The sequence below is a fragment of the Streptomyces sp. NPDC101490 genome (assembly GCF_044767145.1).
Lineage (GTDB): Bacteria > Actinomycetota > Actinomycetes > Streptomycetales > Streptomycetaceae > Streptomyces.
The window spans coordinates 56,978-113,449 of the sequence record NZ_JBIWNI010000006.1; the positions used below are offsets into that span (position 1 = coordinate 56,978).

Here is a 56,472-nt window from a genome sequence, read left to right on the forward strand (position 1 = left end):
GGTGTCCCCGGACCGTACGGCCGGCCGGGGCAGGCGCTACTCGGCCCGTGACATCGAGCTGCTCCGTCAGGTGCAGCAGCTGTCGCAGGACGAGGGCATCAACCTGGCCGGGATCAAGCGGATCATCGAACTGGAGCACCAGGTCGCCGCGTTGCAGAGCCGGATCGCGGAGCTGTCGGCGGCCGTCGACGGGGCCGCGGCGGCGATGCGGCAGCGGGAGGCCCAGGTGCACGCCTCGTACCGGCGCGACCTGGTCCCGTACCAGGACGTGCAGCAGACGAGCGCGCTGGTGGTCTGGCGTCCCAAGCGGGGCGAGTGACAGACGGGTCGTGCGAGGCCCCTTCCCTTTCGGGGGAGGGGCCTCGCGCCGTTTCCGGGGCCCGTACCCAGGGACTGGCCCCGCCCCTACGGGATGCGTCCCCCTTCCCTACGGGATGAGTTCGACCACGATGCTGCCGATCGTCTTCCACCAGGGGGACGCGCCGGTGCCGAACGCGGTGGCCAGGGCCGTACCGAGGGCGCGGTCGCGGGGCGTGGGGGCGCTCTCCCAGCGGTCGATGATCCGGCCGTCGCCCGCGCGGATCAGGGTGCCCAGCCGCCGTCCGTCCCGGAGCAGCCTGCTGGTGTCCTTCCCGCAGGGCACCAGCCGGTAGTGGACGCCGTCGGTGTGCGCGTCCACCCGGTAGGAGTACCGCAGGAGCCGTCCGCGCGCGGGCCTGAGGACGACCGGTTCCCCGTCGACGGTGAGCGCGAGCAGCGCGCCCCTGCGGGTGCCGATGGGGGTGTGGGCGTCGGGGCGGGTCCCGGGGGCCCGTACGAGCTCCACGGTGGGCAGTTCGTGACCGGAGACCCGCAGGGTTCCGGCGGGTCCGTCGAGGTCGGTCTGTGCGTACACGGTGTGCGGTGTTCCCGTTCGGGGCTGGGCTGGGCTGGGCGGGGCTGGAGCGGCGGGGTGACCGGCCCGGGGGCCGGCCCGGGGGCCGGGCCGGGCCGTCAGGCGTCCTGGTCGAGGATGCCCGACTGGGCGATGAGGTAGCCGAGCTGGGCCCGGCTGCCGCTGCCGAGGGTGGCGGCGAGTTTGGCGATGTGGGCGCGGCAGGTGCGCACGTTCATGCCGAGGCGGCGGGCGATGGCCTCGTCGACGTGGCCCTCGACGAGGAGTTTGGCGATGGAGCGCTGGACCCCGCCGATGCCGTCCACGGAGGGGCTGTAGGGGATCACTTCCTCCCAGGGGACCCCGTGCAGCCAGAACTGGTCGAAGACGCCGACGAGGTACTGGACGAGGCCCTCGTGGCGCAGTTCGAGGGCGACCTGGCGGTCGCTGCGCGCGGGCACGAAGGCGACCTTGCGGTCGACGATGATCAGCCGGTCGACGATCTCTTCCAGGGTGCGCAGTTCGAGCCCGTAGGGGGCGACCCGCTCGACGTAGGCGAGGGTGGCCGGATGGTGGCGGGCCGTGTGCTGGTAGAGGGTCCGCATCCGGACACCCCGGTCGAGGAGGGGGGCGAGCCGGCGGAGGGCGGCTTCGAGGGTCTCGGGGCGGCGGCCGCTGCCGGGCTGGATGGTGAGGAGTTCGGTGGTGCACTCGTCCATGACGCGGTCCAGCGTGGCGTTGATGACGCTGAGGCCTTCGAGGACGGTGATGGCCTGGGTGCCCGAGGGGTCCTGGGTGTGGATGGCCATGAACGGCTCGAAAGCGTCGGCCAGGGCTATCGCGTGCTGCCGCCGGACCTGGATCTCCCGTTCGATGGGATGGACCAGCTGGTTGAGGGCGATCGAGGGCGGCACCGGGTGCAGCCATTCGCCGTCGTCGGGGTCCGGGTGCAGGAGGGACAGTTCCTTGAGGCAGGGGGCCGCCTCGGCGTCGGCACGGGCTATCCGGCCGGTGCGCAGGGCGCTCGCGTAGAGCTCCTTGCCCAGGTCGCATAGTTCACCGTGACTGTGCTTATGGCTGGACTCGTCGCCTTCTCGCCTCATTTGCACCCCCCTCAGGGTCATGAATTACAGGAACATGATGCCCGGGTTGGCTGGTGAAAAGGGTCGTGAGTGAGCCATCGTCTTACTCGCGGGGGGGAGGTAGTGATCAAAAGAGGTGGAGATCGGCCATGACCAGGATGGTTCGTGCACTTAGCGCCATAGCCGTTGCGGCGGCTGCTCTCGGCGCACTCGCCGTCGGCGAGCCCTCGTGGGAGAGCACCCCGGCGCATCACGTGGCGGGGCCGGACGAGCCCTCGTGGGAGAGCACTCCGGCACACGAGGTGTGGGCCGGGCCGGACGAGCCCTCGTGGGAGTCCGCCCCCCGGGAGCACGTCGTCGCCGGTGTTCCCGAGCCGTCATGGGAGTTCGCGCCCAGGGCCGTCAAGGGTGCGGGCGCGTGAGCCTCCCGCAGGACGACCCCAGGTTCCGCCGGGAGATGGCCACGGCCTACCGGTCCGGCTGGCACTTCGTCGACCTCGCCACGGCCATCCCCCACCGTGGTGACGCGCTGAAGGTCACCCTGTTCGGAGAGCCCGTCGTCGTGGCGCGGGGGCAGGACGAGGACGTCCGCGCCTACCGCTGCCTGCGCCGCCCCCGGGGCGCCCCGCAGCCCATCCGCTGTGCCGTCCGGTACGGCATGATCTTCGTCAACCTCGACCAGCGGGACCACCAGCTGATCGAACCCGAGACCATCACCGCCACCCCCCGCAGTGCCTGAGCGATTCCCCCGTCGTTGTAGATCGCTCAGGCACTTCCCCCACACAGCGGCGCCATCGCGGACCTGAAACGCGATGGCGCCGCTGTGCTGCGCCCGTACGGCGCCGGAGCCCTTGCGAGGGCCCGCCCCTGTGACGAGGCCGCCCCCGTACGGCGCCCGCCCCCGTCCGGCGCGCGCCCCGGTGGGGCGCTCCCGTGCGGCTGTGACGGCCGTACGGCCCTGCCGCCGGTACGGCCACGGCCTCTTTCACAGCCATGGCCTCTTTCACGGCCACGGTCTCCTTGGCAGCCACGATTCCGGCGCCGCCCCCACGGCTCGGCTCCGGCGCCCGTGCCGCCCGGAAGGGCCCGTGGCACCCGGTGTCAGGCGCGGCCCATCGCCCGGGTGAGGGCGATCTCGACGACGACCCGGTCCGGGTTGGGCGTCGGGACGCGCCCGTACCGCTCCGTGTAGCGGGCGACCGCGTCCGCGACGACCGCCGGGTCCGTACGGATGTGCGCGACGCCCTCCAGGGTGGCCCAGCGCGCCCGGTCCACCTGGCAGACCGCGACCCGCGCGCCGTCCGGGCCCGCCGCCAGGACGTTCGCCGCCTTACGGCTCTTCCTGTTGGTGATGATCCGCGCGTACCCGTTCTCCGGGTCGTACGTGGCGCCGACCGCCACGACGTGCGGGGTGCCGTCCGGGCGGGGGGTCGTCAGGGTGCAGATGTGGTTCTCGCGCCAGAAGCTGAGGTACGAGTCGGAGGGGTTCCTCGGGTCTGTGGACATGTCCGGAAAATAGCGGGTGAGGAGCCCCCTCTTCTATCTTGAGCGGAGTTCGCTCAACTTTGTGTACTCTGGAAGAGTCATAAAGAGAGGATCACCGCACACCCAGGAGGAGCACCGCACGTGGACGCCGAACTGACCAACCGGAGCCGGGACGCGATCAACGCGGCCAGCAGCCGCGCCGTGTCCGAGGGGCACGCCGACCTGACCCCCGCCCACCTGCTGCTCGCGCTGCTGACGGGTCAGGACAACGAGAACGTCATCGACCTGCTCGCGGCGGTCGACGCCGACCAGGCGGCCGTCCGCTCGGGCGCCGAGCGGCTCATCGCCGCCCTGCCGAGCGTCACCGGCTCCACGGTGGCGCCCCCGCAGCCCAGCCGTGACTTCCTCGCGGTCCTCGCCGACGCCGACCGGCGGGCGAAGGAGCTCGGCGACGACTACCTGTCCACCGAGCACCTCCTCGTCGGGGTCGCCGCCAAGGGCGGCCGTGCCGGTGAGATCCTCGACGGCCAGGGCGCGAGCGCATCGAAGCTGCTCGACGCGTTCGAGAAGAGCAGGGGAGGACGCCGGGTGACCACACCCGACCCGGAGGGGCAGTACAAGGCGCTGGAGAAGTTCGGCACGGACTTCACGGCCGCCGCGCGCGAGGGCAAGCTCGACCCGGTCATCGGCCGCGACCACGAGATCCGGCGCGTCGTCCAGGTGCTGTCCCGCCGCACCAAGAACAACCCGGTCCTCATCGGTGAGCCCGGCGTCGGCAAGACCGCCGTCGTCGAGGGCCTCGCCCAGCGGATCGTGAAGGGCGACGTGCCCGAGTCGCTGAGGAACAAGCGGCTGGTCTCGCTCGACCTCGGCGCGATGGTCGCCGGAGCGAAGTACCGGGGCGAGTTCGAGGAGCGCCTCAAGACCGTCCTCTCCGAGATCAAGGCGAGCGACGGCCAGATCATCACCTTCATCGACGAACTGCACACGGTCGTCGGCGCGGGCGCGGGCGGCGACTCCGCCATGGACGCGGGCAACATGCTCAAGCCGATGCTGGCCCGGGGCGAGCTGCGCATGGTCGGCGCGACCACCCTGGACGAGTACCGCGAGCGGATCGAGAAGGACCCCGCTCTGGAGCGCCGCTTCCAGCAGGTCCTGGTCGCCGAGCCGACCGTCGAGGACACCGTCGCCATCCTGCGCGGACTCAAGGGCCGGTACGAGGCCCACCACAAGGTGCAGATCAACGACTCCGCCCTGGTGGCCGCCGCGACCCTGTCCGACCGGTACATCACCTCCCGCTTCCTCCCCGACAAGGCCATCGACCTCGTCGACGAGGCCGCCTCCCGGCTCCGCATGGAGATCGACTCGTCCCCGGTCGAGATCGACGAGCTCCAGCGCTCCGTGGACCGCCTCCGCATGGAGGAGCTGGCCCTCAAGAACGAGACCGACGCGGCGAGCAAGCAGCGCCTGGACAAGCTCCGGCGCGACCTCGCCGACCGCGAGGAGGAACTGCGCGGCCTCACCGCCCGCTGGGAGAAGGAGAAGCAGTCCCTCAACCGGGTCGGCGAGCTGAAGGAGCGCCTCGACGAGCTCCGGGGCCGCGCCGAGCGCGCCCAGCGCGACGGCGACTTCGACACCGCCTCCCAGCTCCTCTACGGCGAGATCCCGACCCTGGAGCGGGAGCTGGAGGAGGCCACCGAGGCCGAGGCGCGCCAGGAATCGGCCAAGGACACCATGGTCAAGGAGGAGGTCGGCCCCGACGACATCGCGGACGTCGTCGGCGCCTGGACCGGCATCCCCGCCGGGCGCCTCCTGGAGGGCGAGACGCAGAAGCTGCTCCGGATGGAGGACGAGCTGGGCAGGCGGCTGATCGGCCAGTCCGAGGCCGTCCGGGCCGTCTCCGACGCCGTGCGCAGGACCCGCGCGGGCATCGCCGACCCCGACCGGCCGACCGGCTCGTTCCTCTTCCTCGGCCCCACCGGCGTCGGCAAGACCGAGCTGGCGAAGGCGCTCGCCGACTTCCTCTTCGACGACGAGCGGGCCATGGTCCGCGTCGACATGTCGGAGTACGGCGAGAAGCACAGCGTCGCCCGGCTGGTCGGCGCGCCCCCCGGCTACGTCGGCTACGAGGAGGGCGGTCAGCTCACGGAGGCGGTCCGCCGCCGCCCGTACAGCGTCGTCCTGCTCGACGAGGTGGAGAAGGCGCACCCGGAGGTCTTCGACGTCCTGCTCCAGGTCCTCGACGACGGCCGCCTCACCGACGGCCAGGGCCGTACGGTCGACTTCCGCAACACGATCCTGATCCTCACGTCGAACCTGGGCAGCCAGTTCCTGGTGGACCCGGCCACCCCGGAGGACGTGAAGAAGCAGCAGGTCCTGGACGTCGTCCGGGCGAGCTTCAAGCCCGAGTTCCTCAACCGGCTCGACGACCTGGTGGTCTTCTCCGCGCTCGACCGGGCCGAGCTGGGCCGGATCGCCCGGCTCCAGATCGACCGGCTCGCCAAGCGGCTCGCCGACCGGCACCTCACCCTGGAGGTCACCCCGGAGGCCCTGGAGTGGCTCGCCGACGAGGGCAACGACCCCGCGTACGGAGCCCGGCCGCTGCGCCGCCTCATCCAGACGGCGATCGGCGACCGGCTCGCCCGGGAGATCCTCGCGGGCGAGGTGCGGGACGGCGACACGGTCCGGGTGGACCGTTCGGGGGACGACCTGGTCGTGGGCCCGGCGCGGTAGCGGTCCGGGCCGGGTGACCGGCCCGGTGACGGGGCAGGTGAAGGGGCGGGTGGACCGGTCGCGCGGGTACGGGCGACCGGTCCGCCTCCGCTTCTTGTCAGCCCGCAGCGGATCACGGGGGGTGGGGCTTGCCATGGACCGCCCGGCATGGGGGAGGATGGCGAGCATCCGTACGAAGGGAAATACACGGTGAGCATCGACCCGTCCTCGATTCCGAATTTCGGGGGCCAGCCCCAGCCTCAGGCCGCAGGACCGGCGGGCCCCGTCGTCCCCGACCAGGACCTCGTCAAGCAGCTCCTCGAGCAGATGGAGCTGAAGTACGTCATCGACGACGAGGGTGACCTCGCGGCGCCGTGGGAGGAATTCCGCACGTACTTCATGTTCCGCGGTGAGGACGAGCAGCAGGTCTTCTCGGTGCGGACGTTCTACGACCGTCCCCACTCGGCCGACGACCGCGCCAAGATCCTCGACGCGATCGACGACTGGAACCGCCGCACCCTGTGGCCGAAGGTCTACACCCACCTGCACGAGGAGGAGGACGGCTCCGCCACCCTCCGCCTGATCGGTGAGGCGCAGATGCTGATCGGCACCGGCGTCGCCCTGGAGCACTTCGTGTCCTCCACGGTCAGCTGGGTCCGCGCCTCCATCGAGTTCGACAAGTGGGTCGTCGAGCAGTTCGGTCTGGAGACCCCGGAGGAGAAGTCCTCCGACGACGAGGCCTGATCCCCTCGCCCTCGTGCCCGCCGTCCGTGCGGGCACGAGGACGCCGTCCGCCCCCGCGCGGACGCCGAGCCCGGCCGGAACCGCGCCCTCAGGACGCGACTCCGACCGGGCTTTCGTCATACGGGGACGCGGGGGCACGGGGATGCGGGGCGCGGGCGGGGCGGCGCGCACCGGGCGGGGGTGCCCGGCCCCGGCGTGCCGCTCAGCCCGAGAGCCGCTTGAGCCGTGAGACGGCCTCCTCCAGGACTTCGGCCTTCTCGCAGAAGGCGAAGGTGCGCACGACGACGGCCGGATAGCGCTAGAAATCAGAACAGGATCTGAGTAAGCTCTGATTATGTCGACCCTGCATCTGGACGCAGAAACGGAATCCGTCTCCTTCACCGACCTCTCCCGCAACCCCAGGGGTGTCGCGGCCAGAGCGGCCGCGCTGGGGCGTCTTCGTGTCACGCATCGGGACGCGCCGGACATGGTGCTGACCACGGCGGTGCGGGCGGAGCACGCCGAGGAGAACCTGACCACCGCCTCACGGCTCTTTCTCGCACTGATGAAGCAGGACGACGGCGCCAAGTCGCTCCTTCTCGCGCTCCCCGAAGTGTTCCCCTGGGTGCGTCACCTGGACGCGGAAGAGGTTCGGGCCTTCACCGTCGAGCTCCTTGAAGCGCTGTCGGACGCCGCCGAACTGGGGGCGGGAGAGGCGGTGCATCGCGCGATCATCTCCTGGCGCGCCACGGCCCGCATCAACGCCGACCCCGACCAGCTCAGGGAGTCGGCGCGTCCGCTCGACGGTGATGACCTCGGCTCGGTCGAGGTGTGTGGGTGAGCCCGAAGAAAGGGGATCGAGTCAGCGTTCCGCCGCTCGACGGGTGGAACGTCGTCTTCGGAACCACGGAGGCGGTGACCGGCTGGGAGGAACTGTGCCGCGTTGCGTTGCCGAGCGCGCATCGCTGCCTGGGCGCCCTCCGGGAAGACCCCCTGTCCCGCTCCCACTGGAGTCGCCAGCATCAGCTACGAGGCAGGCACGCGACCAAGGTGTGGAAGGGGTCCGACCTCGAACAGTGGGAGTACGAAGTCACCAGTGGTGGTCGAGTGCGCTACCTGGTCAGCGCGGAGACTTCCACCGTGATCCTCGTGTACGCCTCCCCGCGGCATCCGAAAGACACCGAGTGAGCCTGAGCCGTTCCTGGGTCGGGGCCCGCGAGCGGACCCCGACTCCGTCACTCGACGAGCCTTCTTCCGCGCGCCCCGTCAGACTGCCAGCCGCTTGAGGCGGGTCACCGCTTCTTCCAGCACGTCCGTCCGCTTGCAGAAGGCGAAGCGGACGAAGGGGGCGCCCGCCTCGCGGTCGTCGTAGAAGACGGCGTTGGGGATGGCGACGACCCCGGCGCGCTCGGGCAGTGCCCGGCAGAAGGCGAAGCCGTCGTCGGTGCCGAGCGGGCGGATGTCGGTGGTGACGAAGTAGGTGCCCGCCGGGCGGTAGACCTCGAAACCGGCGGCGGCCAGGCCCTCGCTCAGCAGGTCCCGCTTGGCGGCGAGGTCCGCGCGGAGCCCGTCGAAGTAGGCGGCCGGCAGCCGCAGGGCCTCGGCGATCGCGTACTGGAAGGGGCCGGAGGAGACGTAGGTCAGGAACTGCTTGGCGGAGCGCACGGCGGCCACGAGCTCCCGGCCGCCGGTGGCCCAGCCCACCTTCCAGCCGGTGAAGGAGAACGTCTTGCCCGCCGAGCCGATGGTGAGGGTCCGCTCCCGCATCCCCGGCAGGGTGGCGACCGGGACGTGTTCGGCGCCCTCGAAGACCAGGTGCTCGTAGACCTCGTCGGCGACGACGAGCAGGTCCCGCTCCACCGCCAGTTCGGCGACCGCGGCCAGTTCGGCCCGGCCGAGGACGGTGCCGGTCGGATTGTGCGGGGTGTTGAGGAGGATCAGCCGGGTCCGGTCGGTGACGGCGGCCCGCAGTTCGTCGAGGTCGAGGACGTAGGCGCCCTCGTGGGGGCGGAGGGTCACCGGGACCCTGGTGCCGCCCGCCATGGCGATGCAGGCGGCGTACGAGTCGTAGTACGGCTCCAGGGCGATCACCTCGTCGCCCGGCTCGACCAGGGCGAGCAGTGCCGCCGCGATGGCCTCGGTGGCGCCCGCCGTGACGAGCACCTCGGTGTCCGGGTCGTACGCGAGGCCGTACCGGTCGCGCTGGTGGTCGGCGACGGCGGCGCGCAGCTCGGGGACGCCGGGGCCGGGCGGGTACTGGTTGCCCCGGCCGTCCCGCAGCGCGCGGACCGCGGCCTCCCGGACCTCCTCGGGGCCGTCGGTGTCGGGGAAGCCCTGGCCGAGGTTGATCGACCCGGTCCTGACGGCGAGCGCGGACATCTCGGCGAAGATCGTCGTCCCGAACTCGGCGAGGCGGCGGTTGAGCAGCGGTCGTGTCATGACGGACATCCTGGGGCCAGGCTCCGGGATCGCTCAAGTGGGCCCGTGCGGGGCCGGGGCGGCGGTGGCGGGGCGAGTGGGCCCGGTGACGCCCGGACGGGTCCCTGCGAGACTCGGACGGGGCGGGACAGCGGCCCGGTGACGGCCGGACGCCGGTGGCCCGATGGGGGTCGGCGGTGGCTCAGGGGTGGACCCGGGGCGGCCCCGGCCCGGGGGTCCCGGCTCTGAGGTCACGGGGCCGTTCCGGGGCGACCGGGGAGTTTCCGGACACACCCGGGGGCGGCTTCCGGGGCGTCCGGAGCCGCGCTCCGGGTCCTCGCGCGGCCGAAGCTCTGGACTCGCTCAAGTCGGCTTTGACGCCGGGCCGTACGGGGCATCCCCCTCGCACGGAAGAACGAACGGGGGTAGTACCGATGGAAATATTCATCGTCTTCGCGCTGGGGGCCCTGGTCCTCGTCGGGCTCGTCTCCACCGCCCGGGAGCGGCGGCGGCGCAAGAGCGCCCTGCGGCTGTCGAAGTCGAGGCGGCGCGGCGGGCGGTCGGGCCGCGCCGGCTGGGCCGACGGCGGGGGCGGCGGGGCCGGCAGTTCCTGCGGCGGTTCGAGTTCGTGCGGCGGGGGCGGGAGCTCGTGCGGCTCCAGCGGATCCAGCTGCGGCGGGGGAGGCTGCGGCGGCAGCTGAGCGGTGTGGCGGGGGACGGCTCCCGGGTCGGCCGCCGGTCCCCCCGGGTTGAACAATTGAACTGTGGGGTCCCCGAAGGGGTTGGAAAACACGGCAAGTTGGGTAAAAACGCTGCGAGTCGCCCGACGTCCGTGGTTCTCTCGCTCCTGACAGAGACAGCCCTCGGACCGTGTGTGGACCCGAGCCGGCGATTCCCCACTCCCGTTGAATCCCTCACCGGGGCGCCCCCGGCCCACCCGTCAAACCGTGTTTGCGGAGCCGACCCATGCTCACCACCCTGAAGACCTCCTACACCGACACCCGCGCGGCCGACCTGGCCTGGGCCCTCGGGCGCGAGCCGCTGCCCGCCCTCGCCATGCTCGACCTCGAACTCACCGGCGCCAAGCTCCAGTTGAGACTGCTCGGCGCCTCCCATCAGGTTCTCCTGGAGGAGGACGGGCGCGCCTGCTCGGAGACCGTCGCCTGCATGCCGGGCAGCAGCACCCCGCTGCCGCTCGGCGTCTCCAAGCGCGTCGGCGAATGGGAGTACGAATTCGCCGCACGGGTGGAGACCCTCTCGCACGGCTCCTTCGCGGGCCGCGCACAGGAGTTGCTCGCCCTCGTCGCCGACCACCCCCACGGACTCGCGGGGACCTTCCCCGGCTCCCCGCACGCCTTCACGGCGATGCTGGCGCAGCGTCACGAGGGCCAGGTCCGCTGGCGGACCTGGCACGCCTACCCGCAGGAAGGGCAGTTGGTGGTGACCAGGACCCGGATCGGCGCACGTATGCCCGCCACGCTCTGATACGCCCTCCAGGAGCCCCAGGTGCACTCGTGTGGGTGACAAGGGGCGCTCGGATCGTGACGTAGCGTTACGGTCATGATCGAGCCGACCGTGACCATGCCGCCCGAGGGGGCGCGGCGAGCGCCCGCGCGGCGGCCCGAACCGCCGCGCGGAGCGGTGCGGTTCCCGGTCCTCGCGGTCGTCTTCGTCTGCGCCGCCTGCGGTCTGGTCTACGAGCTGGAACTGGTCGCGCTCGCCTCCTACTTGATCGGCGACTCGGTCACCCAGGCGTCCGTCGTGCTCTCCGTGATGGTCTTCGCCATGGGCGTGGGCTCCCTGCTCGCCAAGCGGCTGCGCTGCCGTGCCGCCGTCGGCTTCGGCCTGGTCGAGGCCGCGCTCGCGCTCGTCGGCGGCTGCTCCGCGATGGTGCTGTACGCGGCCTTCGCCTGGCTCGGCGAATCGCGGTACGTGCTGGTCGCGTTCTCGCTGACCATCGGGGCGCTCATCGGCGCCGAGATCCCGCTCCTGATGTCCCTGATACAGCGGGCCGGACACTCCGCGGAGCGGCCGGGCAGGGCGGGCCGCGTCTGGCGGACCGGCCGCGCGGCGCGGGCGGGTCGCACCGGGCGGACCGGCCGTAGCGGACGCAAGGCCTCCGTGGGCGAGCAGGACGACGCGGCGGGGACGGTCGCCGACCTCTTCGCCGCCGACTACGTCGGCGCGCTGGTCGGCGGCCTCGCCTTCCCCTTCCTGCTGCTGCCCTGGCTGGGGCAGCTCACCGGCGCCCTCGTCACCGGCGCGGTCAACGCGGTCGCGGGCGGCGGTCTCGTCCTCTGGGTCTTCCGCCGGGACCTGACCAGCCGCTCCCGGGCTCTCCTCGTCGTCGTGAACGTGTCGGTCCTCGCCGTCCTCGCCACCGCGACCGTCCTCGTCGACGACTTCGAGCAGGCCGCCCGCCGGGCCGTCTACGGCGAGCGGGTGCGGGTCGCCGTCCACACCGACCTCCAGGAAGTGGTGGTGACCGGCGGGGTCGACGGCCCGCCGGACCTCTTCCTCGACGGCCGTCTGCGGGTCGCGGGACAGGACGAGTACCGCTACCACGAGGCCCTCGTCCATCCCGCGATGAACGGCCCGCACGCCCATGTGCTGATCGTCGGTGGCGGCGACGGCATGGCCGCCCGCGAAGTCCTGCGCTACCCCGACGTCCGGGCCGTCACCGTCGTCGAACTCGACCCGGGGGTCGTCCGGCTCGCCCGTACGGACCCGGCGCTGGCCTCGCTCAACGCACAGGCGTTCCGGGACCCGCGCGTCCGGGTGGTCTACGCGGACGCCTTCCACTGGCTCCGGTCCTCCGTGGGCCGGGTGCGGGAGCGGTACGACGTGGTGGTCTCCGACCTGCCGGACCCCGGGATCACCCCCAGCACCAAGCTGTACTCGGAGGAGTTCTACGGCCTGGTGTCCCAGCTGCTCACCCCGTCCGGGCGCTTCGTCGTGCACGCCGGGTCCGCCACCGACCGGCCCCGCACCTACTGGACCGTCGAGGCCACCCTGCGCGCCGCGGGCTTCGCCACCCGCCCCTACAGCGCCTCCGGCCGCACCCCCGGCTTCGCGGCGGGCCCCGACCGCGCCGAGCGGGTCAGCGGCACCGCCCGGGGGCCCGGTGACTGGGGCTTCCTGCTCGCCGTGCCCGCGGCCCCCGGCGCCCCACCGCCCCCGCTCGGGCTCGCCCTCGACGCGCCCCGGCTGCGCTCGCTCGGCCCCGGCGGTCTGGCCGCCGCCGCGCGCCGGGCCGAACGGGCCCGGGGCGCCCCGCTGCCGCCCTCCACCCTGATCCACCCCCGCTACGGCGGCTGAGGCCGGGCCCGTACGGGTCCCGGTGCCGTCCTGGACGGACGAACAGGCGACGCCGCGCCCCCGTCTGAGTAGGCTCGGCTTCCATGGAGCATGAGGTGTTCGTTCCGGTCCCGGCCGAGGTCCTGCGCGCGACGCTCACCGACCCGGACCGGGTGGTGCGCTGCGTCCCCGGTCTCCAGCGGGACGCCGACGCGGAGGCGGGCCCTCTCACGGGCCGTCTGAAGGTGCGGGTCGGCGGCAACACCATCACCTACCGGGGCGCCCTGCGGATCGTCGAGCGCGACGGCGCCATCACCTACGAGGGCCAGGGCACCGAGGTCCGGGGCAAGGGCTCCGCGGAACTCTCGCTCACCGTCGTCCTCACCCCGGCGGCCGAGGGCACCGGGCTGAGCTTCACCGGGGCGCTGACGGCGACCGGGCGGCTCGCCGACGCGGCGGCGGAGACCCGGTCCACGGCGGGTGCCCGGCTGCTCGACCGGTTCGTGGAAGCGGTCACGGACCTGGCGACGGAGACCGCGCGGGCGGGGACGGCGGGGACGGCGGAGGAACCGGGAGCACGCCCGGTGGCCGGAGACGCGGGCGGTCCCGGCACCGGGGCGGCCGACGCCGGTCGTCCGTCGGCCGGGGGCGTTCCCCGCGAGGGCACGGCACGCGGCGACGGCGAGCCCACCGGCGCCGACGGGCGTGCCGACCGCGAGAGCCCCGGCCGCGACGACGCCGAGCACGACACCACCGGCCGTGACACCACCGGCCGTAAAGGCGCCGGTCGTGATGTCGCCGGTCGTAAGGGAGCCGAGGCCGACGGCACCGACCGCGAGGGTGCCGGTCGTGACGCCACCGGCCGTAACGGCGTCGACCGCGACGGCACCAACGGCACCGACGACCGCGATGGCCGTGATGGTGAGGGCTTCGGCCGGGACGGCGGCGAGGCCGACGTCGTCGACGACGGTGCCGAGGAGTCCGGGCAGGACTCCGTCTTCGACGTGTCCGTCCCGCCCTCCTCCCTCGATCCCCTGCTCGGCGAGGAGTTCGGCGAGGACCTCGGCGGGGTGCCCCTGGAGTTCCCCGCCCCGCAGCCCGCCGCCGAGGCCGCCCACGCCCGCCGCACGATGATCGGACGGAGCGCCGAGGAGGTCGACCACGCCCCGCCGCGCGGCCGATACGCCCCGGTGCCCGCGCCGGAGGCGAACAGCGCCGGGGCCACCCTGCGCTGGATCGCACCCGCCGCCGTTCTCGCCCTGGCCTCCGCCGTCGTCGTCGGCCGGGCCCTGCGGCGGCGCCGCTGAACGGCGTCCCCGGCGAGTGGCCCCGTCCGGCGCCCGGCGCGATTAGGGTCGTCGCGTGAGCATGCAGACGCGACTGACGGCGGGCGACGCCGAGCTGACCATCAACCCCGGGCACGGCGGCCGGATCGAGAGCCTGCGCATCGGGGGCACCGAAGTGCTGCGCCAGGGCGAGCGGTTCGGCAGCTTCCCGATGGCGCCCTGGTGCGGGCGGACCGAGAACGGGCGCTTCCGCAACGGGGCGACCGTCCATCAGATGCCGGTCGACGCGGCTCCGCACGCCATCCACGGCACCGTCCGCCACCTGGCCTGGAAGACCGTACGGAGCTCGGCGGGCGAAGCCGTCCTCACCTGCGAACTCGGCGACCCCTGGCCCTACCGGGGCCGGGTCACCCAGATCTTCGAACTGACCGAGGACTCCCTCACCCTCACCTTCGGGGTCGAGACCTACGACGACTCCTTCCCGGCCCAGGCCGGCTGGCACCCCTGGTTCCTGCGCAACCTCGGGCAGGGCGGCCAGGACGTGCGCCTCGACTTCGCCCCCGCCTGGCAGGAGGAGCGCGGCGAGGACCACCTCCCCACCGGGCGCCGGATCGACCCCCGCCCCGGCCCCTGGGACGACTGCTTCGGGATGCCCGACGGCGTCGACGCCACCCTCACCTGGCCGGACGAACTGGAACTGAGGATCACCAGCCGCGCCCCCTGGGTCGTCGTCTACGACGAGCCCGAGGAGGCCGTCTGCGTCGAGCCGCAGTCCGGCCCCCCGAACGGCCTCAACACCCACCCGCGCCTGGTCACCCCGATCGACCCGCTGGAGGTCGGCAGCACCTGGCGCTGGCGCCGCCCCTGAGCGGTGCCCTCTAAGCTCGGGGCATGACTGACGTACGCGCTGAGCTGCTCCAGCAGATCAAGGACAAGGCCGTGGTGCACGGCAAGGTGACCCTCTCCTCGGGTCTGGAAGCCGACTACTACATCGACCTGCGCCGGATCACGCTGGACGGCGAGGCCGCGCCGATGGTGGGTCAGGTCATGCTCGACCTCACCGCCGGTCTGGACTTCGACTGCGTCGGCGGTCTCACCCTGGGCGCCGACCCGGTCGCCACCTCGATGCTGCACGCCTCCGCCGCGCGCGGCGGGCGTCTCGACGCCTTCGTCGTCCGCAAGGCTCAGAAGGCCCACGGGATGCAGCGCCGGATCGAGGGGACCGACGTCAAGGGACGCCGCTGCCTGGTGGTCGAGGACACCTCGACCACCGGTGGTTCGCCGCTGACCGCCGTCGAGGCGGTCCGTGAGGCCGGGGGCGAGGTCGTGGCGGTCGCGACGATCGTGGACCGGGGCGCCGCCGGGGCCATCTCGGGCGCGGGCCTCACGTACCTCACGGGGTACCAGCTGGGCGACCTCGGACTGGGCTAACCGCCACGAACTCGTGACTTAGGTCCCGGGACCCTACGCAGAACGGTCCTGACCTGCATTTTTGTCCAAGGGTGGGGTGTTTCACGTGAAACACCCCACCCTTCGGTGTGCCGTGCCCGTGGGACCTCGTACAAGAGTCTGGAAAGATGGGGGTGACGATGACGTCGCCCCCAGGTCAGGGACAGCAGTAGCACACACCCCGCACATCACAAGGAGCGGACGAATGCCCATCGCAACCCCCGAGGTCTACAACGAGATGCTCGACCGGGCGAAGGCAGGCAAGTTCGCCTACCCGGCCATCAACGTGACCTCGTCCCAGACCCTGCACGCTGCTCTGCGCGGCTTCGCGGAGGCCGAGAGCGACGGCATCATCCAGATCTCGACCGGTGGAGCCGAGTTCCTGGGCGGTCAGTACAGCAAGGACATGGTCACGGGCGCCGTAGCCCTGGCCGAGTTCGCGCACATCGTCGCCGCGAAGTACGACATCACGGTCGCGCTGCACACCGACCACTGCCCGAAGGACAAGCTGGACACGTACGTCCGTCCGCTGATCGAGGTCTCCGCCGCGCGCGTTGCCCGTGGCGAGAACCCCCTGTTCCAGTCCCACATGTGGGACGGCTCCGCCGAGACCCTCGCGGACAACCTGGCCATCGGCCAGGAGCTGCTCGCGAAGGCCGCCGCCGCCAGGATCATCCTGGAGGTCGAGATCACCCCGACCGGTGGCGAGGAGGACGGCGTCAGCCACGAGATCAACGACGAGCTGTACACCACCGTCGACGACGCGCTCCGCACCGCCGAGGCCCTCGGCCTGGGCGAGAAGGGCCGCTACCTGCTGGCCGCGTCCTTCGGCAACGTCCACGGCGTCTACAAGCCGGGCAACGTCGTGCTCCGCCCCGAGCTCCTCAAGGACCTCCAGGCCGGTGTCGGCGAGAAGTACGGCAAGGCGTCCCCGTTCGACTTCGTCTTCCACGGCGGCTCCGGCTCCACGGCCGAGGAGATCGCCACCGCGCTGGAGAACGGCGTCGTGAAGATGAACCTGGACACCGACACCCAGTACGCCTTCACGCGTCCGGTGGTCAACCACATGTTCAAGAACTACGACGGCGTGCTGAAGGTCGACGGCGAGGTCGGCGTCAAGTCGACCTACGACCCGCGCACCTGGGGCAAGCTGGCCGAGGCGGGCATGGCCGCGCGGGTGACCGAGGCGTGCGGCGCGCTGCGCTCGACCGGCACCAGGATGAAGTGATGAAGTAGCAGCCTTGAGCGAAGGGCCCGGTACCTCCCGAGGTGCCGGGCCCTTCGTGCGTCGACAGGGAGGGCCCGTATGTACGACTTCGACCGAATAGTGGACCGGCGCGGCACCTGGTCGGTCCAGTGGGACGGGATCGCGGACCGCTTCGGCGTCCCCGACCTGCTGCCCTTCACCATCTCCGACATGGACTTCACCTCCCCGCCGGAGGTGCTCGCCGCCCTGCGCGAGCGGGTCGACCACGGGGTCTTCGGTTACACGGACTGGCGGCTCGGGGAGTTCCGGGAGGCGATACGCGACTGGTACGCGCACCGCTTCGACACCGTGATCGACACCGAGTCCCTGGTGTATGCGCCGTCCGTGCTCAACCAGCTCTCCCAGCTGCTCCAGATGTGGACCGGGCCCGGTGACGGAGTCGTCGTCCACACCCCCACCTACGACGGCTTCCGCAAGGCGGTCACCGGGCTCGGGCGCGAGCTGCGGGGTGTCCCGCTCGGTGACGAGGAGGCCCTGGAACGCGAGCTGGCCCGCCCCGACAGCCGGATGCTGCTGCTCTGCTCCCCGCACAACCCGACCGGACGGGTGTGGACGGAGGAGGAACTGACCGGCTTCGCCCGGCTGGCCGAACGGTACGGCGTCGCCGTCGTCAGCGACGAGATCCACGCGGACCTGACCACCGAGGGCCACCGGCACGTCCCCTGGGTCCGGATCGCCGAGCCCGGCAGGGGCCGCCGCTGGGCGCTGCTCACCTCGGGCACCAAGGCGTTCAACTTCCCCGCGCTCTCCGGCTCGTACGGCATGCTCGGCGACCCCGACGAGCGCACGGAGTTCGTCCGGCGGATGGAGACCGGACAGGGCCTCGCCTCGCCCGCGGTGCTCTCGCTGACCGCGCACATCGCCGCCTACCGGCACGGCGCGCCCTGGCTGGACGCCCTGCGCGGCTATGTGGCGGGCACGATGGAGGGGCTCCGCAAGAGCCTGGCCGAGGGGCTTCCTGGGGTGGTCTGGGAGCCGCCGCGGGCCGGATACCTGGCCTGGATCGATCTGCGGCCGCTCGGCATCGAGGAGGCCCGGCTCCAGGAGGAGCTGGTGGCCGTGGAGAAGGTCGCGATCATGCCGGGCGGGGTCTACGGCACACCGGGCTTCGTCCGGCTGAACGTGGGCTGCCCCCGCGAGAAGGCCGAGCGGGGCACGGAGGCGCTGATCCGCGCGGCGAACCGGCTGCGGACGGACTGACCGGCCCGGACGCGTCCGGGGCGAGTGACGGCGCCGTCCGCACCGCCCCTCCGTCCCGACGTGCCGATCGGGTCGTGCCGATGGGCGGGCGGGGGTGCTTCGCGGGACCATGCAGGCATGGGTGAGCGGGATGTGCGGATGGCCTCGGCGAAGGGGCGGTGGATCGTCTTCACCACCGTCCTCGGCTCCGGGATGGCCCTGCTCGACTCCACCGTCGTCAATGTGGCCCTGCCGCACATCGGTGACGACCTGGGCGCCGACCTCGCCGTCCTCCAGTGGACGGTCAACGCCTACATGCTCACCCTGGCCGGGCTGATCCTGCTCGGCGGCTCGCTCGGGGACCGCTTCGGACGGCGGCGGGTCTTCGTGATCGGCGTGGTGTGGTTCGCGCTGGCGTCGCTGCTGTGCGGGCTCGCCCCGAACGCCGGGATCCTGATCGGCGCCCGCGCCCTCCAGGGCATCGGCGGCGCGCTGCTCACCCCCGGCTCGCTCGCGCTGATCCAGGCGAGCTTCCACGAGGACGACCGGGCCAGGGCGGTCGGCCTGTGGTCCGGCTTCGGCGGTGTGGGGGCGGCGATCGGGCCGTTCGTGGGCGGCTGGCTGGTGGACGGGCCGGGCTGGCGCTGGGTGTTCCTGCTGAACGTGCCGCTGGCCGCCGTGTGCGTCCCGGTGGCGCTGCGGCACGTGCCGGAGTCGCGCGACAGGGTCGCGCACGGCCGGTTCGACGTGCTCGGCGCGTTCCTCGGCGCGGTGGCGCTCGCCCTGGTGACGTACGCGCTGATCGGCGCCGCCTGGTGGGCGGGGGTCGCCGGGGTGCTGGCCGGGGCCGGGTTCGTGGCGGTGGAGCGGCGGCGCGGCGAGGCGGCGATGGTGCCGCCGTCGATCTTCGCGTCCCGGACGTTCACCGCGGTGAACCTGGTGACGCTGTGCGTGTACGCGGCGTTCGGCGGGTTCTTCTTCCTGGCCGCGCTCCAGCTCCAGGTGGTCTCGGGCTATTCGGCGCTCGGCGCCGGTACGGCCCTGCTGCCGACGACCGTCCTGATGCTGCTGCTCTCCGCGCGGGCGGGGGAGCTGGGGGAGCGGATCGGCCCCCGCATCCCGCTCACGGTCGGGCCGCTGCTGTGCGCGGCGGGGATGCTGCTGATGCTGCGGGTCGGTGAGCACGCCTCGTACGTACGGGACGTGCTGCCCGCGCTGCTGGTGCTCGGGCTCGGGATGACGGCGCTGGTGGCGCCGCTGACCGCGACCGTCCTGGCCTCGGTGGACGTGGCCAGGGCGGGGCTCGCGAGCGGCATCAACAACGCGGCGGCGCGGGCGGCGGGGCTGCTCGCGGTGGCCGCGCTGCCGCTGCTGGCCGGGATGGGGCCGGAGGCGTACCGCTCGGCGGAGGAGTTCGGGTCGACGTTCCGGCGGGCGATGCCGATGTGCGCGGGCATCCTGGTGGTGGGCGCGGTGCTGGCCTGGACGACGCTGCGGACCCCGGTGCGGGCTGACTGCCACCCCGACTGCAAGGTCCACTGCGGGGTGACGTCCCCGCCCCTCGACCCGGGCGAGCGGGACGCCACGGCCTGAGACCGCCTCAGCCTGAGACCGCCCCTTGGGACCGCCCCGGCTCGGGACCGCCCCAGTCCGAGGCGCCCACGGGCCCTCCACGGGGATGGCGGCGGGCCCCGGAACGCCCCCCGGGGGCCCGGGGCGAGGCGGCCCGGCGGGGGCCGGGACCGGCCGTCGTGGCCCGGGTCCGCGAGGCCGTCGCCGTCCCGCCCCGGCCGGTGGGCGGCCCCTCGGGGGACGTCCGGGTCCGGGTGGGCGGGGGTCTGGGGCAGACTGGGCCCATGGCCATCCACGAGAACCTTCTGGGGGGACCGGCCCCCACCCACCTGCCCGACGACCCGGGGCCGCGCGAGCTGCTCGCGAACGGTACGGCTCCGGCGGACGTCGCCGCGAAGTACCCGACGTCCTCGCTCGCCTGGGCCCGGCTCGCGGACGACGCGTACGAGCGCGGCTCGGTCGTCGAGTCGTACGCCTACGCCCGCACCGGCTACCACCGCGGCCTCGACGCGCTCCGCCGCAGCGGCTGGAAGGGCCACGGCCCGGTGCCGTGGGAGCACGAGCCGAACCGCGGCTTCCTGCGCGCCCTGCACGCCCTCGCCCGCGCCGCCGGGGACATCGGCGAGAAGGACGAGTACGAGCGCTGCTCGACCTTCCTGCGGGACTCCTCGGAGACCGCCGCGGAGACGCTCGGCTGAGTCCGGGTCCCGCCCGGCACCCTCCGTTCCCCCTGCCCTGACCTGATTTCCCCCTGTCCCGGAGGACAGGGGGAAATCAGGACGTGCCTCCCGGCATGTTCGAGGGCCGTTCGATACGGCCGGTACGATCCCCGGGACCGCAGGACCGAAGTAGCCGGTACCGAGGCGCATTTCCTCTCCCCCACTGCCGGCCGACGCAGGGGAGAAGTCTGTCGTGGGCAAGCGCGTGGTACCCGCAGGACGACGGCGACGAACGGGGAGCCGGCGCGGAAGCGGGAACAGACGCGGTCCCGCGCGCCGGCTCGTCCTGCCGGTCCTGGCCCTGCTCACCGTGGCGCTCGGCGCGGGCGCCGCCCTCGTCCACTACGACGGCCCGGCGGAGGACGCCGCCGCCCCCGCACCGGGAGCGACGACGGCGACCGTCGCCCCGGCCCCCAGGGCCACCACGGCGAAGCCCAGGCCGAAACCCAAGCCGAAACCCAAGCCCAAGCCCCGACCGACGCCGCCGAAGAAGCCGAAGAGCGGCCAGGAGCGGGTGACCGTCCCGCAGTCCGGCACCGGCAGGTTCCTCACCGCGCGGGCGTCCGGCGCGCCCGTCGGCCACAGCGGGACGCTCCGCCGCTACCGGGTGCAGGTCGAGGAGGGCGTCCGGCTGTCGGCCGCCGGGACGGCCGCCGAGATCCAGCGCGTCCTGGCCCATCCGCGCGGCTGGGCCGCACACGGCAGGGGCCGGTTCCAACTGGTCTCCGAGAACGCCGACTTCGTCATCAGGATCGCCACCCCGGACACCGCGGACGCGCTCTGCCGCAAGCAGGGCCTGGACACCCGCGGCGAGCTGAACTGCGAGACCACCGAAGGGGTGGTGGTCAATCTGAAGCGGTGGATGCTGGGCTCGCCGACCTTCGCGGGGGAGCCCGCCGAGTACCGGCACCTGATCATCAACCACGAGGTCGGGCACGAGATAGGCATCCGGCAGCACCTCGGCTGCCCGGGTCCGGGCAGGCCCGCGCCCGCGATGATGCAGCAGATCAAGGGTCTGAAGGGCTGTCGTTCGAACGCATTTCCGTATGCCGAAGACGGGAGCTACATCACGGGGCCGATCGTGCCATGATGCGCTTGGGACGCCGTGCGACGAGGCATCCGTCCCGAGGGGACCGGGGCTCCCGTGCCGCAGCGTGAGAACGCGGGCACGGTGGAGCGGACCGCTACCCGGTAATACGTATCGAGGAGACAGAAATGTCCACCTTCCCCGATGCCGGAGCCGGTTCGGTCGCCGATGACCCGAACCTCGACTTCGCGGGTACCACGCCGTACGAGGACTACGTCCAGGCGGACGTCCTCACCCACCTCCAGCACCTCCGTTCGGACGATCCCGGCGAGATGGTCTTCCTGGTCACCACCCAGGTGATGGAACTGTGGTTCACGGTGATCGTCCACGAGTGGGAGACCGCGGGCCGCGCCCTGCGCGAGGACCGGGTCCCCGACGCGCGGGACGCCCTCAAGCGCTCGGTGCGCGAGCTGGAGGCCCTCAACCACTCCTGGCGGCCGCTCGCCCAGCTCACCCCGGCCCAGTTCAACTCCTACCGGGGCGCGCTCGGCGAGGGCTCCGGCTTCCAGTCCGCGATGTACCGGCGGATGGAGTTCCTCCTCGGCGAGAAGTCGGCGTCCATGCTCGTCCCGCACCGGGGCGCGCCCCGCGTCCACGCGGAGCTGGAGAAGGCGCTGCACGAGCCGAGCCTGTACGACGAGGCCCTCGGCCTCCTCGCCCGGCGCGGACTGCCCGTACCGGCCGAGGTGCTCTCCCGCGACCTCGCGCGGCGGTACGAGCCCTCCGCCGGGGTCGAGGCGGTCTGGGCCGGGATCTACGCGGACCCGGAGGGGAACGCGGAGCTGATCGGGCTCGGCGAGGCCCTGAGCGACGTCGCCGAACTGGTCTGGCGCTGGCGCAACGACCACCTGGTGGCGACCCGGCGCGCGATGGGCTCGAAGACCGGCACCGGCGGTTCGGCGGGCGTGGCCTGGCTGGAGAAGCGGGCCCAGAAGAACGTGTTCCCCGAGCTGTGGACGGCGCGCAGCCATGTCTGAGGCGCTGAGGGACCGGGCCCTGGAACTGGACGCCGCCGACGGGCTCGCCGGGCACCGGAAGAAGTTCGCCCTCGACGAGGGGACCGTCTACCTGGACGGCAACTCGCTGGGCGCGCTGCCCGCCCACGTCCCGGAGCGGATGGCCGACGTCATCACCCGTGAGTGGGGCGAGCTGCGCATCCGCTCCTGGGACGAGTCGGGCTGGTGGACCGCGCCGGAGCGGGTCGGCGACCGGATCGCGCCGATCGTGGGTGCCGCCGCCGGGCAGATCGTGGTCGGCGACTCGACCAGCGTGAACGTCTTCAAGGCGGTCGTCGCAGCCGCCCGGCTCGCCGGTGCGGGGCGCGACGAGATCCTCGTCGACGCGACGACCTTTCCCACGGACGGGTACATCGCGGAGTCGGCCGCGCGGATGACGGGGCACCGGATCGTGCCCGTCGAACCCGCCGCGATGGCCGGCGCGGCCGGTCCCCGGACCGCCGCCGCGCTCGTCAACCACGTCGACTACCGCTCCGGGCGGCTGCACGACCTGCCGGGCGTCACGGCGGCGCTGCACGCGGCGGGCGCGCTCGCGGTGTGGGACCTGTGCCACAGCGCGGGCGCCCTGCCGGTCGGCCTGGACGCCCACGGGGTCGATCTGGCGGTCGGCTGCACGTACAAGTATCTGAACGGCGGGCCGGGCGCGCCCGCCTACCTGTACGTCGCCGAGCGGCACCAGGCGGCCTTCGACTCGCCGCTGCCCGGCTGGAACTCGCACGCCGACCCGTTCGCCATGACCCCCGGGTACGAGGCCGCGGCCGGTGCCGTGCGGGGCCGGGTGGGCACGCCGGACATCCTGTCGCTGCTGGCCCTGGAGTCGGCGCTCGACGTCTGGGACGGGGTCGCGGTCGAGGACGTGCGGGCCAAGTCCCTCGCCCTGACGGACTTCTTCCTGGAGTGCGTGCGGGCGTACGCGCCGGAGGGCCGGGTCGTCCCGGTGACGCCCGAGGGCCACGGGGAGCGGGGCAGCCAGATCGCGCTCGGCTGCCCGGACGCGCCCGCCGTCATGGCGGAGCTGATCCGGCGCGGTGTCGTCGGCGACCTGCGCCGCCCGGACGTGCTGCGGTTCGGCTTCACCCCGCTGTACGTCGGTTTCGCGGACGCGGAGCGGGCGGCGCGGACCCTCGCGGAGGTGCTGGCGGACCGCGCCGCCTGAGCCGGACGCGGCATCCCGCCCGGGGCGCGGCCCGACCGTCCGGCGCCGCCGCGCCCCGGGCGGTCGGTGCCGTACCCCGTCCGGTCGGTGTCGTACCCCGTCCGGCGGTGTCGCGGCCCGGGCGGTCGGCGTCGTACCCCGTCCGGCGCCGCCGCGCCCCGGGCGGTCCGTGCCGCACCCCGGGCGGCCGGCGCCGTGCCCTGCCTGGCGACTCCGCGCCACGGAGGGACGGCGGTGGGGCCCCGGCGGTCGGCACCGCCCCCGGGTCCGGCACCGTCGCGCCCTCTGCGGGGCGCCGCCCCTCCCACCGGCCCGCCCCGGGCCGTACCGTCCGATGATCGCCTGATCTGCCAGGGCTTCCGGTGCTGGTACCGTCCCCGCAGGTCAGGTCAAGTCGGCCCGGTACCGGAGAGGTTGGAACAACATGTCGGACCCCGCCGCGCGCGGTGCCGCCGAAGAGGCGTCCGCCTTCTCGCACCCGGCCGTCGCCCCGGACGCCTCCGCGGCCTACGGCGACCACCCGGACCAGGTGATCGACTTCTACGCGCCCCGGGACGGGGCGACCCGCGCCCCGCTGGTGGTCGCCCTGCACGGGGGCGCCTGGCGGGCACCGCACGACCGGGCGCACCTGACGCCGTTCGTGGACTTCCTGGCGCGCCGGGGCTTCGCCGTCGCCAGCGTCGAGTACCGGCGCGGCGGCGGCCTCCCCCGGCAGGGCGGTGCCGCCCCGGTCGCCGGACGCTGGCCGGAGACCTTCGACGACGTGGCCGCCGCGCTCGACGCCGTACCGGAGCTCGCCGCCGCGCACCTGCCGCAGGCCGACACCGGGCGGATCGTGCTCACCGGCCACTCGGCGGGCGGCCAGCTCGCCCTGTGGGCCGCCGCCCGGCACGTCCTGCCCGCCGGATCGCCGTGGCGGCTGTCCGGCCCGCCGCCGCTGCGCGGGGTCGTCGCGCTCGCCCCGATCGCCCACTTCGGCCGTGCCGTCGAGCTGGGGGTGTGCGGCGGGGCGGTCACCGAACTGCTCGGGGGCCCGGACGCGGCCGGGGAGCGGGCGGCCTCGGCCGACCCCTCGCGGCTGCTGCCGACCGGGATCGCGACCATCGTCGTCCAGGGCCGCGAGGACCTCGTCGTGCCGCCCGCCGTCGCCGACGCGTACGCCGACGCGGCGGCCGCCGCCGGTGAGGCGGTCGGCCTGACGCTCCTGGAGGGCGTCGGCCACTTCCCGCTGATCGACCCGACGGCCGACGCCTGCGCGGTGGTCGCGGAGGAGATCGCCCAGCTCGCCTGGTGACGGCCGCCCGGGGGACGGAGTCTCGTCACCACGGGCGGAATACTGGGTTCCGTAGTACTCAGGAGGGACCCCGGAGGATCCGCATCCAGCCGGACGACCCGGCGCCGCGGCCCCCGTACCGTGTGGGACGTGACCCAGACACAGCTCCCCGGAAAGAGCCGCAGCCCCGAGATCCGCCTGGCGCAGGCGGCTCTCGGCGGCCTGCGCCAGGAACTCCTCCATGACGCGGCCGTCTTCCGGCCGCTGCCCCGCGCGAACGTCGAGACCGGCCCCGCGCGCTTCCTGCCCGGGCGGATACGGCCCTACGCCGGACTCCTCCCGCACGCCTTCATCGCCTTCTGCGCGCTGATCGTCCTCTCCCTGGGATACCAGCGGATCTACTACGGCTTCGGCGTGCTGTCGATCGTGATCGCCTGCATCCCCGCCGCCGTCGTGCTGCTCACCCTGATCCGGCCGACGCTCGCCTTCTGGGTCTCGCTGGGCACCGCGCCCTTCATCGCCTACCTCGGCGGCTCGGGCGGCAACTGGCCCTGGTCGCACGCCTCGTTCGCCGCCCATCTGGTCGTCCTCGGAGTGGTCGCCGCCCGCACCCGGCCCCGGACCGCCGCGTGGATGTGGATCGTGACGGCCGCCTACTGCACGTTCCTCCAGCTCTTCTACGGCTTCGGGGGCCTCGCCGAGGCCGCCCCGATGCTGTTCTTCTCCGCCCTCGTCCTGCTCACCGTGACCGTCTTCCAGGTCCGCCGCCAGGCCGATCTGGAGGTCACCGCGCAGCAGACCGTGACCGCCGAGGAGCGCTCCAAGCGGACCCTCCTGGAGGAGCGCACCACCATCGCCCGCGAGCTCCACGACGTCGTCGCCCACCACATGTCGGTCGTCGCCATCCAGGCGGAGGCCGCCCCCTACCGGGTGGAGAACCCGCCGCCGGAGCTGGAGCAGGCCTTCCGCACCATCCGCGAGAACGCCGTCTCCGCCCTCACCGAGCTGCGCCGCATCCTCGGTGTCGTCCGCGCCGAGGACTACGAGGCCCCCGACGCCCCGCAGCCGACGCTCGCCGACCTCGACGGGCTCGTCGCCAATGTGCGGGAGGCCGGGCTCACCGTCGACAAGGTGGTCACGGGCGCCGTACGGGAGCTGCCGCCGGGCGTCGAGCTCTCCGCGTACCGGATCGTCCAGGAGGCCCTGTCGAACGTGCTGCGGCACGCGCCGGGCGCCGGGGCGAAGGTCGAGATCGGCTATGTCCTCAGCGGGATCGGACTGCGCGTCGCCAACGGCCCCGCCCGGGGCCTGGTGAAGCCCTCGCCGGGCGCCGGGCACGGCATCACCGGCATGCGGGAGCGTGTCACGATGCTCGGCGGGGAGATGACGGCCGAGTCCACCGAGGACGGCGGCTACGAGGTGACCGCCTACATCCCCGTGAGCCGTGAGGAGACCGACCGATGATCCGTGTCCTGATCGTCGACGACCAGATGATGGTCCGCGAGGGCTTCTCGGTGCTGCTCGGCGCCATGCCGGACATCGAGGTCGTCGGCGAGGCGGTCAACGGCCGCGAGGCGGTCACCCAGGTCGCCGCCCTCCGTCCGGACGTGGTCCTGATGGACATCCGGATGCCCGAGCTGAACGGCCTCGACGCGACCCGGGAGATCGTCGCCGCCGACGCGGACGCGAAGGTGCTCGTCCTGACCACCTTCGACCTGGACGAGTACGTGTACCAGGCGCTGCGCGCCGGGGCCTCCGGCTTCCTCCTCAAGGACGCCTCGGCCCGCCAGCTCGCGGACGGCGTGCGGGTGGTCGCGGCGGGCGAGGCGCTCCTCGCGCCGAGCGTGACGAAGCGGCTGATCAACGAGTTCGCGAAGGCCCCGGGCAGCGGCCCCCGACCGCCCGCGATGGCGCAGATCGGGGAGCTGACGGAGCGCGAGACGGAGGTCCTGGTGCTGATCGCGCAGGGCCTGTCGAACGCCGAGATCGCCGATCACCTGGTGGTCGCCGAGTCCACCATCAAGACGCATGTGAGCCGCATCCTGGTGAAGCTGGCCCTGCGCGACCGCACCCAGGCGGCGGTCTTCGCCTACGAGGCGGGACTCGTACGCGCCGGAGGCTAGGGCCCGGGCCCGTCTGCCCTGGGGCGCCCGGTTCGCACCGGCCCGGCTCCCGGTCTCGCGCCGGGGAGCGGGGCGGGTCCGGGGCCGGGGCGGTAGCGTCCGGCCATGGACGCTTCCGCCTCCCCGGACCCCCGTACGGACGACGTCTCCGCCGTGTACGACCCCTGGTCGCCCGCGTTCGTCGCCGATCCCTACCCCGCCTACGCCACCCTGCGGGCGGCGGGCCGCGCCCACTGGCACGGTCCGGCCCGGCAGTGGCTGATCCCGCACCACGCGGACGTGTCGGCCCTCCTCAGGGACCGGCGGCTGGGACGCACGTACACCCACCGCTTCAGCCACGAGGAGTTCGGGCGGGAGGCGCCGTCCGCCGCGTACGAGCCCTTCCACACGCTCAACGACCACGGGCTGCTCGACCTGGAGGGGGCGGACCACGCCCGCATCCGGCGGCTGGTGTCCACGGCGTTCACCCCGAGGACCGTGGAGGAGCTGGCCCCGACGGTACGGCGGCTCGCCGCCGGACTGGTCGGGCGGCTGGTCGCGGAGGGCGGCGGAGACCTCCAGGCGCTGGTCGCGGAACCGCTGCCGGTCGCGGTGATCGCCGAGATGCTGGGCATCCCGGCGCAGGACGAGGAACGGGCGATGCTGCGCCCCTGGTCGGCGGCGATCTGCGGGATGTTCGAGCTGAACCCCTCGCAGGACACGGCCCGGCGGGCGGTACGGGCGTCGGTGGAGTTCTCGGCCTATCTGCGGGAACTGATCGCCCGGCGGCGCCGGGAACCGGGCGACGACCTGATCTCGTCCCTGGTCGCGGTGGAGGGCCTGACCGAGCAGGAGACGGTCTCCACCTGCGTCCTCCTGCTGAACGCGGGCCACGAGGCCACCGTGAACACCACGGTCAACGGCTGGTGGACGCTCCTGAGGGAGGGCGTCCGGCCCGATCCGGAGAAGTTGTCCACAGCTGTGGAGGAACTGCTGCGGTACGACACCCCCCTCCAGATGTTCGAGCGCTGGGTCCTCGACGACATCGAGATCGACGGCACCGTCATCCCGCGCGGCTCCGAGGTCGCCCTGCTCCTCGGCTCCGCCAACCGGGACCCGGCCCGCTTCGGCCCCACCGCCGACCGGCTCGACCTGACCCGCGCCGACAACCCGCACATCACCTTCGGCGCGGGCATCCACTACTGCCTCGGCGCCCCGCTCGCCCGGCTGGAACTCACCACGGTCTTCGCCGAACTCCTCCACCGGGCCCCCGGCCTGCGCCTGGCCGCCGAGCCCGTCCGCAGACCCGGCTACGTCATCCGGGGCTTCGAGGAACTGCTGGTGGAGGTCTGACCCGGCCCCGGCCCCGGCCGCTGTGGCCGGGGCCGGGTCGGAGAGACCTCGCCGAGCCCTCCGGCCGGGTCCCGGGTCCGGCCTCCCGGCCCGGGGTCCGTCCCCGTCAGGAGCCCGGCCTCGGGCATACGCTCCCGCTCAGACCTCCAGGTCCCGGTGGCGCAGCCGGGCGAGTCCGGCGGCCACCAGGACGGCGGCCAGGGCCGTCAGGACCAGGACCGGGGTCCACTCCATCCCCTGCCCCGGCAGCTTCGGCAGATGCCCGTACGGGGAGAGGTCCAGGACCGCCCGCGGCAGCCCCAGCGCCGGGCCCACCCAGCCGAGGGCCAGACAGAGCCCGGCCGCGCCCCACGCGGCCCCGGCGGCCCGGGGGACCGCGCCCCACAGCAGGACCGCGAGCCCCGCGAGCGTCCACACGGCCGGGAGCTGGACCAGCGAGGCGCCGAGGAGGGGCCCGAGGTCCCGCCCGTACGAGAGGGCGAGGCCGAGGCCGCCGAGGGCGAGGACCACGGCGGAGCCGCCGAAGGCGACCGCCAGGTGTCCGGCCGCCCAGCGGAGCCGTCCGAGGGGCCCCGCGAGGAGCGGTTCGGCCCGCCCCGAGGTCTCCTCGCCGTGCGCCCGCAGCACCGCGCCGACCGCGAAGAGCGCCGCGACCATCCCGAGCAGGGAGACGAAAGTCGCCAGGAAGGCACTGGTCAGCGCGGTCTGGCCGCCCATGCGGGCGATGATCTCCCGGGTCCGCGCGTTGTCGCCGACGAGGTCCGCCGCGCCCTCCGCCATTCCGCCGAAGAGCAGCCCGCAGAGCAGGAAGCCCAGGGACCAGCCGGTCAGGGTGCCGCGCTGGAGGCGCAGGGCGAGCGCGCCCGCCGAGCCGAGCCGCCCCGAGGCGGGCCCCGGCCGGGCCGGCAGGAAGCTCGCGCCGACGTCCCGGCGGCCGGTCAGCGCGTACGCCGCCGCCGTCTGGAGCAGTACGGCCGCGAGCGGCAGGAGCAGCACCCACCAGCGCTCCCCGGCGAAGGCGCGGACGTGCTCGGCCCAGCCGATCGGGGAGAGCCAGGTCAGCGCCGAGGAGCCGTCGGCGGACCCGGCGTCGCCCGCCGCCCGCAGCGCGAACGCCAGGCCGACCACGGCGCCGGTGAGGCCCTTGGCGAGCCGGGCGCTCCCGGTCAGCTGGGCGGCGAGCGCGGCGGTGGCCGCGAAGACCATGCCGGTGCCGCCGACCGCCAGACCGAGGGCGAGCGCCCCGGCGAGGCCCTGTCCCGCGAGGCCCGCGGTGACGAGGAGGGCGACGGCCGCGTTCAGGGCGAGGGCGGCGAGGAGGGCCGCGGTGAGCGGCGCCCGGCGGCCGACCGCCCCGGCGGAGAGCGTCTCCTGCCGTCCGGTCTCCTCCTCCTCGCGGGTGTGCCGGACGACGACGAGCAGGCTCGCGACGGCGGCGAGGACGGCGGCGAAGGTGCCGAACCGCCAGGCGACGAGCCCGCCGAGGGAGTCGTCGAGGACGGGCCCGTAGAGCGCCCGCAGCGAGCCGTTGGCGCTCATGGCGGCGGCGGCCGAGGCCCGGTCGGCGACGGTGGGGTAGACGTCCGCGAGGGTGCCGGGGCCACTGGCGACCAGACCGCCGGTGACGAGGACCCAGAGGGGGATCAGCAGCCGGTCGCGGCGCAGGGCGAGCCGGGTGAGGGTGCCGGTGCCGGTGAGGGCGGTGCTCATCGCGGGCCCCCGGCCCCTGAGGTCCCTGAGGTCCCTGAGGCTCCGGTGGTCCCGGTGGTTCCGGTGGTCCCGGTGGTCCCGGTGGTCCCGGTGGCATCGGGGGCCCCGGCCCCGGTGGCGTAGTGGCGGAGGAACAGCTCCTCCAGGGTGGGCGGGGCGCTGGTGAGGCTCCGTACGCCCGAGGCGGTGAGGGCGCGCAGGACGCCGTCGAGGTGCTCGGTGTCGACCTGGAGCCGCACCCGGGTGCCGGTGACGTCGAGGTCGTGGACGCCGGGGAGGCGGTCGAGGGCGGTCGGCGGGGCGGCGAGTTCGGCGGTGACGGCGGTCCGGGTGAGGTGCCGCAGACCGGCGAGCGAGCCGGACTCCACGGTGCGGCCCGCGCGGACGATGCTGACCCGGTCGCAGAGGGCCTCGACCTCGCTGAGCAGATGGCTCGACAGCAGGACCGTCCGGCCCCGGTCGCGGGCCTCCCGGACGCACTCGCGGAAGACCTCCTCCATCAGCGGGTCGAGGCCGCTGGTGGGTTCGTCGAGGACGAACAGCTCGGCGTCGGAGGCGAAGGCGGCGACGAGGGCGACCTTCTGCCGGTTGCCCTTGGAGTAGGTGCGGCCCTTCTTGGTGGGGTCGAGTTCGAAGCGTTCGACCAGGGCGGCGCGGCGCGCCGGGTCGAGGCCGCCCCGGAGGCGTCCGTGCAGGTCGATGACCTCGCCGCCGGAGAGGTTGCGCCAGAGGGTGACGTCGCCGGGGACGTACGCGATCCGGCGGTGCAGTTCCACGGCGTCGTGCCAGGGGTCCCCGCCGAGCAGCCGGGCGGTGCCGGAGTCGGGGCGCAGGAGGCCGAGGAGGACGCGGATGGTGGTGGACTTCCCGGCGCCGTTGGGGCCGAGGAAGCCGTGGACCTCGCCGGTGGGGACGGTGAGGTCGAGGCCGTCCAGCGCGTGGGTGCGCCCGAAGGACTTGTGGAGTCCGGCGACGCTGATTGCCTTCGTCATGTTTCGGAACGTACGCTACTTTCACAAACTTGTGAAGTTAAGGAAGCGTATAAAGTCGGGGGTCAGCGGCGGACGAGGGAGACGATGATCGGTATGAGCAGCACCGGGGCCGACGGCACGGTTCCCGCCGACGAGCGGGCGGTCTCCCGCTTCGTCGAGCGGTTCGCCGCCGAACTCACCGAGGCGGGCATGCAGCGCATGGCCGCCCGGGTCTTCGCGGCCCTCCTTGCCTCCGAGACCGGCTCGCTGACCTCGGCCGAACTCGCCGAGCGGCTCAGGATCAGCCCCGCCGCCGTCTCCGGCGCGGTCCGCTACCTCGGCCAGGTCGACATGGTCAGCCGCGAGCGCGACCCCGGCACCCGGCGCGACCGGTACGTCCTCCACAACGAGCTCTGGTACGAGACGTTCACCCGCCGCGACCAGCTCCTCACCCGCTGGGAGAAGCTCCTGCGGGAGGGCGCCGAGACCCTCGGCCCGCACACGGCGGCGGGGGTGCGCACCGCCGAGACCGCCGAGTTCTTCGCCTTCCTCCAGCGGGAGATGCTGGGCATCCTGGACCGCTGGGCGGACCACCGGCGCACCCGGACGGCGCCGGACGCACAGCCGCCGTCCGGGGACTGAGCCCGGGGACCCGCAGGGGCTCACGGGGGCCGCGCCCTGACGGGTCCCGAGCCTCCCCGTGACCCCGTACGGGCTCACGGGGACAGGTGCGTGATCCCGTACGGGATCACCGGGCCACCGCCCGGCCGCCCTCACCCGTACGGCCGTACGAGGGCAGGAGTCGTTCCCGGGCTCGCCCCGTACGGGGAGGGAAAGCCCGGCCCGGTCCCGTACGGGCCACACGGACACGGGCGCCCCGCCCCGTAGGGCTCACCAGGGCCGACGCGCCCGGTCTCCCTCAGGGGCTCACCGTTCCCGTGGCAGGGTCAGGCCCCAGGCGCCCGGCCCGACCGTCCAGGTGCGGCGGCGGACCGGGCCGGTGAGGCGGCCGTCGGCGCGGTAGCGGAAGTCCGGGCCCGAGACCGTGAGGACCCGGGCGGTCGCGTACCGGGGCGGGGCCGCCACCGGGTGCACGGTCACCTCGGCCGCACCTCCCGCCGAGCGGACCGTGAGGCCCTCCACCGGGGCGTCGACGTCTGCCAGCAGCACCCCGTCCGCCTCCACCCGCAGCCGGTGGGTGCGGACGGCCGACTCCGCCGGGACCGGCCGGACCAGGGTGCGGACCAGGGACCGGCAGGTGCCCCAGACCGACCCGGCGGCCGGAACGGTCACGGGCACGGCGGGCACCCGGAGGTCGCCGACGACGACCCCGTCGCTCTCGTCGACCAGCAGGTCGAGCCGCCGCACCGAGCCCTCCAGGACCGCCCGCGCGGCGGCGGGCACCGCGCGCGGCACGCCGAGCGCGCGGGCCGTCTCCAGGGCCTCGGGCGCGCCGATCGGGACGAGGGAGAGGACCACTCCGGCGAGCTCCCGCTCGCGGTGCAGCAGCGCCACCGTCCGCAGCAGCGCCCGGTCGTCGCCGAGCACCACGGGACGCCGGGAACCGCGCCTGGCCAGGGCCCGGGAGAACTCCTCCGGCCCGTCCGGCAGGCAGATCCTCACCTCCGCCCCGGCGGACAGGACATCCTTCGCGATCCGTACGGACTCGCCGTCCGATCGCCGGGCGACCGGGTCGACGATGACCAGTAGCTGGTCGTGATCCGACACCTCGGTCCTTCCTCGGGTAGCATCTTTGTGCAAGAGCCCCTTGCGCTATTGCGCCAGGGGCTTCGTCTATTCCGGGGCACACCGGTGAGGCGGGCCTCGGCCCCTGACCTTGGACATGCCCCACCCGGAAGGGGTGTACGCCTGTGCCCGCACTTGTGCTGCTCGGTGCTCAGTGGGGTGACGAGGGCAAGGGAAAGGCCACCGACCTGCTCGGTGGATCCGTTGACTATGTAGTGCGCTACCAGGGCGGCAACAACGCCGGCCACACGGTCGTCGTCGGCGACCAGAAGTACGCGCTGCACCTTCTCCCTTCCGGCATCCTGTCACCGGGGTGCACCCCGGTGATCGGAAACGGTGTCGTCGTCGACCCGGCGGTCCTGCTCTCCGAGCTGAGTGGACTGAACGAGCGCGGCATCGACACGTCCAAGCTCCTGATCAGCGGCAACGCCCACCTGATCACCCCGTACAACGTCACGCTCGACAAGGTGACGGAACGGTTCCTCGGCAAGCGGAAGATCGGCACCACGGGCCGGGGCATCGGCCCGACCTACGCCGACAAGATCAACCGCGTGGGCATCCGGGTCCAGGACCTGTACGACGAGTCGATCCTGACCCAGAAGGTCGAGGCGGCGCTGGAGGGCAAGAACCAGCTGCTCGCCAAGCTCTACAACCGCCGCGCGATCGACGCCGCCCAGATCGTCGAGGAGATGCTCCAGTACGCGGAGCAGATCAAGCCCTTCGTCGCGGACACCACCCTGATCCTCAACAACGCGCTCGACGAGGACAAGGTCGTGCTCTTCGAGGGCGGCCAGGGCACCCTGCTCGACGTCGACCACGGCACGTACCCCTTCGTCACCTCCTCGAACCCGACGGCGGGCGGCGCCTGCACGGGCGCGGGCGTGGGCCCGACGAAGATCAGCCGGGTCATCGGCATCCTCAAGGCCTACACGACCCGTGTCGGTGCCGGTCCGTTCCCGACCGAGCTGTTCGACGCGGACGGCGAGGCGCTGCGCCGCATCGGCGGCGAGCGCGGTGTCACCACCGGCCGTGACCGCCGCTGCGGCTGGTTCGACGCCCCGATCGCGCGCTACGCGACCCGCGTGAACGGCCTGACGGACTTCTTCCTCACCAAGCTGGACGTGCTCACCGGCTGGGAGCAGATCCCCGTCTGCGTCGCGTACGAGATCGACGGCAAGCGCGTCGAGGAGCTGCCCTACTCGCAGACCGACTTCCACCACGCGAAGCCGATCTACGAGATGCTGCCGGGCTGGTCCGAGGACATCACCAAGGCCAAGACCTTCGCCGACCTGCCGAAGAACGCGCAGGCGTACGTGAAGGCCCTGGAGGAGATGTCGGGCGCCCCGATCTCCGCCATCGGCGTCGGCCCCGGCCGCACCGAGACCATCGAGATCAACTCCTTCCTGTAGGAGCACGCGCGCGTACGAAGGGCCCGCGCCCCGGTCCACCGGGGCGCGGGCCCTTCGCGTGCCCGCCCTCAGTTCCGGTAGTACTCGTTCGGCTCGCCGTCGAGCATCGGGTAGACGAGGAGCCGGTCCTTGCCCTTCAACTTGTCGACGAGCAGGTACCCGGCGAGGCCCTGCTGGCACTCGCGGTCCCAGGCGGTGGTGTCCTGGGTGGTCGGGCCGATGATCAGGAGGCCCCCGGCGCCCGCGAGGACGGCCGTGGCACCGCAGTACCAGTCCTCCGAGCTGAGCACGCCGTCGACCGTGCGCGGATAGCCGTTGACGACACGGAACACGGGGGAGCCGACCGGGCCCTGGGTGATCGTCACCTCCGAGGTGTAGCGGCCGTCGTTCTTCCCGTACATCTCGGGCGCCGGGACGCGCGACCAGCGGCCGAGATAGCGGGCGGGGACGGCCTCGGTGCCGGTGGGGGCCTTGCGGAAGGTGGCCCGCGCGGCGCCCGAGCTCCATTCGAGGACGTCGGGGGAGCGCAGGGTGAGGGTCTGGTGGGCGGCCGGGACACAGCGCCGGTCGGGCACGCTGGTCGTCACGTCGGACTCCCCGAACACCACCTTGTCCTCGTCGGCCGAGACGAGCCGGGAGCGGCCCATGCACATGCGGTTCTCGGTGACCTGGACGTAGACGGCGTTCTTGGTGCCCGCCGCGCCCTGCGAGATCTCGATCCGGGCGGTCTCCCGGGGATGGTCGGGGGAGCCCTGGAGGACGCCCTCCCAGGCACCGAGGAAGACGGCGGGCACGATGCCGGGGGTACGGGCGGTGCCCGTGGCCCCGTTCTTCCCTCCCCCGTCGCCGGTGCCGAGGCCGGGCCAGGAGAAGTACGCGAGACCCCCCGCCGCCACGGCGAGGGCCGCGAGCCCGGCGACCAGGGCGGTACGGGCCCGGCGCCGGGCGGGCGGCCGGGGCGCGGTGGCGCCGGTGGGCCCGCCGACCGGGACCGGGAGGTCCGTGACCGGCCGGTGGGGACCGGCGGACGGCGGCGGGGTGCGGTCACCGGAGCCGGAGCCGGAGCCGGAGCCGGTACCGGCACCGGCGCTGGTCCGGACGTCTCCGGCCCCCGTGGGGGTGTCCCTGACACCGGCCGTGGCGTCCGTGGCCGCGTCCCCGGTGGCGTCCCCGGCTCCCGTGCCGGAGGGCCGGGCTCCGGCGGCCGGGCCCTCCGGTGCCGTCTCCGCCTCCAGGAGGCGGGCCGCGTGGCGGCCGAGGCGGGCCAGCACGCCCGCCGGGAGCCAGGGGTCGGGGACGGGAAGGGCCTCGGCGATCTCGGCGGCGGACGGACGGCCCGCCGGGTCCTTGGCCAGGCAGGCGCGGATCAGCCCGGACAGCTCGGCCGGGAGGTCCGTCAGATCGGGTTCGTCGTGGGCGATGCGGAACATCGTGGCGTGGACGCCGCTGTCCGCCGTCCCGAAGGGGGCCCGTCCGGTCGCCGCGTACCCGAGGACCGAGCCGAGGCAGAAGACGTCCGACGCCGGGGTCAGCCGGTCCCCGCGCACCTGCTCCGGTGACATGAAGCCGGGGGAGCCGACGACCGCCCCGGTGGTGGTCAGATCGCCGCCCTCGGCGACGGTGTCGACGGCGCGCGCGATGCCGAAGTCGATGAGCCGGGGGCCGTCGACGGTCAGCAGGACGTTCGAGGGCTTGAGGTCGCGGTGGACGAGCCCGGCGGTGTGGATGTGGACGAGGGCGCGGGCGAGCCCTCCGGCCAGCGCCTTCACGGTCACCGGCGGCAGCGGCCCGGACTCGTCGCCGACCACGGTCCGCAGCGAGGGCCCCGGCACGTAGCCGATCGCCACCCAGGGCGCCTCGGCGTCCGTGTCCGAACCGAGGACGGGCGCGGTGCCGGTGCCGCCGACCCGCTCCAGGGCGGCGACCTCGCGGGCGAACCGGCGCCGGAACTCGTCCCGGGCGGCCAGCTCCGCGTGCACCACCTTCACCGCGACCGTGCGGCCCCCGGCCGAACGTGCCAGGAAGACCCGGCCCATACCGCCGACCCCGAGACGGCCGAGCAGCCGGAACGGGCCGATGACGAGCGGGTCCTGCGCGTTCAATGGCTCCACGTCGTCAGAGCATGCCAGACGGGGCGTCAGCCGTCCCCGCAGATCCGCAGGCCCTTGGGGGTGGCGCAGGGCAGGTGCCCATGGGTGCGGATGACGTCCTGTCCGCTGCCCCGGCTCAGATAGGTGAGGAAACTGGAGGTCAGGGAGTCGGCGGGCGGCTGGCCCCAGGTGTAGGCGTACTCGATCTCCCGGTACGGGTAGCTCGACGCCCCGATCTCGTCGAGGACCGGCCGTCTGCCGTCGAGGGCCACCCGGTGCAGCCCCTCCAGACCGCTCCCGGACCGCAGTTCGGTGTAGCCGAGGGCGCCGGGGAGCCGGGCGACGGCCGCCAGGACCTGTTCGGTGGAGTCGAGTTCGCAGCGGATCACCTTCGCCTCGGGATCGTCGAGGTGCTCGCAGTCGCGGGACGAGACGGCGGGCTCGTTGCGGCCGAGGACCCGGCGCTGGAAGACCTCCCTGGTGCCGGAGCCGGCGTCCCGGCTGACCAGCAGGACCGGCCGGTCGAGACCGGGGACGAGCTGGTTCCAGTTGTCGGTCTCGCCCCGGTAGAGCCGCCGGACCTGGTCCAGGGTGAGGTCGTCGACGGGCACGTCGTCGTGGAGGACGAGGGTGAAGAGGGAGACGGCGACCATGCTCTCGCGCAGTTGCGGGTAGCCGTCCGGTCGGCGCCCGTCGGAGAGGGCGATGACGGCGGGGGAGCCCTTGGGGGACTTCGCCCCCGCGTCGGCGAGTTCCCGTATCCCGGTGGTCGAGCCGCGCGCGTCGACGAGGACGGTCGAGCCCTCGCAGTCGTCCTCGTACTTCTTCGCCAGCTCCCGGACGACGGGCGCGAAGGCGGTGGAGCCGGTGACGGTGAGGGTGCCCCGGGCGCAGCCGATCGGCGGCGGGTCCTGTTCCCGGACGATGATCGCGGCGAGGGCGACCACGCAGACGGTGAGGACGACGGTGACGGTCCGGGCGACCCGGCTGAAGACGGGCGGGGTGTCGTCGGGGGTGGTGCTGTGGTTGAGGTGGACGTGGCCCTCGTCGATGTTGCCCTCGACGGTGACGGGGCCGCCGATCGGGCCGCCGGTGAGCAGGACGAGCAGTTTGTAGTGGGCGCCCCGGTTGAGCGGGACCTTGGGGAGGTGGACGGCGGTGTCGCCCTCGGCGGGGCCGGACCAGGTGGCCGGAAAGTGACTGAGGAGCCGGGGGTGGCCGGGGGCGGTGACGACGACCGCCTTGACCCGGCGGCCGGTGAACCGCACGGTGAGCCCGTTCGGGCCGCCGTCCGTGTAGTGGTCGGCGGTGAGGGCGAGGGCGCCGTCGTTCTCGATCCGGAGCAGGACGAGGGTGGCGTCGGCGAGGTCGGGGCTCGCGTCGAAGAAGCCGCGCCGCACGGCCGTGCCCGCGCCGGACAGGGAGCCGTCGGCGTCGCCGATGGCGGTGTCCAGCTGGACGCGGTAGCCGATCCGCCGCCGGTGCGGCACCCGCCGCTCGTACCAGACGGCACCGGCGGAGACGAGGACGCCGAGGAGCGCGGTGCCCACGGCGATGAGGTTCTCAGCGGTCAGCCATTCCACCCGTGCGACGGTACGGACGCGTGTGCGACGGCGGGGGCGGTGCGGACGACCGCCACCTGGAGTTCTTCCTTCCGTCAGCGGGTCCCGGCGCTTCCGCCGGGAGATTCCCGGGCCGGGTCCCGGACCGGTCCCCGGTGGCTCCCCCCGACGGGTCCCCGAGCCGGTCCCCGAGCCCGTCCCCGAGGGGCCCCGGGCGGGCGATCAGGGGTTGCCCGGGGGTGTGGAGCGTGGGTGTAATGGCCACGAGGGGGCCTTCCGTGAGGAGTACCCCATGCGTGTCGTCGAAGTGACCGCCTACGGCGGACCCGAGGTGCTCAGGATGGCCCGTCGGCCCGAACCCGAGGCCGGGGCCGTCCCGGGCCGGGTGCGCGTACGGATCAAGGCCACCGCGGTGAACCAGGCGGACCTGAAGATCCGCGCCGGGCGCTTCGCCGCCGTCCTCGGGGGGGTCGAGCCGCCCTTCGTCCTCGGCTTCGACTTCGCGGGCCGCCTCCTGGACGCGGTCCCCGGTCTGCCCGAGGGCAGCCGGGTGGCCGGATTCGTTCCCTGGCTGGCGGAGGGGGCGCGCACGGGTACGTACGCGGAGATGGTCCTGGCCGATCCGGCCTGGCTGGCGCCGATCCCCGACGAGCTGGACTTCCCCACGGCCGCCTCGGTGCCGGTGTCCTCGCTGACCGCCGCGCAGATCCTCGACCTGCCTGCCCTGCCCACGGGGTCCGCGGTGCTGATCACCGGGGCGAGCGGGGTGGTGGGCCGGTTCGCCGTCCAGCACGCGGCGGCGGCCGGGCTCCGGGTGGCGGCCCTGGCCAACAGCGGCGACGAGGCCGAACTGCGGCTCCTCGGAGCGGAGACGGTGCTGCCGCGCGGGGCGCCGGAGGACGTCATCACCGGGGTGCTGGGCTTCGCCCCGGAACGCCTCGACGGCATCTTCGACGCGGCCCTGATCGGCGACCCGCTGCTGCCCGCGCTCAAGGACGGCGGGGTCTTCGTCACGGCGTCCGGTGAGCGGGCGCCGGTCGCCGAGCGGGACATCACCGTGAAGGCCGTACAGGCGGTTCCGGACGGCGCCCGGCTGAAGGGGATGCTGGAGCGGGTCGCCGCGCGGGAACTGGCCACCCGGATCGCGGACGTCCTCCCGCTGGAGGAGGCCGCCGAGGCCCACCGGCGGGCGGAGTCGGGCCACCGGCCCGGCCGGATCGTGCTGCTGGTCTGAGGGGGAGGCCCGGCGGGGCCGCTCAGCGGTGGCCGAGCTCCCCGTGCCGCCGGCCCGGGCGGGCGGGCCACCGTCCGGAACCAGCAGCTCCGTACGGAGCCGGTGGTTCCGGACACGGGGAGGTCGGGCCTGGTCAGAGCGGTGTCGGACCCCTGTGAGAGGCTGCGGATCTCACTTCACGCGCGGAGGTCCCAGGACCCGCGCGTAGGGATCCCAGGGGGGAATTTTCATGATCAACCGACGCCGGAGCCTGCTCCGGGCCGCCTTCGCCGCCACCGCCGCCGGAGTCGCGCTCGCCGCCACCGCCGGTACGGCCCTCGCCTCCGGCGACCCGGCCGTGGCCGAGCGGGCGCGCGCCGCCGCCGTGGCTGAGTACCGGGCGCAGAACGCGCCGGGCGCGGGTGCCCTCGCGCGCACCGACGAGGCTCCGGTCGAGACGCCCACCTTCATCATGAACGCCGTCCACAAGCGGACCTCCGAGCTGTACCTGTACTTCCCGGACCTCGAGGGCGGCTTCGAGCCCCGCGAGTACATTCCGATCGAGGTCGACCACATGGCCGACGTGATGGACGTCGACAACGACAAGGACGGCTGGGCCGAGGGCAGTTGGCTCCTCTACAAGAACGGTGAACTGGAGTTCAGCGGGGTCGGCGAGGACGGCGAGTACCACGAGAAGAGGGTCGGACGGGGCTGGAACACCTACCGCACCGTCCTGTCGCCCGGCAGCATCGGCGGGGCCAAGGAGGCCGACCTGGTCGGCGTCGACAAGGCCGGTGTCCTGTGGTCGTACCTGTCCTACGCGGACGGTTCGCTGACCCAGCGCACCCGGGTCGGCGGCGGCTGGGGCCAGTACGACCAGATCGCCGGACAGGGCGACCTGAGCGGTGACGGCAAGGCCGACATCGTCGCCCGCGACAAGTCCGGTGTCCTGTGGCTCTACAAGGGCACCGGCAACTACAAGGCCCCCTTCGCGGACCGCGCGAAGATCGGCGGTGGCTGGAACGCGTTCGACCGACTGCTCTCCGTCGGCGACCTGGACATGGACGGCCGGACGGACCTGATCGCCCGGAAGACCAATGGTGACCTGCTGCGTTACTCGGGTACGGGCAACGCCGCCGCCCCGTTCCAGAGGTCGGTGAAGATCGGCCACGGCTACCAGATCTACAACCTGCTCTAGTGGTGCGGGAGTTGGCGTGGCTCCGCTCGGAGCTACGCCAACTCCACCTCCAAGTCCATCCCGATCGTCACAAGTTCTGGTCTAGACCTTGACGGGTCCAGACCAATCACGCTTCGCTGTGGCTTCCCCCACCCGGCCCCACCCGGAAGGAAGCGCACATGCTGCGTAAGTTGCTCGCCGTGATGGCAGCACTCTGTACGGCCCTAGGAATCGCCGTACTCGTCCCCTCCGCCACCGCGGGCGCCGCACCCGCCTGCGCCGGTGCCTGGAACTCGGGCAGCGTCTACACCGGCGGAATGACCGCCTCGCTCAACGGCCGCAACTGGTACGCGAAGTGGTGGACGCTCAACGAGCGTCCCGGCACCGCGGACGTCTGGCGCGACCAGGGCGCCTGCGGCGACGGCGGCGGCAACCCGGACCCCTCCGGATTCGTGGTCTCCGAGGCGCAGTTCAACCAGATGTTCCCGAACCGGAACCCCTTCTACACGTACGCGGGCCTCGTCGCCGCCACCAAGTCCTACCCCGCCTTCGCCAAGACCGGCACCGACACCGTGAAGAAGCAGGAGGCCGCGGCCTTCCTCGCCAACGTCTCCCACGAGACCGGCGGGCTCTTCTACATCGTCGAGCAGAACACCGCGAACTACCCCCACTACTGCGACGCGGGCAAGCCCTACGGCTGCCCCGCGGGACAGGCCGCCTACTACGGCCGCGGCCCCATCCAGCTCTCCTGGAACTTCAACTACAAGGCCGCCGGTGACGCGCTCGGCATCGACCTCCTGAACAACCCCTGGAAGGTCGAGCAGGACCCGGCCGTCGCCATGCAGACCGGTCTCTGGTACTGGAACACCCAGAACGGCCCCGGCACCATGACCCCGCACAACGCCATCGTCAACGGCGTGGGCTTCGGCGAGACCATCCGTTCCATCAACGGCATCCTGGAGTGCAACGGCGGCAACCCCGCCCAGGTCCAGAGCCGCATCAACAAGTACACGCAGTTCACCCAGATCCTGGGCGTCCCCACCGGGGCGAACCTGTCCTGCTGATGCCTCCCGACGGGCCGCCCCCACCGGGGCACGGTCCGGGGGGGGGGGGGGGGGGGGGGGGGGGGGGGGGGCCCCCCCCCCCCCCCCCCCCCCCCCCCCGCCGAAGCGGGAACATGGCCCTGTGAACGACGACCACCGGGAAGTGACCGTGGATTGGATTCCGGTCTCGGGATTCCAACTCCGCAAGGCCGGAGTGCAGTTCGACGCCGTTCGAGTCGACGGCGACGAGGGGCGACTGCTCGCCGACTGGATAGAGGCGCTCACCGCCGGCGACCCGGGGCCCGTGGTCGCCGAGGCGAACGGGCGCCGCGGGGTCTACTTCCTCGTCCCGCCCGGCACGACCGCGCACCGGCCGTGGCCCCGGGGAGTGACCCGGCTCAACGCGGGTCCCGCCCATGCGAGTTATGTTCCGGTACCGGCGTTGACGGGCCGGACCTGGCCGCTGTCCTGGCGATGTCCGCCGACCGCGCCGGACCGCTTCGTCCATCCGAGACTGCTGCGCAGCGTCGTCTGCGAACTGCTCGCCTGAGCCGCCCCGCCGCCCGCGCCCGAGGGAAGGTCCACCGGGGGCGTCCCGGCCGCGACCGGCCTCGCCCGGCACCGCCCCCCGTCCGTGCCCGGGGGGAAGGGCCGTCCGCCGCCACCTCCCGTACGGCCGGGCCGTCCCACCCCTCCGTGCGACCGGACGGCGCCCCTCCCGTACGGCCGGGCCGTCACTCCGGTACGGCCCCGGGCCCGCCCGCCCGCTCCGTCCGGAGGTCCGCCCCGGCCGCGTCGAGCGCCGCCGAGAGCCGGTCCAGGACCCGTACCGCCGTCCCCTCCACGCCTCCCGCGCGTCCGGTCGGGCCCGCCGTGGCCGCCATGACAGGAGGCTGTCGTGACGACAGTGAGCCGTCCATGACGGAACGGCTCGGCGGCGGGTCGGGGAGGCCCGGGAAACAAGGTCGGGAAACAAGGTGTCGCGTCCGCCCCGGTCTCGATGGACAAGATGGCCATGGCCCGCCCCACCTGCGGTTCCTTACCCTCGACCCCATGACCCCTCATGTCGTCGAACCCGACCCCCGGACCGGGGCCGCCGTCAAGGCCGCCGACCGCGCGCACGTCTTCCACTCCTGGTCCGCCCAGGGCCTGATCGACCCGCTCGCCGTGGCAGGCGCCGAGGGTTCGTACTTCTGGGACTACGACGGAAACCGCTACCTCGACTTCACCAGCGGCCTCGTCTACACCAACATCGGCTACCAGCACCCCACGGTGGTCGCCGCCATCCAGGAGCAGGCCGGGAAGCTCGCCACCTTCGCGCCCGCCTTCGCCGTCGACGTCCGCTCCGAGGCCGCACGCCTCATCGCCGAGCGCACCCCCGGCGACCTGGACAAGATCTTCTTCACCAACGGCGGTGCCGAGGCCGTCGAGAACGCCGTCCGCATGGCCCGGCTGCACACCGGCCGCACGAAGGTGCTCTCCGCCTACCGCTCGTACCACGGCGCCACCTCCACCGCGATCAACCTCACCGGTGACCCGCGCCGCTGGCCCTCCGACACCGCCTCCGCCGGGGTCGTGCACTTCTGGGCCCCCTTCCTCTACCGCTCGCCCTTCTACGCCACCACCGAGGCGGAGGAGAGCGCGCGGGCCCTCCAGCACCTGGAGGACACGATCGCCTTCGAGGGTCCGGCGACGATCGCCGCGATCATCCTGGAGACCGTGCCCGGCACCGCGGGCATCATGACTCCGCCGCCCGGCTACCTCGCGGGCGTCCGCGCGATCTGCGACAAGTACGGCATCGTCTTCGTCCTCGACGAGGTCATGGCCGGATTCGGCCGCACCGGCAGGTGGTTCGCCGCCGAGCACTTCGACGTCGTGCCCGACCTGATGACCTTCGCCAAGGGCGTGAACTCCGGCTACGTGCCGCTCGGCGGCGTCGCCATCAACGCCGAGATCGCCGCCACCTTCGACAAGCGCCCCTACCCCGGCGGTCTGACCTACTCCGGTCACCCGCTGGCCTGCGCCGCCGCCGTCGCCACCATCCAGGTGATGGAGGACGAGAAGGTCGTCGAGAACGCCGCCCACATCGGCGAGACCGTCCTCGGCCCCGGACTGCGCGAGCTGGCCGAACGCCACCCCTCCGTCGGCGAGGTCCGCGGCACCGGCGTCTTCTGGGCCCTCGAACTGGTCAGGAACCGCGAGACCCGCGAGCCCCTCGTCCCGTACAACGCGGCGGGCGAGGCCAACGCGCCCATGGCCGCCTTCGCCGCCGCCGCGAAGAAGAACGGCCTCTGGCCGTTCGTGAACATGAACCGCACCCACGCCGTCCCCGCCTGCAACGTCAGCGAGGCGGAGGCCAAGGAGGGCCTCGCGGCCCTGGACGCGGCCCTGACGGTCGCCGACGAGCACACCGCGTAACCACGGCGCAGGTCCCCTCCGTCCGACTGGACTAGGGTGTCCGGAACCGGACGGAGGGGACCGAGCACATGCCCGCGAGCGGAGCCGTCACCCGCAACACCCTGCGGCAGCAGATCGCGGACGCGCTCCGTGACGAAGTGGTCGCGGGGCGTCTCAAGGCGGGCCAGGAGTTCACCGTCAAGCAGATCGCCGAGCAGTACGGCGTCTCCGCCACCCCCGTGCGCGAAGCCCTGGTCGACCTCTGCGCGCAGGGCCTCCTCGACTCCGACCAGCACCGCGGCTTCCGCGTCCACCGGTACTCCGTGGACGACTACCGGCGGATGGTCGAGGCCCGCACCCTCGTCGTCGACGGCGTCCTGCGCCGCTGCACGACCGCCCCCGCCGCCCGCCGCCCGGCCCCCGGGCCCGAGCCGGGTCTCGGGGTCGCGCTCGTCTCCGTACGGCGCAGGGGAGAGGCCGCCGCCCGCGCCGCCCGCGCCGGGGACCTCGACATCCTCATCGGCTACGACATCCGCTACTGGCGCGAGCTGGGCCGTCTGGTCGCCGCCAACGACCACATCGCCGACTTCCTGCACCGGCTCCGCGTCCAGGGCTGGGCCTTCTCGGTGCCCCACCTGCGCACCGAACGGGACCTCCCCGCCCAGCTCTGGAGCCGTCACATCGAACTGGTCGACGCGGTCACCCGGGGCGACGCCCGTACCGCCACCGACGTCGTACGGGAATACGACGCGCACTGCCTGGCATGGGCGGACCGCCTGGAGCACCGGGCCCGCTGAGCTCCGCCGGGTTGAGGCCCCGCCTCCCGGGGCAGGTCCCCAGCGGGTGGGCACCGCCCGCCCGGCCGACTACCCTGACCATCCCCGCGAACCGACGCGAACCGACGTGAACTGACGGAGAGCGAGCCTCCCTTGGCCTGTGACCTGTGGCTGGTCCCCCTAGTCGACGTGCTGTGCCACAGCCCCGACAACCCCTTCGCCGAAGAGATCGCGGCGTACGACGCCGTGCTCAGCGCGTCCGGGCTGCCGACCGTGCCCGTCTACGCGTACATGCCGGGACTCTCGGGCGACGTCGCCCCGGTGGCCGGATTCGACTACGAGGCCCTGCACTTCCTGCGCCGCGCCTATCTGCTCCAGGTGCACGGGCTGCCGGTCGAGCCGGTCGGCGAGCTCGGCGGGGACTACGAGCAGCTCCTGGAGATGTTCGAGACGACCGCGCAGCAGTCGCACCTGGTCTGGCACTACGACCACGCGGGCGCCTACGTACCGGTCGACTTCCCCGTCCCGCTCGCCAACGACGAACTCCTGGAGGGCGGCGGGCCGCTCGGCTCCTCGCACGGACTCCTGCGCGAACTCCAGTTCGTCGCCCCCTCGATCGGCATCGACCCGGCGAACCCCCCGGCGCCGCCGCTCCCGCCGGACCGCCCCACGGCCCTGGAGGAACCGGCCGTGCCGCTCCCCTACGACGACGGTCCCTTCGCCCGGGAGCGCCATGTGTGGCTGGGCCTGCACGCGGCGGCGACCCGGAGCCTGGCCCAGGGCTCGATGATCATCCTGAGCTGAGCCCCGGGTCCCGGAGAGCCCGGGTCCCCGGACCCCTCCCGCGGACGGCGGCCCCGGGTCCCCGGGAATCCAGGCGCCTTCCCGCGGACGGCGGCGGGACCCCCGGCACGCGGGCCCCGGGGCCCTAACGGGTCTCCGGGGGCCGCTGGCGCGGCATGTTCGGCCGGGTCACCGGCGACAGCGGGAAACGGCCCGGCGGAGGGAGGCTCTCCGGCCGGGCGGGCGCCACGCCCACCGACTGGAGCGCCAGCGGCGCCGGACCCGAACGGAACTCGACCATCCAGTCCGCGGTCTCCGCCCGTACCAGCTCCGTCACGTCCTCCGAGAAGCGCCGCAGCACTCCGAGGCAGCGCTCGGCCGCCTCGCTCGCGGTGCCCTCCGTGGGTCCCAGCACCTCCCGGACGCTCTCCGCCGCCCAGTCGAACTGGAGCGCCTGGAGCCGCCGCTGCACCGCCTGCGCCGTCGCCACGTCCCGCATCCAGCCGGACGTCAGCCCGAAGTACCGGTCGCACGCCATGCACGCGGCGCCCATCAGCAGCGACAGATAGCCCCAGCCCGCCGTACCCCGCGCCACCCCGGTCAGGTCGAGCAGCGGCAGTGCCGCGCCCGCGATCACGCCGAGGGCCGTGCCCAGCCGCAGGACACGGGCGGAGCGACGCTTCCAGACCCGGTCGGAGAGGTACCACTCGGCGGCGCGCAGGGCCTGGGCCTCCACCCAGCGGTACAGCTCGTCGAGCCGTTCGGCGGGTTCGCCCCAGTCCCCCAGCGGGAACGGCCTACCGGTCAGATCGCGGTGGACGTCTCCTCCGGGGGGGCCCGGTGGTGGCGTCTCCGGCTGCTGGCTCACCGGGCGACTCCTCTGTTCAGCTCAGCGCTCGTGATCCTTCTGTGACGTGCGGTGCACATGGTGCCTGCCCTTCCTACCGCCGAATGGATGGGCGGCGGGCCACGGATCCCGGGAACTCCGCCCTGAAGAGGGGGTTGATCAGGTAGGGGAGTCCACGGTTTCTCACCCGAAAGAGTGGTGGAGGCGGGCCGGGCGGGGACCACGTAGGCTCGGGCGTACCGACATACGGACGTACCGAACCTCAGGAGTGACCGTGATTCCCGGTGGTGGCCAGCCCAACATGCAGCAGCTTCTCCAGCAGGCCCAGAAGATGCAGCAGGACCTCGCCCGCGCCCAGCAGGAACTGGCCGCGACCGAGGTCGAGGGGCAGGCGGGCGGAGGCCTGGTCAGGGCGACCGTGACCGGCTCCGGCGAGCTGCGCGCCCTGGTCATCGACCCCAAGGCGGTCGACCCGGAGGACACCGAGACGCTGGCCGACCTGGTCGTGGCCGCCGTGCAGGCCGCCAACGACAACGCGCAGCAGCTCCAGCAGGCCAAGCTCGGCCCGCTGGCGCAGGGCATGGGCGGTATGCCGGGCCTGGGCTTCTGACCCCGCCCGGTTCCGGCCGGACCCTTCCGGGTCCCGGCCGGTCATGGGCTTATGCGGCCCGCTTCCAGCCACTACCGTAAGAAACAAGCACTCCCCCGGAAGGGCGTTCCGTGTACGAAGGCGTGGTGCAGGACCTCATCGACGAACTGGGCAGGCTGCCCGGCGTCGGTCCCAAGAGCGCGCAGCGGATCGCCTTCCACGTCCTCCAGGCCGAGCCCACGGACGTCCGGCGCCTCGCGCACGCCCTCCTGGAGGTCAAGGAGAAGGTCAGGTTCTGCGAGGTCTGCGGCAACGTGGCCCAGCAGGAGCGGTGCAACATCTGCCGCGACCCGCGCCGCGACCTGACCGTCATCTGTGTGGTCGAGGAGCCCAAGGACGTCGTCGCGATCGAGCGGACCCGCGAGTTCCGGGGGCGCTACCACGTCCTCGGCGGCGCGATCAGCCCGATCGAGGGCGTCGGACCGGACGACCTGCGCATCCGCGAGCTGCTCGCGCGGCTCGCCGACGGCTCGGTCACCGAGCTGATCCTGGCCACCGACCCCAACCTGGAGGGCGAGGCCACCGCGACGTACCTGGCGCGGATGATCAAGCCCATGGGCCTTCGGGTGACCCGGCTCGCCAGCGGTCTGCCGGTCGGCGGCGACCTGGAGTACGCCGACGAGGTGACCCTCGGCCGTGCCTTCGAGGGGCGGAGGCTGCTAGATGTATGACGACAGGGCCGGCGCGCTCCCAGAGAGGCTCCTCGATGTCTGACCCCACGCTGCACTCCCTCACGCAGAACCCCGACGACTTCGCGGTCCAGATCGCGGACTCGATCGAGAGCTTCATCGTGGCGACCACCGAGGTGGCCAAGGGCGACGAACCCGACAGCGCGGTGCCCTTCCTGCTCCTGGAGGTCTCGCAGCTGCTCCTGGCGGGCGGGCGGCTTGGCGCGCACGAGGACATCGTCCCCGACGAGCGCTACGAGACCGACACGGGCCCGGAGCCGGACGCCGACGACCTGCGCGAGCGGTTCGCCCTGCTCCTGGAGCCGGTGGACGTGTACTCCGAGGTCTTCGACCCGTACGAGCCCCGCAAGGCGCCCGTCCCGGCCCGGATCTCCGACAGCCTCGCCGACATCGTCACCGATCTGCGGCACGGCCTCGCCCACTACCGCGCGGGCCGCACCAGCGAGGCCCTGTGGTGGTGGCAGTTCTCCTACTTCTCCAACTGGGGCCCCACCGCCTCCGCGACCCTCCGCGCCCTCCAGTCCCTCGTCGCCCACGTCCGTCTCGACCAGCCGCTCGCGGCCCTGGACGGCCTCGACACCGACGAGGACCTGACGGAGGACGACCTCGCCGAGGAGGCGGGCCGCGTGATGGCCGAGGAGATCGGCGCACCGCTGGGCCTGCGCACCCTCAAGGGCTGAACCGCCCGCCGGGGCTGAACCGCGCCCCCGGGGCCCGTGGGTCCTCGGGGGCTGAACCGCGCTCGCCGGGGCCCGTGGGCCCGTGGGGACCGAACTGCGCCCGCCGGTGCTGTGGGCCTCGGGCGCTGAGCCGCGCGCCCGACCGCCCCGCCCGCAGGCCCCCGTACCTCAGGACGACCGCGAGGCCCCGTACCCCCGGGCGCCCACGAGGCCCCCGTCCACCTGGGTGGATCGCCCGGCGGGACTCCGAGGTGATCACTCCGCGAGCGGCGCGTCTCACCATCCGATATGCCATGGGTGTTCGCGGGCCGCTCGTTAGACTGAGCCGATCGCAGCGCCGGCTGCGGCACACACTGAGCGAGGAGCGCACGTGGGCCTTGTCGTGCAGAAGTACGGAGGCTCCTCCGTTGCCGATGCCGAGGGCATCAAGCGCGTCGCCAAGCGGATCGTGGACGCCAAGAAGAACGGCCACCAGGTGGTCGTCGTGGTTTCCGCGATGGGCGACACGACGGACGAGTTGATCGATCTCGCCGAGCAGGTATCCCCGATCCCTGCCGGTCGTGAATTCGACATGCTGCTGACCGCCGGGGAGCGGATCTCCATGGCCCTGCTGGCCATGGCGATCAAGAACCTGGGCCACGAGGCCCAGTCGTTCACCGGCAGCCAGGCCGGTGTCATCACCGACTCGGTCCACAACAAGGCGCGCATCATCGATGTCACGCCGGGCCGTATCCGCACCGCGCTCGACGAGGGCAACATCGCCATCGTCGCCGGTTTCCAGGGCGTGTCCCAGGACAAGAAGGACATCACCACGCTGGGCCGTGGCGGTTCCGACACCACCGCCGTGGCGCTGGCCGCCGCGCTCGACGCCGAGGTCTGCGAGATCTACACGGACGTCGACGGCGTCTTCACGGCCGACCCGCGCGTGGTCAAGAAGGCGAAGAAGATCGACTGGATCTCCTTCGAGGACATGCTGGAGCTCGCCGCCTCCGGCTCCAAGGTGCTGCTGCACCGCTGCGTCGAGTACGCGCGCCGCTACAACATCCCGATCCACGTCCGCTCCTCGTTCTCGGGGCTGCAGGGCACATGGGTCAGCAACGAACCGCAAGGAGCCCAGAAGGTGGAGCAGGCCATCATCTCGGGTGTCGCCCACGACACCTCCGAGGCGAAGATCACGGTCGTCGGCGTGCCGGACAAGCCGGGCGAGGCCGCGGCCATCTTCCGGGCCGTCGCGGACGCCGAGATCAACATCGACATGATCGTGCAGAACGTGTCCGCGGCCTCCACCGGCCTCACGGACATCTCCTTCACCCTCCCCAAGGCCGAGGGCCGCAAGGCCATCGACGCGCTGGAGAAGGCGAAGAGCGCGATCGGCTTCGACTCGCTCCGCTACGACGACCAGATCGGCAAGATCTCGCTGGTCGGCGCGGGCATGAAGACCAACCCGGGCGTCACCGCGGACTTCTTCCGCGCGCTCTCCGACGCGGGCGTCAACATCGAACTCATCTCGACATCCGAGATCCGCATCTCGGTCGTCACCCGCGCCGACGACGTCAACGAGGCCGTCCGCGCCGTCCACACGGCCTTCGGCCTGGACAACGCGGACGAGGCCGTCGTCTACGGAGGCACCGGCCGATGACGCCGAAGCCGACGCTCGCGGTCGTCGGTGCGACCGGAGCCGTCGGCTCGGTGATGCTCCAGCTGCTCACGCACCACGCGGACGTCTGGGGCGAGATACGTCTCCTCGCCTCCCCGCGCTCGGCGGGCCTCAAGGCCTCCGTGCGCGGGGAGGAGTGCGAGGTCCTCGCACTCGACGAGACGGCCCTGGAAGGCGTCGACGTGGCGCTCTTCCTGGCGCCGGAGCCGGTGGCCGCCCGCTGGGCGCCCGTCGCCGCGCTCAAGGGCGCCGTCGTCGTCGACACCTCCGCCGCCTTCCGCGCGGACCCCGAGGTCCCCCTCGTGGTCCCCGAGACCAACGCCCCCGCGGCGCTCGTACGCCCCCGGGGCATCGTCGCCGGCCCCGGCTGCACCACCCTCGCGCTGATCGTCGCCGTCGGCGCCCTGCACGCCGAGTTCGGGCTCACCGAACTGGTCGTCACCGCCCAGCAGGCCGCCAGCGGCGCCGGACGGGCGGGCGTCGAGGCGCTCCGCGCCCAGCTCGGCCTGGTGGCGGGCGCCGAGGACCTGGGCACCCACCCCGGCGATGTGCGCCGGGCCGTCGGCGAGTCCACCGGCCCCTTCCCCGGGCCCCTGGCGCTCAACGTGCTGCCCTGGTCCGGCACGCCGGGCGCCGACGGCTCCTCCTCCGAGGAGGAGCGCGTACGGGACGAGACCCGCCGGGTCCTCGGCCTGCCCGCCCTGCGGATCGCCGCGACCTGTCTGCGCGTCCCCGTCCTCACCGGGCACTCCGTCACCGTGCACGCCCGCTTCGAGCGGCCCGTACCGGTCGTCCGCGCCCACGAGGTCCTGGCGACCTCCCCCGGCGTCGTCCTCTACGACGACCCCGCCGAGGGCGACTTCCCCACCCCCGCCGACGTCGCGGGCACCGACCCCGCCTGGGTCGGCCGGGTCCGGCGCTCCCTGGACGACGAGCGGGCCCTGGACTTCTTCGTCTGCGCCGACAACCTGCGCAAGGGCGCCGCCCTGAACGCCCTCCAGATCGCGGAATCGGTTGTCACAGCTTTGTAGGATCTGTGAACGACCTGTGAGCAAATAGGCGCCATATACCTCTTGAACTGCGGCGATGCCGTGTTCGACGATGCTCTTCCCCCTTACTGCAACCAGTGGTCGAACGGGGGGCGTCTCTGCGTGCGCCCACGACGGTGTGACGCGGGCACGCCGTGGAAGCGGGGGACCGGGGGAGAACGGTTACACATGGGGATGAACGGCACACCGGTGAAAAGGGAGCCGCACGCGTACAACCCTGCCGGGGGGAAGCGTGTCCAACATGCGTGGCTGAGGTACTCGACATCGCGATCATCGCCGCCCCGCGCGGCGCGGGCACGGCGCTGCTCCCCCTGCGGAGCCCCGCCCTCGCACCCGCACGCGCCACGACGGTCGTTCCCGCGCGCGGCTCCACCGGCGCCCCCGTGCGCACCCCCGGCACCGGTGGCGTGCGACGGACCCGTCCGCCCGGCGGGATGCCGGTGATCGCCCCCGTGCCCATCGGATCGCGCGCGAGCTCCGTGGACGGCATCCCCTCGCCCCGGACCAGCTCCGAGGGCTCCTCGGTCGCCGGGACCACCGTCGACCACCTCACCGAGACCTACCGCGCCCACTACCGCTCGCTGCTCGGCCTCGCCGCGCTGCTCCTCGACGACACCGCCTCCTGCGAGGACGTCGTCCAGGAGGCCTTCATCCGCGTCCACTCGGCCCGCAGGCGGGTCCGCGAGCCCGAGAAGACCCTCGCCTATCTGCGCCAGACCGTGGTGAACCTCTCCCGGTCCGCGCTGCGCCGCCGCATCCTCGGCCTCAAACTGCTGTCCAAGCCGATGCCGGACATGGCCAGCGCGGAGGAGGGGGCGTACGACCTGCTGGAGCGCGAGGACCTCATCAAGGCCATGCGCGGACTCCAGCGGCGCCAGCGCGAGGTGCTCGCCCTGCGCTACTTCTCCGACATGACCGAGGTCCAGGTCGCCGAGGCGCTCGGGATATCCCTGGGCTCGGTGAAGGCGTACGGCTCGCGGGGCATCGCGGCGCTGCGCGTCGCCATGGGGGCGACCTCGTGAGCGCCGCACCCGGCGGGGGCGGCGCGACCGGTGGACCCCGGGAGGGCCGTGACGGCGACGCCCGAGAAGAACGTGACGAGCTGAGCGGACGGCCCATGGTGAACACCCAGCCCGGCGAGGGCGACGGGGACGACGAACGGGCGCTGCGGCGGCTGTTCCAGGAAGCCGTGTCCGGTCTGGAGCCCGCCCGTGGCTCGCTGGACCAGCTGCGCCGCGCCGTGCCCGCCCGGCGCGCCCGCAAGCGGCAGGCCGTCGTCGGCGCCGCCGCCGCGGCCGTCCTCATCGGCACCGCCGTCCCCGCCTTCGTGCACGTCGCCTCCTCCGGCGGTGTCTCCGCCGCCGACCGGCCGGTCAACGCGGGCCACGGCGAGGAGGCCCAGGGCGGCACCGGCACCGAGACCGGCATCATCGGCGGCGGCAGCTCCCGTCCCCCCCAGGACGGCTCCTCACCCCGCCAGGGCGCGGACGAGGGCTCCGAGGGGGACCCGAGCAGGCCCGGTACCGGCGCGTCCGGCACCGGCCCCCGAGAGTCGCAGGGCACCGGACCGGGCTCCGCGCTCCGCTGCGGCGCCGACCAGCTCGGCGTCAGCGCGGCGGAGGCGGGCGGACCCGACGGACAGGGCAAGGTGCACGGCACCTTCCGCATCGCCAACGTCTCCGGCCGCGACTGCGTCGTCGACGGCGGCGGGACCGTCGGCTTCGAGGCCCGTGGCGCGGCCGACCCCGGCCGGATCTCGGTCGTCCGGCACCGCGCGGGGGACGCCGGGACCGGTCTGCCCGACCCCTCGAACGAGGCCGCCTCGCTGCTCCTGAAGCCGCGCGGCAGCTATGAGGTGAAGTTCGTGTGGGTGCCCAGCGAGACCTGTCCGACGACCGGGGGCACCCCGACGCCCACGCCGACCCAGACGGTCGAACCGCCGACCTCCCCGCCGCCGACGACCGCTCCCGGTACCGGCGGCCCGGAGCCCACCGAGGGCAGCGGCTCCGGAGGCGGCGGTACGGGACCGGCCACCGTCCCGGGCTCCGGCCCGGAGGCCGGAACGGCCCCGCAGCTGCTCCGCGCGGACGGCCCCGCCGACGGCAGCGTGCTGGTCAGCCATATCGCGGAACCGGGCGGCCCCGCCGCCTCGGCCACCATTCCGGGCGCCTGCGCGGGCACGATCTACCGCACGGGCGTCCTGACCGGCCAGTGACCACCCGCGCCCGCCGCCCCCGGGACCGGCCGTACGGGGCCGCCGGGACCGGCGGTACGGCCGGCGGGGACGGCGGAGCGGCCGGGTACGGCGGAGCGGGACACGGCCCGGACGGCTCCCCGTCCGGGCCACCCTCGCCGACGACGGCCTCGTGCCAGGGGACGTACGGCCCATGGCACCGGCCCGCCCGTGGAACACCGGCCCCGCCTGACGCCTGACGCCTGACGCCTGACGCCTGACGCCTGACGCCTGACGCCTGACGCCCGGCCGCCTCGCCGTCGGGCCGACCCAGGTGACCGGCCCGACGGCGACGGGCGCCGGGGCCAGTGGTCCGGTCCGGCGCGGGAGTCCCGCGGGGCCCGCTACAGTCCCAGTGCCTCGTCGCGGGACGCCTCCGCCTCGCGGCGGACCAGGCGGAACCACATGAAGAGGACGAAGCCCGCGAAGACGAACCACTCCGCGGTGTAGCCCAGGTTCTGGAAGGCCTTCGCGTCCAGACCCGTGCCCGCGGCGGCCGCCGCCGGGACCGGGGTGAGCCCGGCGGGGGAGTCCGTGAGCGTGACCCAGGCGTCGTAGACATCGTCCGTGACCACGTTCACCAGGGCCGCCGCGCTGATCATGCCGAGCTGCCCCTCGGGCAGCCCGCCCGCCGTGTTGACGCCCTTCGTGCCCGGGTTCTCCGAAGCCTGGAGCGCGCCCACCACCGTGACCTCGCCGGACGGCGCCACGGGCGCCTTCGCGCCGGTGGGGAGCCAGCCCCGGACCACCGGCAGCGACCGGCCGTCGTCCGTCCGCAGCAGCGTCAGGACGTACGAACCGGTCCGGCCGTCCAGCTCGCGGCCCGGCACGAGGAACTGCGCCCCGAACCGGCCGCGCGCCTCGGCCGACCGGCCCGAGGTCTCCTTGTCCACCGGGAGCAGCGACTCCAGCGGCCGGGCCGCCGACGCGCTCGCGGCGGGCCGTTCCTCGGCCTCCTGGTGGGAGTCGACGCGATCCTCGAACTTGCCGAGCTGCCAGGTCCCCATGAACACACAGAACGGGATCGCCAGCAGGACGAAGAGGTTGATCCCCCACCAGCGGGGCGTTCTCAGGAACCGGTACACCCCCCCCACGGTACGCAGGTGCCCTCAGTCCTCCGTCGCCCGGGTCCCCAGGTGCTTCGCGGCGAACGCGAGGTCCAGGGCGACCTGCTTGATCCGTTCCTCCACGACGAGCGAGCCGTGGCCCGCGTCGTACCGGTACACCTCGTGCACCGCGCCCCGGGCCGCCAGCCGGCCGACGTAGTTCTCGATCTGACGGATCGGGCAGCGCGGGTCGTTGACGCCGGCCGAGATGTGCACCGGGGCCGTCACCGCGTCCACGTACGTCAGCGGCGACGAGGCCGCGTACCGCTCGGGCACCTCCTCGGGCGAACCGCCGAGCAGCGTCCGGTCCAGCGCCTTCAGGGCCTCCATCTCGTCCTCGTACGCCGCGACGTAGTCCGCGACCGGCACGGCCGCGAGACCGACCGCCCACGCGTCCGGCCGGGTGCCGAGGCCGAGGAGCGTCAGATAGCCGCCCCACGAACCACCCGAGAGGACGAGCCGGTCCGGATCGGCCAGCCCGCTCTCCACCGCCCACGCGCGGACCGCCTCGATGTCCTCCAGCTCGATCAGCCCCACCCGGTGCTTCAGCGCGTCCGTCCACTCCCGGCCGTATCCCGTCGAGCCCCGGTAGTTGACCCGCACCACCGCGTACCCGTGGTCCACCCAGGCCGCCGGGCCCGAGGCGAAGGCGTCGCTGTCGTGCCAGGTCGGACCGCCGTGCACCTCGAAGACCGTGGGGAACGGTCCCTCGCCTTCCGGACGCTGCACCAGCGCGTGCACCCTGCCCCCCGGGCCCGCCACCCACACGTCCTCCACCGGCACCGAGGGCGGCGCCTTCGGACCCGGCGGGTCGAGGACGACCCCACCGGCCGTGGAACGCACCACCGGCGGCTCGGCGGCCGACGACCACAGGTACTCCACGCTGCCGTCCGGCCGGGCCGTCGCCCCCGACACCGAACCGGCCGGGGTCTCCACCCGGACCAGGGCCCCCGTGCCGATCTCGTACCGCCACAGCTCGCTGCGGGCCTCGAAGCTGTGCACCACCAGCAGCCCCGTGCCGTCCGGGAACCACTCGGCCGACACGTCGCCCGGCAGGTCCAGCGCGAGATCCGTCTCGGCGCCCGTCACCACGTCCCACAGCATCGGCTCCCAGCGACCGCGCCGCTGGTGCCCGACGAGCAGCCGGGTGTCCCCGGCCACCGGAGCGAAGCCGAGGACCGAAAGCCCCAGCTCCTCCGTCCCGCCCTTGGTGTCGTCGAGCTCCGCGACCACGCCCGCGTCCGAGGCGCGCAGCACCCGCAGCGCGGAGTGCATCGCGTCCCCGTGCTCGGTGTGCTCGACGGCGACCAGCGAGCCGTCGTACGACAGGTCGCCGACCCCGGCGGACTCCCGGTGCCGGTAGATCTCCACCGGGACGTCCTCCCCCGGCCGCACCAGGTGGACGGTCGAGCCGTCCTCGTCGGTGGAGCGGCCCACGACCAGCGTCCCCTCGCGGCCGACGGCGAGCCCCGCCGGATAGGACGCGCCCAGACCGGGCACGGCCGGTTCGTCCGCGCCGCCCGCGAACGGCTGGCGCATCCACACCCCGAACTCGTCCCCGTCGGTGTCCGCGAACCACCAGATCCAGGCTCCGTCCGGCGACAGCGTCCCGTCCGTCGTCCCGTTCGGCCGGTCCGTGACCTGCCGCTGCTCCCCGGTCGTCCGGTCCCAGGCGTACAGCTCGTACGTCCCCGTCGCGTTGGACACGAAGAGCGAGCGCCCGGGGGCGTCCTCGGCCCATTCGGGCAGCGAGACGCGCGGCGCGCGGAAGCGCCGCTCCCACAGCGGAGTCGGTTCGGTGAGCTCGGCGTTCCTGCTCTCAGTCATGCCCCCATGATGCTCCGCGCGTCGGACGATCGGGTCGCGGCCGCCCCAACCTGTGGATAACCTCGCCGACATGTACTCCCCGACGCCCGAGGACTGGCACGAGGCCAACCGCGCCCGCTGGGACGAGCGGGTCCCGATCCACACCGCCGGGGAGTTCTACGACCTCGACTCCTTCCGCGCGGGCAAGGACTCCCTGCGGGACTTCGAGCGCGCGGAGGTCGGCGACGTCACCGGCCGCACCCTGCTGCACCTCCAGTGCCACATCGGCCTCGACACGCTGTCCTGGGTGCGCCACGGGGCCTCCCGGGCCGTCGGGCTGGACTTCTCCGAACCGGCGGTGGAGACCGCCCGCTCGCTCGCCGTCGACCTGGGGCTCCCCCGGGACCGGGCCGTGTTCGTCGCCGCCGACGTGTACGACGCCGCCGGGGCCGTCCCCGACGACGCGTACGACATCGTGTACACGGGCGGCGGGGCGCTGTGCTGGCTGCCCGACATCCGGCGCTGGGCACGGACCGCCGCCTCGCTCGTCGCGCCGGGCGGCTTCCTCTACCTGGCCGAATTTCATCCCCTGACCGACTCGCTCGACGACGAGACGGGCGGCCGGATCGTGCACGACTACTTCGTCCGCGAGCCGTGGGTGGACACCTCGCCGGGGACGTACGCCGACCTCGACGCGGCCACCGTCCACAACCGCAGCGTGGAGTGGGTGCACCCGGTCGGCGAGGTCGTCACCGCGCTCGCCTCGGCGGGGCTGCGCATCGAGTTCCTGCGCGAGCACGACGTGTCGCTGTTCCCCCGCTACGGCTCG

Annotated in this window: 54 protein-coding genes (2 of these 54 only partly in view); 41 read left to right on the forward strand and 13 right to left on the reverse strand. The window is 73.4% G+C overall.

Going from position 1 to position 56,472, the window contains the following annotated elements; genetic code table 11:
- Window positions 1-319 carry the 3' portion of a heat shock protein transcriptional repressor HspR gene (locus ACIRQY_RS15125; protein ID WP_351785598.1) on the forward strand. It extends 125 nt beyond the left edge of the window, so the window shows 319 of its 444 coding nt (coding positions 126-444); its start codon lies off the left edge, out of view; its stop codon occupies window positions 317-319.
- Window positions 320-427: 108 nt separating this feature from the next.
- Here the strand turns inward: ACIRQY_RS15125 and ACIRQY_RS15130 are convergent, their stop codons facing one another.
- Entirely contained in the window at window positions 428-895 is a 468-nt protein-coding gene (locus ACIRQY_RS15130) for a hypothetical protein (protein ID WP_403925488.1), read from the reverse strand.
- A 98-nt stretch (window positions 896-993) separates the two neighbouring features.
- Window positions 994-1,977, reverse strand: a complete 984-nt coding sequence (locus ACIRQY_RS15135; protein WP_403925491.1) for a helix-turn-helix transcriptional regulator — start codon at window positions 1,975-1,977, stop codon at window positions 994-996.
- Window positions 1,978-2,105: 128 nt separating this feature from the next.
- Between ACIRQY_RS15135 and ACIRQY_RS15140 the strand changes: the two genes are divergently transcribed.
- Both ACIRQY_RS15140 and ACIRQY_RS15145 read left to right on the forward strand, forming a co-directional pair.
- A complete protein-coding gene (locus tag ACIRQY_RS15140) occupies window positions 2,106-2,378 on the forward strand; it encodes a hypothetical protein (RefSeq protein ID WP_351785606.1) in 273 nt (90 codons plus the stop codon).
- Window positions 2,375-2,695: a (2Fe-2S)-binding protein gene (locus ACIRQY_RS15145; RefSeq protein WP_351785609.1), complete on the forward strand. Its 321-nt coding sequence runs from the start codon at window positions 2,375-2,377 to the stop codon at window positions 2,693-2,695. Before ACIRQY_RS15140 ends, ACIRQY_RS15145 begins: the two co-directional genes overlap by 4 nt.
- A 362-nt stretch (window positions 2,696-3,057) precedes the next feature.
- Here ACIRQY_RS15145 and ACIRQY_RS15150 read toward each other — a convergent pair whose 3' ends face one another.
- The gene (locus ACIRQY_RS15150; protein WP_403925495.1) at window positions 3,058-3,462 is read right to left on the reverse strand and encodes a pyridoxamine 5'-phosphate oxidase family protein; all 405 of its coding nucleotides are present in this window, start codon (window positions 3,460-3,462) and stop codon (window positions 3,058-3,060) included.
- A 120-nt stretch (window positions 3,463-3,582) separates the two neighbouring features.
- Here ACIRQY_RS15150 and clpB point away from each other — a divergent pair, with 120 nt between their 5' ends.
- The 4 genes from clpB (at window position 3,583) to ACIRQY_RS15170 (ending at window position 8,064) form a co-directional block, all read left to right on the forward strand.
- Window positions 3,583-6,174 carry an ATP-dependent chaperone ClpB gene (clpB, locus tag ACIRQY_RS15155; RefSeq protein ID WP_351785615.1) on the forward strand — a complete coding sequence of 864 codons (2,592 nt, stop codon included), beginning with the start codon at window positions 3,583-3,585 and terminating at the stop codon, window positions 6,172-6,174.
- A gap of 189 nt (window positions 6,175-6,363) precedes the next feature.
- On the forward strand, window positions 6,364-6,897 hold the full coding sequence (locus ACIRQY_RS15160) for a YbjN domain-containing protein (RefSeq protein WP_351785617.1): 534 nt from the start codon (window positions 6,364-6,366) through the stop codon (window positions 6,895-6,897).
- Between the two features lie 334 nt (window positions 6,898-7,231).
- Window positions 7,232-7,717, forward strand: coding sequence for a prevent-host-death family protein (locus tag ACIRQY_RS15165; protein WP_403925498.1), 486 nt, complete (start codon window positions 7,232-7,234; stop codon window positions 7,715-7,717).
- Complete coding sequence (locus ACIRQY_RS15170; protein WP_403925501.1) at window positions 7,714-8,064, forward strand: hypothetical protein; 351 nt, start codon at window positions 7,714-7,716, stop codon at window positions 8,062-8,064. The genes ACIRQY_RS15165 and ACIRQY_RS15170 overlap by 4 nt, the downstream gene beginning before the upstream one ends.
- A 78-nt stretch (window positions 8,065-8,142) precedes the next feature.
- Here ACIRQY_RS15170 and ACIRQY_RS15175 read toward each other — a convergent pair whose 3' ends face one another.
- Window positions 8,143-9,324 (reverse strand): pyridoxal phosphate-dependent aminotransferase, encoded by a 1,182-nt coding sequence (locus tag ACIRQY_RS15175; protein WP_403925504.1) that lies wholly within the window; start codon window positions 9,322-9,324, stop codon window positions 8,143-8,145.
- Window positions 9,325-9,728: 404 nt separating this feature from the next.
- On the opposite strand from ACIRQY_RS15175, the gene ACIRQY_RS15180 reads away from it, so the two are divergent.
- The 17 genes from ACIRQY_RS15180 to ACIRQY_RS15260 all read left to right on the forward strand — a co-directional run bounded on the left by ACIRQY_RS15180 (window position 9,729) and on the right by ACIRQY_RS15260 (window position 28,050).
- Entirely contained in the window at window positions 9,729-9,995 is a 267-nt protein-coding gene (locus ACIRQY_RS15180) for a hypothetical protein (RefSeq protein WP_403925507.1), read from the forward strand.
- 265 nt (window positions 9,996-10,260) lie between these two features.
- Window positions 10,261-10,779: a DUF2617 family protein gene (locus tag ACIRQY_RS15185; RefSeq protein ID WP_351785627.1), complete on the forward strand. Its 519-nt coding sequence runs from the start codon at window positions 10,261-10,263 to the stop codon at window positions 10,777-10,779.
- A 96-nt stretch (window positions 10,780-10,875) separates the two neighbouring features.
- Window positions 10,876-12,612 carry a spermidine synthase gene (locus ACIRQY_RS15190; RefSeq protein ID WP_403925913.1) on the forward strand — a complete coding sequence of 579 codons (1,737 nt, stop codon included), beginning with the start codon at window positions 10,876-10,878 and terminating at the stop codon, window positions 12,610-12,612.
- 83 nt (window positions 12,613-12,695) lie between these two features.
- Window positions 12,696-13,898: an SRPBCC family protein gene (locus tag ACIRQY_RS15195; RefSeq protein WP_403925510.1), complete on the forward strand. Its 1,203-nt coding sequence runs from the start codon at window positions 12,696-12,698 to the stop codon at window positions 13,896-13,898.
- 61 nt (window positions 13,899-13,959) lie between these two features.
- On the forward strand, window positions 13,960-14,745 hold the full coding sequence (locus tag ACIRQY_RS15200; protein WP_351785697.1) for an aldose 1-epimerase: 786 nt from the start codon (window positions 13,960-13,962) through the stop codon (window positions 14,743-14,745).
- Between the two features lie 23 nt (window positions 14,746-14,768).
- Window positions 14,769-15,308, forward strand: a complete 540-nt coding sequence (gene pyrE / locus ACIRQY_RS15205) for an orotate phosphoribosyltransferase (protein WP_351785634.1) — start codon at window positions 14,769-14,771, stop codon at window positions 15,306-15,308.
- 223 nt (window positions 15,309-15,531) lie between these two features.
- Window positions 15,532-16,554 carry a class II fructose-bisphosphate aldolase gene (fbaA, locus tag ACIRQY_RS15210; protein WP_351785637.1) on the forward strand — a complete coding sequence of 341 codons (1,023 nt, stop codon included), beginning with the start codon at window positions 15,532-15,534 and terminating at the stop codon, window positions 16,552-16,554.
- A 78-nt stretch (window positions 16,555-16,632) separates the two neighbouring features.
- A complete protein-coding gene (locus ACIRQY_RS15215) occupies window positions 16,633-17,793 on the forward strand; it encodes a MalY/PatB family protein (RefSeq protein ID WP_403925514.1) in 1,161 nt (386 codons plus the stop codon).
- A gap of 117 nt (window positions 17,794-17,910) precedes the next feature.
- Window positions 17,911-19,365: an MFS transporter gene (locus ACIRQY_RS15220; RefSeq protein WP_351785641.1), complete on the forward strand. Its 1,455-nt coding sequence runs from the start codon at window positions 17,911-17,913 to the stop codon at window positions 19,363-19,365.
- A gap of 263 nt (window positions 19,366-19,628) precedes the next feature.
- Entirely contained in the window at window positions 19,629-20,042 is a 414-nt protein-coding gene (locus tag ACIRQY_RS15225) for a DUF3151 domain-containing protein (protein WP_366441955.1), read from the forward strand.
- A gap of 214 nt (window positions 20,043-20,256) precedes the next feature.
- Window positions 20,257-21,153, forward strand: coding sequence for a DUF3152 domain-containing protein (locus tag ACIRQY_RS15230; protein ID WP_403925518.1), 897 nt, complete (start codon window positions 20,257-20,259; stop codon window positions 21,151-21,153).
- Between the two features lie 125 nt (window positions 21,154-21,278).
- Window positions 21,279-22,127 carry a tryptophan 2,3-dioxygenase family protein gene (locus tag ACIRQY_RS15235; protein WP_351785650.1) on the forward strand — a complete coding sequence of 283 codons (849 nt, stop codon included), beginning with the start codon at window positions 21,279-21,281 and terminating at the stop codon, window positions 22,125-22,127.
- The gene (gene kynU / locus ACIRQY_RS15240; protein WP_351785653.1) at window positions 22,120-23,322 is read left to right on the forward strand and encodes a kynureninase; all 1,203 of its coding nucleotides are present in this window, start codon (window positions 22,120-22,122) and stop codon (window positions 23,320-23,322) included. The genes ACIRQY_RS15235 and kynU overlap by 8 nt, the downstream gene beginning before the upstream one ends.
- Window positions 23,323-23,746: 424 nt before the next feature.
- Complete coding sequence (locus tag ACIRQY_RS15245; RefSeq protein ID WP_403925522.1) at window positions 23,747-24,616, forward strand: alpha/beta hydrolase family protein; 870 nt, start codon at window positions 23,747-23,749, stop codon at window positions 24,614-24,616.
- 120 nt (window positions 24,617-24,736) lie between these two features.
- Window positions 24,737-26,059 carry a sensor histidine kinase gene (locus ACIRQY_RS15250; RefSeq protein ID WP_403925525.1) on the forward strand — a complete coding sequence of 441 codons (1,323 nt, stop codon included), beginning with the start codon at window positions 24,737-24,739 and terminating at the stop codon, window positions 26,057-26,059.
- Window positions 26,056-26,718 (forward strand): response regulator transcription factor, encoded by a 663-nt coding sequence (locus ACIRQY_RS15255; protein ID WP_351785660.1) that lies wholly within the window; start codon window positions 26,056-26,058, stop codon window positions 26,716-26,718. Before ACIRQY_RS15250 ends, ACIRQY_RS15255 begins: the two co-directional genes overlap by 4 nt.
- A gap of 105 nt (window positions 26,719-26,823) precedes the next feature.
- A complete protein-coding gene (locus tag ACIRQY_RS15260; protein WP_403925528.1) occupies window positions 26,824-28,050 on the forward strand; it encodes a cytochrome P450 in 1,227 nt (408 codons plus the stop codon).
- 138 nt (window positions 28,051-28,188) lie between these two features.
- Here ACIRQY_RS15260 and ACIRQY_RS15265 read toward each other — a convergent pair whose 3' ends face one another.
- Window positions 28,189-29,760 (reverse strand): ABC transporter permease, encoded by a 1,572-nt coding sequence (locus tag ACIRQY_RS15265; RefSeq protein WP_403925531.1) that lies wholly within the window; start codon window positions 29,758-29,760, stop codon window positions 28,189-28,191.
- Window positions 29,757-30,752, reverse strand: a complete 996-nt coding sequence (locus tag ACIRQY_RS15270; RefSeq protein ID WP_403925534.1) for an ATP-binding cassette domain-containing protein — start codon at window positions 30,750-30,752, stop codon at window positions 29,757-29,759. Before ACIRQY_RS15270 ends, ACIRQY_RS15265 begins: the two co-directional genes overlap by 4 nt.
- 84 nt (window positions 30,753-30,836) lie before the next feature.
- On the opposite strand from ACIRQY_RS15270, the gene ACIRQY_RS15275 reads away from it, so the two are divergent.
- Entirely contained in the window at window positions 30,837-31,373 is a 537-nt protein-coding gene (locus ACIRQY_RS15275; protein WP_403925537.1) for a GbsR/MarR family transcriptional regulator, read from the forward strand.
- Between the two features lie 285 nt (window positions 31,374-31,658).
- Here ACIRQY_RS15275 and ACIRQY_RS15280 read toward each other — a convergent pair whose 3' ends face one another.
- The gene (locus ACIRQY_RS15280; RefSeq protein ID WP_403925540.1) at window positions 31,659-32,459 is read right to left on the reverse strand and encodes a diacylglycerol kinase; all 801 of its coding nucleotides are present in this window, start codon (window positions 32,457-32,459) and stop codon (window positions 31,659-31,661) included.
- Window positions 32,460-32,602: 143 nt separating this feature from the next.
- On the opposite strand from ACIRQY_RS15280, the gene ACIRQY_RS15285 reads away from it, so the two are divergent.
- Complete coding sequence (locus ACIRQY_RS15285) at window positions 32,603-33,886, forward strand: adenylosuccinate synthase (protein ID WP_351785676.1); 1,284 nt, start codon at window positions 32,603-32,605, stop codon at window positions 33,884-33,886.
- 68 nt (window positions 33,887-33,954) lie between these two features.
- Here the strand turns inward: ACIRQY_RS15285 and ACIRQY_RS15290 are convergent, their stop codons facing one another.
- Complete coding sequence (locus ACIRQY_RS15290; RefSeq protein ID WP_403925543.1) at window positions 33,955-35,997, reverse strand: serine/threonine-protein kinase; 2,043 nt, start codon at window positions 35,995-35,997, stop codon at window positions 33,955-33,957.
- A 26-nt stretch (window positions 35,998-36,023) separates the two neighbouring features.
- Window positions 36,024-37,559, reverse strand: a complete 1,536-nt coding sequence (locus ACIRQY_RS15295) for a substrate-binding domain-containing protein (protein WP_403925546.1) — start codon at window positions 37,557-37,559, stop codon at window positions 36,024-36,026.
- Between the two features lie 271 nt (window positions 37,560-37,830).
- Here ACIRQY_RS15295 and ACIRQY_RS15300 point away from each other — a divergent pair, with 271 nt between their 5' ends.
- From ACIRQY_RS15300 to ACIRQY_RS15315, 4 genes are all read left to right on the forward strand, one after another.
- Window positions 37,831-38,772: an NADP-dependent oxidoreductase gene (locus tag ACIRQY_RS15300; protein WP_351785685.1), complete on the forward strand. Its 942-nt coding sequence runs from the start codon at window positions 37,831-37,833 to the stop codon at window positions 38,770-38,772.
- A 229-nt stretch (window positions 38,773-39,001) separates the two neighbouring features.
- Complete coding sequence (locus ACIRQY_RS15305; protein ID WP_351785689.1) at window positions 39,002-39,949, forward strand: VCBS repeat-containing protein; 948 nt, start codon at window positions 39,002-39,004, stop codon at window positions 39,947-39,949.
- Between the two features lie 182 nt (window positions 39,950-40,131).
- Window positions 40,132-40,992 (forward strand): glycoside hydrolase family 19 protein, encoded by an 861-nt coding sequence (locus ACIRQY_RS15310; protein ID WP_403925916.1) that lies wholly within the window; start codon window positions 40,132-40,134, stop codon window positions 40,990-40,992.
- A 142-nt stretch (window positions 40,993-41,134) separates the two neighbouring features.
- Window positions 41,135-41,521, forward strand: a complete 387-nt coding sequence (locus tag ACIRQY_RS15315; protein ID WP_351786081.1) for a hypothetical protein — start codon at window positions 41,135-41,137, stop codon at window positions 41,519-41,521.
- A 184-nt stretch (window positions 41,522-41,705) separates the two neighbouring features.
- Here the strand turns inward: ACIRQY_RS15315 and ACIRQY_RS15320 are convergent, their stop codons facing one another.
- Window positions 41,706-41,855 (reverse strand): hypothetical protein, encoded by a 150-nt coding sequence (locus ACIRQY_RS15320; protein WP_403925550.1) that lies wholly within the window; start codon window positions 41,853-41,855, stop codon window positions 41,706-41,708.
- Window positions 41,856-42,024: 169 nt separating this feature from the next.
- On the opposite strand from ACIRQY_RS15320, the gene ACIRQY_RS15325 reads away from it, so the two are divergent.
- From ACIRQY_RS15325 to ACIRQY_RS15335, 3 genes are all read left to right on the forward strand, one after another.
- Window positions 42,025-43,389: an aspartate aminotransferase family protein gene (locus ACIRQY_RS15325; protein ID WP_351786048.1), complete on the forward strand. Its 1,365-nt coding sequence runs from the start codon at window positions 42,025-42,027 to the stop codon at window positions 43,387-43,389.
- Window positions 43,390-43,457: 68 nt separating this feature from the next.
- Window positions 43,458-44,165: a GntR family transcriptional regulator gene (locus ACIRQY_RS15330; RefSeq protein WP_403925553.1), complete on the forward strand. Its 708-nt coding sequence runs from the start codon at window positions 43,458-43,460 to the stop codon at window positions 44,163-44,165.
- A gap of 132 nt (window positions 44,166-44,297) precedes the next feature.
- Window positions 44,298-44,948 carry a hypothetical protein gene (locus ACIRQY_RS15335; RefSeq protein WP_351786044.1) on the forward strand — a complete coding sequence of 217 codons (651 nt, stop codon included), beginning with the start codon at window positions 44,298-44,300 and terminating at the stop codon, window positions 44,946-44,948.
- A 124-nt stretch (window positions 44,949-45,072) separates the two neighbouring features.
- On the opposite strand, the gene ACIRQY_RS15340 is transcribed toward ACIRQY_RS15335, so the two are convergent.
- Entirely contained in the window at window positions 45,073-45,795 is a 723-nt protein-coding gene (locus tag ACIRQY_RS15340) for an SLATT domain-containing protein (protein ID WP_351786042.1), read from the reverse strand.
- A 253-nt stretch (window positions 45,796-46,048) separates the two neighbouring features.
- On the opposite strand from ACIRQY_RS15340, the gene ACIRQY_RS15345 reads away from it, so the two are divergent.
- The 7 genes from ACIRQY_RS15345 (at window position 46,049) to ACIRQY_RS15375 (ending at window position 52,713) form a co-directional block, all read left to right on the forward strand.
- A complete protein-coding gene (locus ACIRQY_RS15345) occupies window positions 46,049-46,384 on the forward strand; it encodes a YbaB/EbfC family nucleoid-associated protein (protein WP_351786077.1) in 336 nt (111 codons plus the stop codon).
- Between the two features lie 110 nt (window positions 46,385-46,494).
- Window positions 46,495-47,094 carry a recombination mediator RecR gene (gene recR / locus ACIRQY_RS15350; protein ID WP_351786039.1) on the forward strand — a complete coding sequence of 200 codons (600 nt, stop codon included), beginning with the start codon at window positions 46,495-46,497 and terminating at the stop codon, window positions 47,092-47,094.
- Between the two features lie 35 nt (window positions 47,095-47,129).
- Window positions 47,130-47,792 (forward strand): DUF5063 domain-containing protein, encoded by a 663-nt coding sequence (locus tag ACIRQY_RS15355; protein ID WP_351786036.1) that lies wholly within the window; start codon window positions 47,130-47,132, stop codon window positions 47,790-47,792.
- Between the two features lie 370 nt (window positions 47,793-48,162).
- Window positions 48,163-49,431 carry an aspartate kinase gene (locus ACIRQY_RS15360; RefSeq protein ID WP_351786034.1) on the forward strand — a complete coding sequence of 423 codons (1,269 nt, stop codon included), beginning with the start codon at window positions 48,163-48,165 and terminating at the stop codon, window positions 49,429-49,431.
- Window positions 49,428-50,480 (forward strand): aspartate-semialdehyde dehydrogenase, encoded by a 1,053-nt coding sequence (locus tag ACIRQY_RS15365; protein ID WP_403925559.1) that lies wholly within the window; start codon window positions 49,428-49,430, stop codon window positions 50,478-50,480. The genes ACIRQY_RS15360 and ACIRQY_RS15365 overlap by 4 nt, the downstream gene beginning before the upstream one ends.
- A 263-nt stretch (window positions 50,481-50,743) precedes the next feature.
- Window positions 50,744-51,520 carry a SigE family RNA polymerase sigma factor gene (locus tag ACIRQY_RS15370; RefSeq protein WP_403925562.1) on the forward strand — a complete coding sequence of 259 codons (777 nt, stop codon included), beginning with the start codon at window positions 50,744-50,746 and terminating at the stop codon, window positions 51,518-51,520.
- A complete protein-coding gene (locus tag ACIRQY_RS15375) occupies window positions 51,517-52,713 on the forward strand; it encodes a hypothetical protein (RefSeq protein ID WP_403925565.1) in 1,197 nt (398 codons plus the stop codon). Before ACIRQY_RS15370 ends, ACIRQY_RS15375 begins: the two co-directional genes overlap by 4 nt.
- Before the next feature lie 362 nt (window positions 52,714-53,075).
- On the opposite strand, the gene ACIRQY_RS15380 is transcribed toward ACIRQY_RS15375, so the two are convergent.
- Together ACIRQY_RS15380 and ACIRQY_RS15385 are read right to left on the reverse strand one after the other, a co-directional pair.
- Complete coding sequence (locus ACIRQY_RS15380) at window positions 53,076-53,816, reverse strand: SURF1 family protein (RefSeq protein WP_403925568.1); 741 nt, start codon at window positions 53,814-53,816, stop codon at window positions 53,076-53,078.
- A 24-nt stretch (window positions 53,817-53,840) separates the two neighbouring features.
- A complete protein-coding gene (locus ACIRQY_RS15385) occupies window positions 53,841-55,664 on the reverse strand; it encodes a prolyl oligopeptidase family serine peptidase (RefSeq protein ID WP_403925571.1) in 1,824 nt (607 codons plus the stop codon).
- A gap of 70 nt (window positions 55,665-55,734) precedes the next feature.
- Here ACIRQY_RS15385 and ACIRQY_RS15390 point away from each other — a divergent pair, with 70 nt between their 5' ends.
- Window positions 55,735-56,472: the 5' portion of a class I SAM-dependent methyltransferase gene (locus tag ACIRQY_RS15390; RefSeq protein WP_351786023.1), read on the forward strand. Its footprint extends 93 nt past the window's final position; 738 of the gene's 831 nt are visible here — the first part of the coding sequence; it begins with the start codon at window positions 55,735-55,737; the stop codon falls past the right edge of the window.

Bases quoted from the DNA above. Each gene is read 5' to 3' on its own strand.
- ACIRQY_RS15355 (WP_351786036.1), top strand. From the start codon at position 47,130: ATGTCTGACCCCACGCTGCACTCCCTCACGCAGAACCCCGACGACTTC.
- pyrE (WP_351785634.1), top strand. From the start codon at position 14,769: ATGACTGACGTACGCGCTGAGCTGCTCCAGCAGATCAAGGACAAGGCC.
- ACIRQY_RS15300 (WP_351785685.1), top strand. From the start codon at position 37,831: ATGCGTGTCGTCGAAGTGACCGCCTACGGCGGACCCGAGGTGCTCAGG.
- kynU (WP_351785653.1), top strand. From the start codon at position 22,120: ATGTCTGAGGCGCTGAGGGACCGGGCCCTGGAACTGGACGCCGCCGAC.
- ACIRQY_RS15260 (WP_403925528.1), top strand. From the start codon at position 26,824: ATGGACGCTTCCGCCTCCCCGGACCCCCGTACGGACGACGTCTCCGCC.
- ACIRQY_RS15275 (WP_403925537.1), top strand. From the start codon at position 30,837: ATGATCGGTATGAGCAGCACCGGGGCCGACGGCACGGTTCCCGCCGAC.
- ACIRQY_RS15215 (WP_403925514.1), top strand. From the start codon at position 16,633: ATGTACGACTTCGACCGAATAGTGGACCGGCGCGGCACCTGGTCGGTC.
- ACIRQY_RS15220 (WP_351785641.1), top strand. From the start codon at position 17,911: ATGGGTGAGCGGGATGTGCGGATGGCCTCGGCGAAGGGGCGGTGGATC.
- ACIRQY_RS15190 (WP_403925913.1), top strand. From the start codon at position 10,876: ATGCCGCCCGAGGGGGCGCGGCGAGCGCCCGCGCGGCGGCCCGAACCG.
- ACIRQY_RS15200 (WP_351785697.1), top strand. From the start codon at position 13,960: ATGCAGACGCGACTGACGGCGGGCGACGCCGAGCTGACCATCAACCCC.
- ACIRQY_RS15195 (WP_403925510.1), top strand. From the start codon at position 12,696: ATGGAGCATGAGGTGTTCGTTCCGGTCCCGGCCGAGGTCCTGCGCGCG.
- ACIRQY_RS15305 (WP_351785689.1), top strand. From the start codon at position 39,002: ATGATCAACCGACGCCGGAGCCTGCTCCGGGCCGCCTTCGCCGCCACC.
- ACIRQY_RS15265 (WP_403925531.1), bottom strand. From the start codon at position 29,760: ATGAGCACCGCCCTCACCGGCACCGGCACCCTCACCCGGCTCGCCCTG.
- ACIRQY_RS15385 (WP_403925571.1), bottom strand. From the start codon at position 55,664: ATGACTGAGAGCAGGAACGCCGAGCTCACCGAACCGACTCCGCTGTGG.
- ACIRQY_RS15320 (WP_403925550.1), bottom strand. From the start codon at position 41,855: ATGGCGGCCACGGCGGGCCCGACCGGACGCGCGGGAGGCGTGGAGGGG.
- ACIRQY_RS15310 (WP_403925916.1), top strand. From the start codon at position 40,132: ATGGCAGCACTCTGTACGGCCCTAGGAATCGCCGTACTCGTCCCCTCC.
- ACIRQY_RS15140 (WP_351785606.1), top strand. From the start codon at position 2,106: ATGACCAGGATGGTTCGTGCACTTAGCGCCATAGCCGTTGCGGCGGCT.
- ACIRQY_RS15245 (WP_403925522.1), top strand. From the start codon at position 23,747: ATGTCGGACCCCGCCGCGCGCGGTGCCGCCGAAGAGGCGTCCGCCTTC.
- ACIRQY_RS15135 (WP_403925491.1), bottom strand. From the start codon at position 1,977: ATGAGGCGAGAAGGCGACGAGTCCAGCCATAAGCACAGTCACGGTGAA.
- ACIRQY_RS15325 (WP_351786048.1), top strand. From the start codon at position 42,025: ATGACCCCTCATGTCGTCGAACCCGACCCCCGGACCGGGGCCGCCGTC.
- ACIRQY_RS15235 (WP_351785650.1), top strand. From the start codon at position 21,279: ATGTCCACCTTCCCCGATGCCGGAGCCGGTTCGGTCGCCGATGACCCG.
- ACIRQY_RS15255 (WP_351785660.1), top strand. From the start codon at position 26,056: ATGATCCGTGTCCTGATCGTCGACGACCAGATGATGGTCCGCGAGGGC.
- ACIRQY_RS15165 (WP_403925498.1), top strand. From the start codon at position 7,232: ATGTCGACCCTGCATCTGGACGCAGAAACGGAATCCGTCTCCTTCACC.
- ACIRQY_RS15225 (WP_366441955.1), top strand. From the start codon at position 19,629: ATGGCCATCCACGAGAACCTTCTGGGGGGACCGGCCCCCACCCACCTG.
- ACIRQY_RS15180 (WP_403925507.1), top strand. From the start codon at position 9,729: ATGGAAATATTCATCGTCTTCGCGCTGGGGGCCCTGGTCCTCGTCGGG.
- ACIRQY_RS15185 (WP_351785627.1), top strand. From the start codon at position 10,261: ATGCTCACCACCCTGAAGACCTCCTACACCGACACCCGCGCGGCCGAC.
- ACIRQY_RS15330 (WP_403925553.1), top strand. From the start codon at position 43,458: ATGCCCGCGAGCGGAGCCGTCACCCGCAACACCCTGCGGCAGCAGATC.
- ACIRQY_RS15270 (WP_403925534.1), bottom strand. From the start codon at position 30,752: ATGACGAAGGCAATCAGCGTCGCCGGACTCCACAAGTCCTTCGGGCGC.
- ACIRQY_RS15365 (WP_403925559.1), top strand. From the start codon at position 49,428: ATGACGCCGAAGCCGACGCTCGCGGTCGTCGGTGCGACCGGAGCCGTC.
- fbaA (WP_351785637.1), top strand. From the start codon at position 15,532: ATGCCCATCGCAACCCCCGAGGTCTACAACGAGATGCTCGACCGGGCG.
- ACIRQY_RS15150 (WP_403925495.1), bottom strand. From the start codon at position 3,462: ATGTCCACAGACCCGAGGAACCCCTCCGACTCGTACCTCAGCTTCTGG.
- ACIRQY_RS15175 (WP_403925504.1), bottom strand. From the start codon at position 9,324: ATGTCCGTCATGACACGACCGCTGCTCAACCGCCGCCTCGCCGAGTTC.